This is a genomic window from Buchnera aphidicola (Macrosiphoniella sanborni) (genome assembly GCF_005080885.1).
Lineage (GTDB): Bacteria > Pseudomonadota > Gammaproteobacteria > Enterobacterales > Enterobacteriaceae > Buchnera > Buchnera aphidicola_AU.
Genome location: NZ_CP034864.1, coordinates 230,686 through 271,230 on the forward strand (window position 1 = coordinate 230,686; position 40,545 = coordinate 271,230).

Sequence of the window (40,545 nt, forward strand, 5' to 3'; positions counted from 1 at the left end):
TGCTACATCCAGGAGATAAAAGAACAGTATCACCTGATTTAACTCTTGTAGAAATTAATGTCATTGCTTTTTTTAAATCTTCTACATAAATAGATTTTTTTTTACATATTCTTGAAATTTTTATTCCATCTTTTCCAAAACAGTAAATTTTTATTTTTTTTTTATTGAAATATATTTTTAATGCATTAAAATCACCAGATTTACTATCTCCACCTAATAATAAATGTATTGTGCCTTTTTTTTTTGTTACAGAATCAAGAGCAACTTGTGTACTGTTTACATTAGTAGATTTAGAATCATTAATCCAATCGATACCGTTTTTGCTTTGTATTGTTTGAAAACGATGTGGTAAATTTGAAAAATTTTTAAGTGTATGTATTGTATATTTTCTAGAAAATTTCATTGCATCTGCAATAGCAATAGAGACTAATACATTATGATAATTATGATAACCAGATAATAATAGTTCAGAACTATTTAATATTTTTTTATTTTTATGATAAAAAAGAAAAGAAGCATTATTTTTTTTAATATAGTAATCACTGTCTTTTTTTCCAAAACTAATGTAGTGTTGATTATTTTTATAAAAAATATCGTTTAATTTATCATATGCATTCATAATACAAATATCTGCTTTATGATAAATAGATAATTTAGTTTTTTTGTATTGTTCAAAACCTTTTGGATATCGATTTATATGATCTTTATGAATATTTAGAATTACAGCTATTTTTGCTTTTAAATTAAATGTATTTTCTAGTTGAAAACTAGATAATTCTATTATGTATAAATCTGTATTTTTATCAAGTAAGTTTAGTACAGGATACCCAATATTACCACCTAGTAAAGCATTGCAACCAGAATTTTTTGCAATTTTTGTAATCATTGTAGCAACAGTACTTTTTCCATTAGTTCCCGTAATAGCAATAATTGGAGAAGATATTTCTCTAACAAATAATTCAATATCACTAATAATTTCAATTCCTAATGAACGTGCTTGTATTAAGATTGGTCTAAAAGAAGAAATACCTGGACTAATAATAATTAAATCTGATTCTAAAATCCATTTATGTTCTAAACTGCCAAGACTATATTCGATATTTTTAGGTATTTTTATAAAAAATATAGGATTTTTAGATTCATCGATAATTTTGGGTTTTATTCCTTGTTTTAAAAAAAAATGAATACAAGATATCCCTGTTAATCCTATACCTAAAATTAATATTTTTTTACCAAAATAATTATATACCATTAACGTACCACCTTTAAGGAAAGAAGTCCTATTAATAAAAATATAAACGAGATGATCCAAAATCGTACAATAATTAAATTTTCTGATATTCCTTTTTCTTCATAATGATGGTGAATAGGTGCCATTTTGAAGATTCTTTTTTTTCTAATTTTAAATGATATAATTTGTAATATTACAGATATTGTTTCACATACAAAAACACCGCCTAGGATAATTAATAATAATTCTTGATGTAATAAAATAGCTATTATTCCTAAGGAACCGCCTAATGATAATGATCCAACATCTCCCATAAATATTTTAGCTGGATAACTGTTAAACCATAAAAAACCTAAACTTGATCCAATAATTGCTGTACATAATATCGCTAATTCACTTGAGTTTTTTATATAAAAAATATTTAAAAAAGTAGAATTATTTATGTTATCGCTCAATAAAGATATTAATGCTAAACCAGATGTTAAAAAAATAATTGGCATAATAGCTAATCCATCTAATCCATCTGTTATGTTCACTGAATTACTAGTACCAACGATTACAAAGTAAGCAAGAAAAATAAATAAATAATTTGTTTCAAAAGTATTTTTTATATAAAAAGGAATGATTAATTTTTTTAAGGAAATATCTTGAGTATTGATTATCATGATATATATTAAAAATAAGGCAAAAATAGACATCCAAAAATATTTCCATAATAATTTTAATCCTTGACTATTTTGATGTTTAATTTTTTTATAGTCATCAATTAAACCAATAATTCCATATCCTATCAAAATACTTATAACAAACCAAATATTGATATTTGATAAATTACAATATAGTATTGTTGAAAAAAATATAGAAAAAATAATAAAAATGCCACCCATAGTAGGTGTGTTTTTTTTTGAGTAATGTGTTTTCGGACCGTTATGACGTATAATTTGAAATTTTTGATATTTTTTTAAAAAACGAATAAAATATGATCCAATATATAAATTAATAAAAAAAGATGTCAGTAAACTAAAGATCATACGATATGCAACATGAGAAATAATATTTTCATTGAAAGTGAAGTATTTATTTAAGAAAATTAACATTTTTTTTACTCTCTTGAATAAGATTTTCTACTACTTCTTCCATTTTTGTATTACGAGATCCTTTGATAAGTATTGTAATTTTTATTTTTTGTAAAAAAAAATTTTTTAGATATTTATTTAAATCTTGTTTATCAAGAAAATGTTTGCCATTACGAAAAATTTTTGTAACTTCATAACTAATATTTCCAATACTCAAAATTTTATTAATTTGAGATAAATTAGCAGCATTTCCTATCATTCTATGATATAAAAGACTTTTTTCTCCTAATTCAGACATATCTCCGATAACTAATATTTTATAACCAGGCATTTTTTCCAATACTTTTATTGCTGTAATCATAGATGCAACATTAGAGTTATAGGTATCATCAATTAAAATTTTATTAGAACTTAAGATGATAGATTCTAATCGTTTTGATATAATAGGAGTATCTGATAGTCCTAGTTTAATTATTTTTAGCGGTATTTTGAGAGCAAAAGAAAGAGCACTAGCAGCTAATGCATTCGAAACATTTTGATAACCTAAAAAAGGTAGAGAAATATTTATTTCTCCATTCGGAGTATGCATTATAAAAGATGTTCCGTATATGTTGATATTAATATGACTAGAAAAAAAATTACTATTCTTTTTTTTTTTAATAGAGAAGTAAAGAATATGATGATTGTGAATTTTTTTTTTCCATTTTGAAAGATGATGACTATCTAAATTAATAATTACTATACCATTAGATTTCAAACCAGAAAAAATTTCGGATTTAGCTTGAGATACACCTAATAATGATTTAAAACCTTGCAAATGAGAATATTGAATATTATTAATTAATATAATTTCTGGTTGACTTATTTTACTAATGTAAGCAATTTCACCTAATTTGTTAGCTCCTAATTCAATTACACCATATTTATGTGATTGGTTTAATTGTAAGAGAGTAATAGGAACACCAATATTATTATTTAAATTACCAATAGTAGAAATTGTATTACCATACTTTCTGAGTATAGATGCTGTCATTTCTTTCACTGTAGTCTTTCCACAAGAACCAGTAATTGCTAATATTTTAGCATTTGTTTTTTTGCGAATCCAAGCGGCAATTTGACCTAAGGCAAGAGATGTATTTTTTACACAAATATATGAAATATGATATTTGATATTTTTTTGTGTCATTATAGCAGAACAACCCTTTTTGATTGCATCTTGAATAAAAATATGTGCATCAAAATTACGACCTATTAAAGCAATAAACAGGCAACCAGGTATGATTTTTTTAGTATCAATGACAATTTCATTTATAAATAAATCTTTTTTTCCATATAGTTTTCCATTAGTAATAGAAGCGAGTGTTTTTAAAGATACAGAAATCATATATGTTTTTCCAATAAATTTAATATTGTTTGTTGATCTGAATAAATAATAGATCTATTATGAAAAATTTGTTTATTTTCATGTCCTTTTCCAGCTACAAAAATTATATGATTGTTTTTTGCTTTGAAATAAGCATAAGATATTGCTTTTTTCCTATTTGGAATAACAAATATTTTATTTTTTTTTTTACAACCACTTAAAATGTTTTTAATAATATTTCTTTCTTTTTCATTTCTTGGATTATCATTAGTAATAATTACTTGATTAGACATTTTTTCCGCAATAGCTCCCATAATTGAACGTTTAGTGATATCTTTTTCTCCTCCACATCCAAATATACACCATATATATTTTTTATAGTGTAATTTAATAGCATTTAGTGTTTTTTTTAAGGCATCAGGTGTATGTGCATAATCGACGATAAAAATTGGTTTATTATTTTTAGTAAATATTTGCATGCGACCATTTATAGGTTGTATGTTTTTACAAAGAGTTACAATATCTGATAAATTATGTCCAATTTCTAAAAGAGCAGCTAAAGATAATAAAAGATTTGTTACATTGAAATCTCCGATTAAACAAGATGATATTTCACTATCCCCCCAACTAGATTCAAATTTAATATTAACATAGTTATTATAATATTTAATATGAGTAGCATTTAACCATTTTTTAGCATATTTTTTTTGAGTAGGATTTTTAATGGTCACAGCTACTGTATAACAATTAAATAATTTTTTTAACCATTTTTGACCATATTGGTCATCAGCGTTCAATATAATTTTTTGTACTTTGTGTTTGCTAAATAATAACCATTTTGCTGATGCATATTTTTCCATATTTTCATGGTAATCTAAATGATCTTGTGTTAGATTTGTAAATATTGCAATATAAAAAGGAATAGATTTTACGCGATTTTGTATTAAACCATGTGAAGATACTTCCATAGTAACTAACTTAGTTTTTTTTTTGTATACTTTTGATAAAAACGAATGAATAAAAATAGGAGAAGATGTGGTATTTTTTGTTGGATATAGATGATTATGAAAACCATTACCTAAAGTTCCCATAGTTGCTGTTTTTTGTCCTAAAAGATGATTTAATTGATTAATTAATTGTATTACAGTAGTTTTTCCATTAGTTCCAGTGACACCAATAATTTTTAATTTTTTTTCTGGTTCGTGATAAAATCGACTTGCTAATATAGATATATTCTTAGATAAATCAAGAAATTTTATTATAGGAATATTATAAATATATTCACATATTCCATGTTCTTCTTTTATTTTAGTTTCATATAGTATAGCTGCTGCTTTTTTTTTAATAGCTTGAAAAATAAAATTACGTCCATCTTTTTTCGTGCCTGAAATAGCTAAAAATAATTCTCCTTTATTTATAGTTCTGCTATCTGTATTTAAATTAGAAATATTTTTTTTTGGAATATATTTTAACCATGGGGATAATAAATATTTTAAGCAAGTTTGATTCATTAATTTCCTTTTCATGCAGTTGTTTTAAATTTTTTTATTTAATAAATTATCAGGTTTAATATTCATTTTTTTTAATATTAATTGCATAATTTTTCTAAATACTGGAGCAGAAACTGCGCCTCCATAATATTTTTTTCCTTGTGGATTATCTATAATGACAACTAATGAAAACATTGGATTACTAACTGGAGAAATTCCTGCAGTATAAGCTATATATTTTTTGATATATTGTCCATTTATTCCTAATTTTTTCGCGGTTCCTGTTTTAATAGCAATACGATATCCTTTAATTGCAGCTTGTACCCCCCCTCCACCTGGTTTTGCAACATTTTCCATCATATTCATTACTTTATCAACATATTCTTGAGGAAAAATTCTTACTCCCGGAACAGGTTTATTCACTTTCAGAATAGAAAGAGGTCGGTATATTCCACCACTACCAATAGTAGCGTATAATCGTGTGAGTTGAAGAGGAGTTACCATGAGTCCATAACCAAAAGAAAAAGTAGCTTTTTCTAAATTAGACAAATTTTTTTTTTTAGGCAGTAATCCATTTTTTTCCCCAATTAATCCTAATTGAGTTGGTTGTCCTAATCCAAAATTAATATAGCTATTAATTAATTTTATAGTAGGTATGGACAATGCTATTTTTGATATTCCTACATTGCTTGATTTTTGCAAAATTCCAGTTATACTAAGTTTTTCGTTATAAGTAACATCTTGAATTTTATGTTTTTTAATAAAAAATGGCTTTGTTTGAATAATAGAATTTTCTTTGATGACGCCTAATCTTAATGCTTCCATAATGACTATAGGTTTTACTGTTGAGCCAGGTTCAAACATATCTGTAATTGCTCTATTACGGATATTTTTTTTAACTGCATATTGTATATTATTAGGATTATATGATGGGCAATTTGCCATTGCTAATATTTCTCCAGTTTTAATATTTATTAAAATAGCAGTTCCAGAATCAGCATTATTTTTTATAACTGCTTCATACAATTTATGATATACAATAGTTTGTAGTTTTTGATCAATACTTAATGTCAAGTTATTTGATTTATTTTTTTGAATTAAAGATATATTTTCAATAACATGACCTTTGTTATCTTTTTGTATTTTTCTTTTTCCTGGTTTTCCTATTAAAAGTGTATTAAAGCTTTTTTCTATTCCTTCAATTCCTATACCATCTATATTTGTTATACCTACAAGTTGAGCAGCAATTCTTCCAGAAGGATAATATCTTTTCGATTCTTGTAATAAAAATATGCCGGGTAAATGTAATTGTTGAATATATTCTCCAATATTAGGAGTTATTTGGCGTGCTAAATAGATGAATTTAGATTGTTTGTGATGCTGAATTCGTAAAAATATAGTTTTTAATGGAATAGAAAGAACTTTGGATAAAGCTTTCCAGCGTTGATTATTCAGAATATTACCACTATTAATAATTTCTGATGGATTTGCGCAAATTGCATTAACTGATACAGTTACAGCTAATGGATATCCTCTACGATCATTGATAATACCTCTTGTATTAAGTAAAGATTCTATTCTTGATGTTCTCAGATCACCTGCTAGTATTAATTTGTCTGAATTAATAATTTGTAAAAATATGACACGAAAAATTAAAATTAGAAAAGATAGAATAATAAAAATATATAATATAAAAAAACGCCAATTTAAATAAATATTTTTTTTTATGGTTTGCTCTTTAAAAGAAATTATTTTGTCTTTCTTGTACATTTTTTACATAATATCCATTAATTAAATGTTTTATTAAAAAAATATTATTTTTTTAAATTGTAGAATGATTCGATAAAGCATTTTTTTCAATAATTAAATTTCTCCAATCATCATTCTTTTTTTTTTTTTGAATTAAAAGTTCTTCTTCTTGACTAATTAATAAACGAGTTTCGTATACTGTGATAATAATAAAACTAGCAGATAATATTATTATGAATAATAATATTAAATGCATTTGAGTGTATAAAATAAAATCATTTTTAATAATTTTAAATAAATCATAACGTTGAATCTTCATTTTATTGTTTTATTTCCGCTATTCTAAGTATTGAACTTCGTGCTCTAGGATTATAATTGATTTCTTTTTGACTCGGTAATATACGATTGATCATCTGCAATTTACATATTTTTAATTTTTTTAATTGTTTTTCTGTAATAGGCATTCCATATGGAACAATGGCTTTTTTACTATTATATGTGATAAATTTTTTTGCTATTCTATCTTCTAAAGAATGAAAACTAATAATTAATATACGTCCTCCAGGCTTTAATATTTTTAAAGTACTATCTAAAGCTTTTTTTATTTCTTCTAATTCTTGATTAATATAAATTCTAATAGCTTGAAAACTTTTTCTTGCTGGATGTTTAAAAGGATGTTTTATTGGTATAGCTTTTTTTATAATATTTGCTAATTCTAAAGTACTTGTTATTTTTTTTATATTACTAAAATATTTAATCGCATGAGCGATTTTTTTTGCAAAACGTTCTTCTCCAAAAGTTTTTAATACAAAAGCAATTTCTTTAGTATTGCTATAAAACAACCAATCTGCAGCAGAAATTCCAGATTGAGGGTTCATTCTCATGTCTAAAGGTCCATCTTGTTTAAATGAAAAACCTCTTTGAGCATTATCAAGTTGCATGGAAGAAACTCCTAAATCAAAGATAATTCCATGAACTTTTCCTATAATTTGATTATTTTGTGCATAATCTAATAATTTTGAAAAATTCTGATTAATAATATGAAAACGTGAATCTTGTATATTTTTGCCAATAGCATAAGACAATGGATCTTTATCAAGAGAATATAATCTTCCGTGTTTGCCTAATTTTTTTAAAATTTCTTTAGAGTGTCCACCCATGCCAAATGTGCTATCAATATAAATACCATTTTTTTTTATTTCTAAAGCCTGTATGATTTCTTCTTTCATTACTGGAATATGTTTTAGTATATGATTCATTTGAAAATATTTTTGATAAATAAAATAATGTGAATTAAGAATATTTTACATGGTCATTTTAAAAGCACGACCATGTTTAATACAGTTGATACTACTGATAAATATAGTATTAGTATATGAAATTTATTATTTTTTGTTTTTTAAAAAAAATTTTAATATATAAAAAGAAATATATAAAAATAATTATAATGTTTTATTAATTGATTGAAAATTTTTGATTGAAAATTTTTATATATTTAACAATATAATCTATAAAAATTTTTCTTGTTCATCCTCTTACAATACTTACAATTCCCGATCGAGTAACTTCAATAACTTCTGATATATTGCGTATTATTTTTAAAAAAGAATCAATTTTTTTTGTTTTTCCAGATAATTGTAATATGTACGTAGTAGATGTTACATCTACAATTTGTCCTCGAAATACTTCAGTAATATCTTTTATTTCATCTCTTGTATGGTTATGAATCTGAACTTTTAACAACATAATTTCACGTTCTACAATATCATATGGATTTCCAATTTGAGTGACTCGCAGTACATCTATTAATTTATGTAATTGTTTTTCAATTTGTTCAATAGATTTTTCATTTCCGACTGTTTGTATAGTCATCTTTGATAAAGAAGGATCCTCAGTTGGGGCTAATGTAATAGTTTCTATATTGTATCCTCTTTGTGAAAATAATCCTATTACCCGTGATAATGAACCTGATTCGTTTTCTAATAAAATAGATAAAATTCTGCGCATATTTTAGGAAGCCTCTTTTTTCCTTAACCACATTTCATTCATTCCACCACCTTGAATTTGCATTGGATAAACGTGCTCAGAATTATCTACTTGAACATCTACAAAAACTAAATTACCGTTAGATAATTGCTTCAATGCTAGTTTTAATTTTTCTTTTAATTCTTCAGGTTTGGTAATTTTAATACCAACATGTCCATAAGATTCTGATAATTTAATAAAATTTGGAAGTGAATTCATATAAGAATGAGAATGTCGTCCAGAATAAATCATATCTTGCCATTGTTTTACCATACCTAAAGAAGAATTATTTAGATTTAATATTAATATTGCTAAATTATATTGTCGTGCTGTAGAGAGTTCTTGAATATTCATTTGAATACTACCGTCTCCTGTGACACAAATAACAGTTTCTTTAGGATAAGCTAATTTTACACCTAATGCTGCAGGTAGTCCAAATCCCATAGTACCTAATCCGCCTGAATTAATCCAACGTCTAGGTTTTATAAATGGATAATATAATGCTGCAAACATTTGATGTTGTCCAACATCTGACGTAATATAAGAATTACCCTTAGTTAATTCAAAAAGTATTTCAATAACTGTTTGAGGTTTGATTTGTTTAGTATTTTTTTGATATTCTAAACTATTGATACTTTTCCATTTTTTAATAGTTTTCCACCAATCTTTTAAAGATGGAATAATTTTTTCTTTTTTCAGCAACTCTAGCATTTTTTTTAAGACATATTTTGCATCTCCGACAATAGGAATATTAGCTGAAACAGTTTTAGAAATAGAAGTAGGATCAATATCGATATGTATAATAGTAGCATTAGGACAGTATTTATTTAAATTGTTTGTTGTACGATCGTCAAACCTAACACCAATTGCAAAAATTACATCTGCATTATGTATTGTCATATTAGCTTCATAAGTACCGTGCATTCCTAACATAGCAATGCTTTGCTCATGATTACCTGGAAATGCACCTAATCCCATTAAAGAAGTTGTTACAGGACATTTTATTTTTTCTGCAAACTCTTTTAATTCTTTACTACTGTCAGAACTAATAATTCCACCACCGGCATAAATTACAGGTTTTTTAGCTTTTAAAAATGTGTCAAGAGCTTTTTTAATTTGTTTAATATGACCTTTATTCGTCGGACTATAAGAACGTATATTAATCTTTTCTGGCCATTTATAGTAAATATTACTTGTCTTTTTTAAGATATCTTTAGGTAAATCAATTACAACAGGTCCTGGACGGCCAGTAGATGCTAACCAAAAAGCTTTCTTAAAAATTATTGGTATATCTTCAGTTTTTTTTACTAAAAAACTATGTTTGACTACTGGACGAGAAATACCAATCATATCACATTCTTGAAAAGCATCGTATCCAATTAATGAAGAAGAGACTTGACCAGATATGACTACAATAGGAATCGAATCCATATATGCAGTAGCAATACCAGTAATAGCATTAGTTGCACCTGGTCCAGAAGTAACTAACACTACACCTATTTTCCCAGTAGAACGAGCATAACCATCAGCCATATGAGTGGCTGCTTGTTCGTGTCTGACTAGAATATGTTCGATTCCACCAATAGTTTTTAGAGCATCATAAATATCTAGTACAGCACCGCCAGGATAACCAAATATATGCTGTATTCCTTGATCAATTAATGATCGGATAACCATTTCGGCTCCTGATAATATTTCCAATTTTTCCTCCAGGATACTAACTAATTTATTAGGTTTGATTTTTTAGTTCTCTATCTATCAGTTTATCCTGTAGTTTACCTAGATAAAATTAGCGCTATATGATTTGTAAATGTATAATAGATAAAAAATATAATAAAATGAATATTTTTTATATTATTAATTTTATTATTAAAATAATATTATTTATAATTATAATAATATCAGATATTATCAATTAATAGAAAGTATTAAGTATAATTTATATTATTAAAATATTAAATTTTAGATGTTAAAATGTATTAAATAAAAAATAAAAAAAATAACAGTGTAAGTTATATTAAAAAAAATACTGTGTTAATATTTAGTTATTTTAGTTATTTTAAAATTTAATATTTATAATCTTATATCTTATTCTATCTAAGAAGTACCTTTTTGAAGTATTTTTTGCTAAATACGAAAAGATCAATGCTAAAAATTTTCAATTATGTTTTACCAGTGTTTTGTTATCTACGTATACATAGTTTTATATATGTATACATCATAGATTAGATTTGATTTTTTTTAACAATACTCGTTATAATCACTTGCGACAGAATTGATTAATTAGTTTCTGAAAATATTTCATTTAGTATATTTTTCTATAATATTATTTTGTCTATAATCTTATTGATATTTTTAATCAATACAGTGTTATCTTTAATATGCTATCTAGATAGTTTAATCTTTTATTGGAAATAATATAGTGGAAATAATATAGTTAGTGTATCTATTAGTCTATATAGATAGACTATAAAATCTTTTAGTATATAGTACTAAGTATATAGTATATCATCTTCTATAAAATCTTTATTTGGTATAAAAACATTGGTATAGAAACTTTAATTTCTATGCCATATCTATTTTTTTCTATTTTTTCTACTTCTATAACATATCCTAAAAATATCCTGAAAAGTTTTTTATAAGTTTAAAATATTGAATACTAAATAAATATTTTTTTATTTTATGCTCAGTAAAAATTTAGTTTTTTGTATACTTGTCCTCATATTATATTATTAAAGGTAATATCTATTTTTTTGCAATTTTTTATTAGTTATTAGAACTTGTGATACAATTTTAAAAATTTTTTGATTAATTATTTAAAATCTATTTTTTTATTTAGTTCAATTATATAACAAAATCTTCATTCTATTTAAGAAGAAAGTGTTCATATGTATTTATAAAAGGTATATTTTTATTAATCTTGTTATACATGATATTTTTAAATTAAGTATTTTAACTTAAAAATATATTCTTAACTACTAGTAATATGTTCCTATATTTTCATTAGTTAATACTATTATATTTTTTATTTATTTTTTTAATAAAAACTGCTAATTTTGAATATTGTTATAATAAGTATGATGATTTTATAAAACATATTAACAATATTAAAGAATACAGAAAATACCAGTCTCTTAATTTAAAAATAAAAAAATAATCAAATGATAGGTTTTGACAATTTTAATATTTTTAAAATATAAAATATTAATATTTTGTATTGCATTGCAATATTTTAAAATTTTGATATTAAAATAAATTTTTATATTCTATGTTCAGATATAAAAGAGCAATAGAGTTAAATAGTTATGAAGTGTATAATAAAAATTTATCTCGTTACATAATGCATTATAATAATATTTATTTTTAGATTAGACTGTAATTATGAGAAAGAAATAATGAAAAAATTAGTTACAATATTAAGAGAAACAATTCTAATTTTAACTGTATTATTTAGTTTAGGAATGTCTTGGAGAAATAATGCTTATGTTGAACAAAATAAGATTACTTCTAAAGAGATATATCCCAGTTTAGCTCCAATGTTAGAAAAAGTGATGCCTTCAGTAATTAGTATCAATATTGAAGGAAGTACAGTAGTACATACTTCACGTTTACCTCATCCATTTCAACCGTTTTTTGGTGATAATTCACCTTTTTGTCAAGAAAATTCTCCATTTCGTAATTCACCTTTTTGTCAATTTAGTCCTGATAATACTAATGAAAAATTTCGTGCATTAGGTTCAGGTGTTATTATTAATGCTGAAAAGGCATATGCAGTAACTAATCATCATGTGGTAGAAAATGCGAACAAAATTCAAGTACAACTAAGTGATGGACGTCGTTATGATGCGCACATCATTGGAAAAGATTCACGTTCTGATATTGCTTTAATACAATTAAAAAATGCAAGTAATTTAAAGGCTATAAAAATAGCTGATTCTGATACTTTACGGGTAGGAGATTATACTGTAGCTATTGGGAATCCATACGGACTAGGAGAAACAGTTACATCAGGAATTATTTCTGCTTTAGGCCGCAGTGGATTAAATATTGAACATTATGAAAACTTTATTCAAACTGATGCTGCAATTAATAGAGGCAATTCTGGTGGAGCATTAGTTAATTTGAATGGAGAGTTAATTGGTATTAATACTGCTATTTTAGCTCCAGATGGTGGTAATATTGGGATAGGATTTGCTATTCCAGGTAACATGGTTAAAAATTTAACTGAGCAAATGGTAAAATTTGGACAAGTTAGACGCGGAGAGTTAGGTATAATAGGAATGGAACTCAATTCAGATTTAGCACAAATTATGAAAATTAATATACAAAAAGGTACTTTTGTAAGCCAAGTACTACCTAATTCTTCTGCATTTGAAGCAGGTATTAAAGCTGGTGATATTATTATTTCCTTAAATAAAAAACCTATCTTTAGTTTTTCTGCATTACGTGCTGAAATAGGATCATTACCAGTGACTACTAAAATGGAATTAGGAATATTTAGAGAAGGAAATATTAAAAATATTATTGTTGAATTAAAAAATTCTCATAAAAATCATTTTAATTCAGAAAGTATTTATGTCGGAATAGAAGGTATAGAATTAAATAATTATATATTTAATGGGAAAAAAGTTATAAAAGTAACAAATGTTAAATTGCATAGTCCAGCATCAAAAATTGGTTTTAAAAAAAATGATCTGATTATTGGTGTTAATCAAAAATTAGTTAGTAGTATAGAAGAACTAAAACTTGTATTAGATACTAAACCTAAAATTTTAGTGTTTATTGTAAACAGAGATGGTAATACTATATATCTCGTTAGTAGTTAGTTGGTAAAAAACAGTTTTTACAGTCCGCCCGAAAAAATACGGGCGGTTTTTTTATGTTATATTTCTTAATAATTGATTAATTGCTGTTTTTTTTAATGTTTTTGAATCTACTTTTTTAACAATAATAGCAGCATAAAGATTATATTTTCCACATTGAGATGGTAAACTTCCAGGAACTACAACAGAATTAGCTGGAACTTTTCCATAAAAAATTTTTTTGTTTTCTCTGTCATAAATTTTAGTACTTTGACCAATAAATACACCCATAGAAATTACACATCCTTTTTCTACAATCACTCCTTCTACAATTTCAGATCGAGCGCCAATAAAACAATTATCTTCAATAATTGTTGGATTGTTTTGAAGAGGTTCTAAAACACCCCCTATTCCTACGCCTCCAGATATGTGTACATTTTTTCCAATTTGAGCACAAGATCCTATAGTAGCCCAAGTATCTATCATACTTCCTGTATCAATATATGCACCAATGTTTATATAAGATGGCATAATAACTGTTTTATAATTAATAAATGCACCATATCTAATAGTTGCTGGAGGTACGATTCTAATTTGTTCTTTTTGAAATTTTTCTTCATCATATTGTTCATATTTTAGAGGAATTTTATCATAATAGTTAGTATGGTTGCCTTTTATTAATCTATTTTGTTTAATATATATATATAGTAAAACTGCTTTTTTCAACCATTCGTGTGTAATCCAAGAATTACCTTTTTTTTCTGCAATTCTTATAGAACCAGAATTTAATGATGAAATGATTTCGAAAATACTTTTTAAAAGATCATGATCAATATCATTGAAATTAATTTTATTTTTATTTTCATATACTTTTTCAACTATTTTTTTTAATTGTTCCATATTTTAAAACCTATGTTAATAATATATTTAAGATTTTTAAAAAATTTAATGTTTATTAATTAGTTTTGGAGAAATTGTTTCATTTTTTTGCCATGTTAAAATATCACATCCATATTCTGTTACTAAGATAGTATGTTCATATTGTGCCGATAAAGAATGATCTTTAGTTTTTATAGTCCACCCGTCTTTCATGCATGTTACTTGTGGATTACCAGCATTAATCATAGGTTCAACAGTAAAAATCATTCCCTTCTTTAAAGTAATATTATTTTCTTTATTAGCATAATGTAAGATATGAGGTTCTTCATGAAAATTTCGACCAATTCCATGACCACAATATTCTTTCACCACAGAAAAATTATTTTTTTTTACATAATTTTCAATAATTTCACCAATTTTATATAGTGGCATACCTGGTTTAATTGATTTTAAAGATAGATAAAGACTGTCTTGAGCAACTTGACATAAACGTTTTGATAAAACACTCGGTGTGCCTATAAAAAACATTTTAGAAGTATCACCATAATATTGATTTTTAATGATGGCGATATCGATATTAACTATATCTCCTTCTTGAAATATTTGTTTTTTATTAGGAATACCATGACAAACTACATCATTAATAGAAATACAGATTGATTTTGGAAATCCATGATAGCCTAAACATGCTGGAATAGCTTTTTTTTTATTAACAATATAATCATGACAAATTGTGTTAATATCTTCTGTATTTATCTTTGGTTGAATATATTTTTCTATCATTTCTAACACTTCTGCTGCTAGTTTTCCAGACATGCGCATTTTTTTTATCTCTGATTCTGTTTTAATTATGCGATTCATAGTATTTAACCGTGTTATATATTAATTTTAAATATTTGATGTTTATTTAAATTATACTTGAAAATATATATTTTTTTTTAGATTTAATTTAAAATATATCAATATCAATAAATTTTTATAAAAAATATGGTATAAATATATTGTGTGTTATATAAAGAAAATAATAAAGCAAATAATAAAGCAAATAATAAAGAAAATAAAATAAACAAAAAGTTAATATATAATTTTATTTTTAACATTTTAAGGAGTATCTATGGCAGTTGTATCAATGCGTGATATGCTTCAAGCAGGAGTTCATTTTGGTCATCAAACACGATATTGGAATCCAAAAATGAAGCCTTTTATTTTTGGTATTCGTAATAAAGTACATATTATTAATTTAGAAAAAACTCTTCCTATGTTTAATTTTGCTCTTTCTGAATTAAAAAAAATCTCTTTGAAAAAAGGAAGGATATTATTTATTGGAACAAAGAGAGCTGCTAGAAAAGGAATAAAAGAAACCGCAATTAATTGTGATCAATTTTATGTAAATCATCGTTGGTTAGGTGGAATGTTAACAAATTGGAAAACGGTTCGACAATCTATAAAACGTTTAAAAGATTTAGAAATAGAATCAAAAGATGGTACTTTTTCTAAATTAACAAAAAAAGAAGCTTTAATTAGATCGAGAGAATTATGCAAATTAGAAAATAGTTTAGGTGGTATTAAAAATATGGGAGGATTACCTGATTGTTTATTTGTGATTGATGCTTCACATGAAAATATTGCTATTAAAGAAGCTAATAATTTAGGTATACCTGTTTTTGCCATAGTTGATACTAATTCTAATCCTGATGGGGTAGATTATATTATACCCGGTAATGATGATGCTATCAGATCAGTTAATCTTTACTTGAAATTTGTGTCACAGATTATTTCTAAAACAAATGATAATGATGAATTCATAAATTTATAAAAATTCATGAATATTACATAAACAGTAGCAAATATTTTTTTAAATAAAATATTTTAAGAAAAGGAATGTAACGTGACAAATAGTAGTATTACTGCTTCTCTTATTAAAAATCTTAGATCTCGTACAGGAATAGGTGTTTTAGAATGTAAACGAGCGCTAATAGAAGAAAATGGAAATATTGAATTAGCAATTGATAATTTAAGGAAATCAGGAAAACTAAGTGCTGAAAAAAAAAATAATAAGATAACAAATCAAGGAGTAATTTTTTCAGGTATTAAAAATAATATTGGTATAATGTTAGAATTAAATTGTGAAACTGATTTCGTATCTAAAGATGATTTATTTATTAATTTTGGGAAAAATATTTTATCAACAGCATTAGAAAAAAAAATAAAAGACATTAATGAAATTAAAGATATTTTTGAAGAAAAAAGAACAGATTTAATTTTTAAAGTAGGAGAAAATATTAATATTCGACGATTTTGTTGGATTGAAGGAGAAAATATTTGTTCATATGTTCATAGTTTTAGAATTGGTGTGTTAGTCAGTGGAATTACATCAAATAAAATTATATTAAAAAATATTGCAATGCATATAGCTGCAAGTAAACCAGAATATTTACATCCTACAAATATTCCTAACACAGTTTGGAAACGTGAATATAAAATTCAATCAGAATTAGTAAAAAATTTAAAAAAACCTCTTAACGTATTAAAAAAAATTATTGATGGGAGAATGAATAAATTCACAAATAATATTTCGTTAATCAGTCAAAATTTTATTATGGATCCTACAAAAACAGTAGGTGATATATTAAATAAAAGTAATTCACGTATAATATCATTTATTAGATTTGAATTAGGTGAAAATATTTCTATATAGTTAGTATAGTATAGATAGATTAGATTGAAAAATATTAATATATAAATAAATATATGTAGGTTGGAATATGTCTCAAAATAAGAAATTTTTATATCGACGTATTTTGTTAAAAATAAGTGGAGAAGTATTACAAGGATCTAATAATTTCGGAATTGATATAAATTCTTTAAAAAGAATCGTGAAAGAAATAAAATCTGTAGTAGATATAGGTATTCAAGTAAGTTTAGTTATTGGAAGCGGTAATTTATTTCGAGGAGCTACTTTATCTGAATTAGGTCTTGATCGAGTGGCTTCTGATCATATTGGTATATTATCAACAATTATTAATAGTGTTGCTATCAGAGATATGATAAATTCAAATTTGTCTATCCGAACTTGTTTAATGTCTGCAATACCGATTAATGGTATTTGTGAAATATATAATTGTGAACAAGCAATAAATTTATTGTCTAATAATTTTGTTATTATTTTTGCTGCAGGAACAGGTAATCCTTTTTTTACGACAGATTCTGCTGCTTGTTTACGTGCTATTGAAACTAAATCTGATATTATTTTAAAAGGTACTAAAGTAGACGGAGTATATTCGAAAGATCCTGAAAAAAATTCAGATGCTATTTTATATAGAAAATTAACGTATAAAGACGTATTAAAAAAAGAACTAAAAGTAATGGATTTATCTGCTTTTATACTAGCTAGAGATTATCATTTGCCTATTAGAGTTTTTAACATAAATAAACCTGGATCTTTATACCGTATTGTTACGAATCGTTCTGAAGGTACTATTATAAGTAAGTAGTTAAATAGATAATTATTTTAGTTAAATAAAACAATAATATGCAGTAATAGTATTTACAGAATAATAATAGTATTTACAGTAAGATGTCTTTTTAATAAATTAGAACTATTTTTACAGGTAATCATGTGATTAATCAAATTGATATAAAAACTCGTGAAAAAATGAAATTATGTCTGCAAATATTTCAAAATAATATTAATAATATTCAAACTGGTCGAGCATCACCTCATTTATTAAATAATATTTATATAGAATATTTTGGTACTAAAACTCATTTGAATCAATTATCTAACATCACAGTTGAAAATTCTCATACTCTTAAAATTAATATTTTTGATATTTCTATTACATCATTGATTCAAAAAGCTATCTTAAATTCAAAGTTAGATTTAAATCCAATTATACGGGGTAAAGATATCTTAATACCGATACCAGTCTTGACAGAAGAAAGAAGAAAAAAATTAGTTAAAGTAATTCGTAATGAGGCTGAAAATAGTCGTATTAGTATTCGTAATATTCGCAGAGATGCAAATGATAAAATTAAAAAATATCTTAAAAAAAAAATAATTAATGAAGATGATGAACATACTTCACAAAGTAAAATACAAATGATAACTAATGAGTATATTAAACAAATAGATTCTATTTTATTAAAAAAAGAATTAGAACTAATGAAATTATAAAATTTTTTTAAAATTATATATATTTTAATTAATTCATAAAATATAGTAAGAAAATTTATGAAAAAAATAACCATTTTAGGATCTACTGGTTCTATTGGTATTAATACATTATCTATTATCCAAAAAAATCCGAATTTATTTAAAGTGATTGCTTTAGTAGCGAATAAAAATGTTACTGTTATGCTGCATCAATGTGAGTTATTTACACCAGATTGGGTGGCTATGAGAGATGAAAAATCTGCTAATATATTACGAAAACAAATAAAAAGAAAAAAAATAAAAACACAAGTTCTATCTGGTGAGAAAGATATTTGTTATTTAGCTGCTTTAAAAGAAACAGATCAAGTAGTAGCAGCAATTGTTGGAATGGCAGCTTTATTACCAATATTATCTGCAATATATGCTGGTAAAACAATATTGTTAGCTAATAAAGAATCTTTAATTACTTGTGGTTCTCTTTTTATGAAAGCGTTACTTTCTAGTGGAGCTAGAATATTACCAATTGATAGTGAACATAATGCTATTTTTCAAGTTCTTCCTTTAGAAATGCAAAAGAACATAGGTGTTTCTTCTTTAAAACTATATGGTGTGGAACATATTCTTTTAACTGGTTCAGGTGGTCCATTTTATAATTTTTCTGTATCAGATTTATCATGTGTAACTCCCCATCAAGCATGTTCTCATCCTAATTGGTCTATGGGAAAAAAAATTTCTGTAGATTCAGCTACAATGATGAATAAAGGTTTAGAATATGTTGAGGCACGATGGTTGTTTAATGCTTCAAAATCAGAAATTAAAATTTTAATTCATCCTGAATCAGTTGTTCATTCGATGGTGCAATATTGTGATGGTTCGTTATTAGCACAATTATCAGTTCCTGATATAAAAATTTCTATTTCTTATGCGATGTCTTGGCCTTATCGTATTGATACAAAAGTTAACTTTTTAAATTTTGCTAAGATAAAAAATTTGTCTTTTTTTGAACCTGATTTTGTTCAATTTCCATGTTTGAAGCTGGCTATTGATGCTTTTTCTGATAGTCAGGCAGCTATGATTGTTTTGAATGCTGCTAATGAAATAGCCGTATCTGCTTTTTTAAATAATCAAATTACTTTTACTCAAATTTATGAAGTGAATATTAACACGTTAACATCTTCTTTTTTTTCAGAGCCTAATTGTATTGAAGATGTTTTAGAAATTGATAGACAGTCAAGAATTTTAGCTAAAAATAAAATACTTACATACTAAAAAGAAATATTGTTTAGCAATAATTAACAAAAGATTTTTTATATTATATAGGTCTTAATAAAATTTTTTCTTCAGAGAAATGTGTATTTTCTATGCAATATAAATCTTTATTTAAAAAATATAAAAAATATCAAAATCACTATCCTCGTCATATAGCAATCATTATGGATGGTAATCGAAGATGGGCTAAAAAAAAAGGTAAAATATGTATTATTGGCCATCGAGCAGGTTTTGAAGCTTTAAAAAAAGCTATAAAGTTTGCTCTTTTGAAAAATTTAGAAATATTAACTGTATATGCTTTTAGCAGAGAAAATTGGAATCGTTCTTTATTTGAAGTAGAATATTTAATGGAATTATTTTCTTTTCTATTAGAAAGCGAAATGAATAATTTTAAAAAATATAATATTAGATTTAAAGTAATGGGTGATGTAAAATTATTTAATAAGAAATTACAGAATATTATTTATCAAGCAGAAAAAATAACATTAAATAATAATGGTTTAATTTTAAATATCGCTGCAAATTATGGAGGCAGATGGGATATTATCCAAAGTGTAAAAAAGATTATTAATAAGGTTCAAAAAGGCGTCTTGCAAATAAATAAAATTAAAGAAGATACTTTTTCTCAATATTTATCTACTAATGAACTTCTTCCAGTAGATTTAGTTATTCGAACAGGAGGAGAAAAAAGAATAAGTAATTTTTTATTATGGCAAATAGCTTATTCAGAATTATATTTTACTGACATTTTATGGCCTGATTTTGATCAGAATGTTTTTCAAGATGCTATTGATTCTTTTAAGTTGCGTGAACGTCGTTTTGGAGGTTTTTAAATAAGAAAGAATATATATTTTATGAAATGAATTATTTGATATCAATCATTTGAGAAAATTTAATTTAATTTTATTTAAAAATAAATTTTTTTATTAATTAAAAAATAGATGTTTTAAAAAATATTAAAAAAATATACTTCACATAGTATTTAGTTCATTATTTTTATAAATGTATAAAAATAAATTTATTATAGGAAAAATTATAATAAAAATGTTAATTAAAAAATTTTTTATCACTTTTTTGATTTTTTTTAGTATCTCTAGTTATGCAAAAACTATTGATATTATAAATAACATTCAATTTAAAGGATTAAAAAATGTTTCACAAAATGAAGCATTAAAAAGTATTATTTTAAATAAGGAAAATAAAATTTCTAAATATGATATAAAAAAGAGTATTGATTCTTTATTGAAAACAGGAAAATTTGAAGATATTAAAGCTGTATATTCAAAAAAAAATGTTGTCTTTTACGTACGAGAAAAACCTGTTATTTCTAATATAACTATTTCAGGAAATACTATAATTAAGAATTCGATTCTTAATTCCTATTTACAAAAATTAAACATCAAACAAGGAAGTGTGTTAAATGAATTTTTTATTAATATATTTACTAAAACGATAGAAGATTTTTATTATAATCTTGGAAGATTTAAATCAGATATACAGGTATTAAAAAATTTATCTGAAGATAATACTGTTGATTTAAAAATAATTATTAATGAAGGGATAATAACACAAATTAATAATATTAAAATATTAGGTATTACAGATTTTTCTAAAGAAAAAATTTTTTCATTATTTGAGTCGAAAGATCATCCTGTTTGGTGGAATTTTTTAGATCCATGTATTTATTCTCCAAATAAATTAAATCAAGACTTAAAAAATTTACATGATTTTTATTTAAATCATGGTTATTTTTATTTTCATATTACAGATAAAACAATAAATTTTATTCAAGATAAAAATCAAGTTGATATTATAATAAATATTTCTGAAGGTAAAAAATATCGAATTTCAAAATTTTTTATTAACGGAAATGTATTTCCATATCAAGTACTCATGAAACAATTAATTAATATTAATTCTGATGAAGTGTATAACAGAGAAAAAATTCATAATATTATATATAATATTAAAAGATTTTTATCTGAACATGGATACATTAATTCTACTATCGAAGTAAATCCAATAGTAAATCATAAAACACAAACAATAGTGTTAGATTTTAATATTAATATAAACAAACGTTTTTTTGTACATAGAATTAATTTTATTGGAAATACAATCACTCAAGATAAGGTATTACGTCGTGAAATTAAACAAATAGAAGGGAAATATGTTAATACTAGTTTAATTGAATTAGGAAAAAAATCATTACAGAATACAAAATATTTTAGTTATGTTGAAGCAATAAAAAAAATATGTTCTCATTATCCTAATCAAGTAGATATTTTTTATAGAGTTAAAGAAAAACCAACTGGTTCTATAAATTTCGGTTTTGGTTATGGAATGGATAGCGGGATGAGCTTTAATACTTCTTTATCTAAAAATAATATATTTGGTTCTGGTAATTCTTTTAAAGCTAATATTATTAAAAATAATAATCAAAAATATGCAGATATATCTATTACTTACCCTTATTTTATGTCAAATATTAAAGATGTAAATTCTAGATTTTTTTATAATGATTTAAAATATAATTTTGATAATGTTGATAATCTTATAAAAAAAACTTATGGATTAGAAAACAGTTTAGGAATTTTAATAAATAATTTTAATAAAATTAATATTGGTTTTGGATACACTCATAACGGTATTAAAAATGAAGAAAAAATAATAGATGTTTCTAATATTAAAGAAAAAACTGTAGATTTCAGCTCTTTAAAAAAGAATACAGTTAATGATTTTACTTTAAATTATTCTTGGATACATTCTACTTTAGAATATTTTTATTTTCCTGTATCTGGAAATCAAATGCATATTAGTGGTAAAAATACCATTCCTGGATCAGATAATGATTTTTATAAATTTGTATTAGATAATGCATATTATCTTCCAATTGACAAGAAAAAAGATTTTATATTTTTAAGTCATATTCATGCGGGAATAGGTAATATTTTTAATAAAGAAAAATTTCCTTTCTACGAAAATTTTTATGCTAATAGTGAAAATAATATTCGAGGTTTTCGTTTAAATACTATTGGACCTAAAAAAAGTTATAATATTTCTGATTCGCAAAAATGTTTAGGTAATCTCAAGAATAATATATGTGAATCAATCAATTCTATTGGTGGTAACTTAACATTTACTTCTAATTTAGAAGTAATTACTCCTATTCCTTTTATAGATGATAATTACTCTAAATTGTTTCGTACTTCTTTATTTTTTGATATTGGTAATATTTGGGACACATCATTGTATAATTATAAAGAAAAACATATCTTTTCGTTTTTAGAACATAATATATTAAATAACATTTATTCATCAGTTGGTTTTTCGTTACAATGGTTTTCTCCAATTGGACCATTAGTTTTTTCTTATTCTTTTCCAATGCAAAAAGACAAAAATTATCAATTAGAACCATTTCAATTTAATTTTGGTAAAAATTGGTAATAATAACATAATATGAATATAAACAATTTAATTTAATATTATATAAATAAATAATTCAAAATAAGGTTAATTATATTTGAATATTAAATTTAATACTTTAAATATTAAAAAAATTTTTAAAATTCTGCCTCATCGTTATCCTTTTTTATTAATTGATCGAATTTTAAATTTCAAAAAATTTAAATATTTAAAAGCAATAAAAAACTGTACTATCAATGAACCATATTTTCAAGGTCATTTTAGTAAAGAACCAATTTTTCCTGGTGTTTTGATTATTGAATCTATGGTTCAAGCCGCAAGTGTTTTAATATATCAAAGCACAGGAGAATTAAAAATTAATAAGTTATATTATTTTGTAGGAATAGATAATGCACGTTTTAAAGAAATAGTTATTCCCGGAGATCAAATGATTATAGAAGTTACTCTTTTACAATCTAAAAGAAATCTTTTAATTTTTAGAAATATTGCAACAGTTAATAAAAAAGTAATTTGTAAATCTAAAATTATATTTGCAAAAAAATGTTTGTTATAAAAATATTAATTTCGGATAATATATGAATGAACCAAAATTTATTCACTTACATGTACATAGTGATTATTCAATTATTAATGGGTTATCAAAACCTGAAGATTTAGTAAAAAAAGCAGTATCTTTAAATATGCCAGCTATTGCAATAACTGATTATAATAATTTATACGGTGTAATTAAATTTTATCAAATAGCTCATAAACTAGGTGTAAAACCTATTATTGGTATTACAGTGAATTTTTTTTCTAATTTAATAAAGAATGAATTAACTAGATTAACTTTGTTAGCTGCAAATCAAGAAGGATATAAAAATTTAATTTTGTTGATTTCTCATGCATATCAAAAAGGATATGTTGATAACAACAATGTAACTATTGAAAAAAAATGGTTATCCGAAATTAATAAAGGATTAATATTACTTTCAGGAGGTTGTCAAGGAGAAATTGGAAAAATTTTAATACAGGGAAAATCATCGCTTATATCTCATTGTTTATCTTTCTATCAAAGATATTTTCCTGATTCTTATTATTTAGAATTATGTCGTACAAAAAGAGAGAACGAAGAAAAATATTTAAATTTAGCAGTAGATTTATCTATCTCTACAGATATTCCTGTTGTTGCTACTAATGATGTTTGTTTTTTAAATAAAGAAGATTTTTATATTCATAAAATTAGAATTGCTATTAATGAAGGTGAAACATTAAAATATTCAAAAATTCAAAATAATTATAGTAATGAGCAATTCTTAAAAAGTTCACAAGAAATGTGCGATCTTTTTTTAGATTTTCCAGAAGCGTTAATTAATAGTGTAGAAATTGCGAAACGCTGTAATGTTTTTATAAATTCTGGGAAATATTTTTTACCACAGTTTTTTACTGGTCATACAAGTGTTCAAAATTATTTAATTGAAAAGGCATATAAAGGTATTAAAAAACGTTTAAATATTTTATATGATATTAAAAAAATAGAATATAAAAATATATATAATCAATATAAAAAACGTTTAGACATGGAATTAAATGTCATTAATACAATGGGTTTTCCGGGATATTTTTTAATTGTTATGGAATTTATACAATGGGCAAAAGATAATAATATCCCAGTAGGTCCTGGAAGAGGTTCTGGAGCAGGTTCTCTTGTCGCATATGCACTAAATATTACTGAAATTGATCCACTATCTTTTGATCTTTTATTTGAGAGATTTCTAAATCCAGAACGTGTTTCATTACCTGATTTTGATATCGATTTTTGTATGGAAAAACGTGATAAAGTAATTGATCATGTTGCAGAGATATATGGTAGAGATGCGGTAGCACAAATTATTACTTTCGGTACTTTAACAGCGAAAGCTGTGATTCGAGATGTCGGTAGAGTTTTAGGATATCCTTATGGTTTTCTTAATAAATTATCTAAATTGATTCCTATGGATCCAGGTATTACTTTAAATGAAGCTTTTTCTCAAGAATTAGAATTATCTAACCTTTATAAAAATAATGAAGATGTAAAAAATTTAATTAATTTTTCTAAAAAACTTGAAGGTGTAAATAGAAATGTTGGTAAACATGCAGGAGGAGTAGTTATTTCACCTACTAAAATTACCGATTTTTGTCCTTTATATTGCGATGAAAAAGGAAATAATCCAGTCACACAATTTGATAAAAATGATATAGAATATATAGGATTAGTTAAATTTGATTTTCTTGGTTTACGTACATTAACTATTATTAATCATGCAGTGGAAATGATTAATATTAAAAAAAAAATTAATAAACAACAAAAAATTAATATTAATGCTATTCCTTTAAATGAAACTAAATGTTTTGAGTTATTAAAAAATTCTGAAACTACTGGTATCTTTCAATTAGAATCTTATGGGATGAAAGATTTAATCAAAAGATTACAACCAGATTGTTTTGAAGATATCATTGCATTAGTAGCTCTTTTTAGACCAGGTCCTTTACAATCAGGTATGGTTGATAATTTTATTAATCGAAAACATGGACGAGAAAAAATTTCTTATCCTGATCATCAATGGCAACACGAATTATTAAAACCTATATTAGAATCAACATATGGTATTATATTATATCAAGAACAAGTTATGAAAATAGCACAAGTATTAGCTGGTTACACATTAGGTAGTGCAGATATTTTAAGACGAGCAATGAGTAAAAAAAATTTAAAAGATATGTCGAAACAAAGAGTGATATTTGAAGCAGGAGCATTTAAAAATGGTATTAGTAAAAAACTATCAAGAAAGATTTTTGATTTATTAGAAAAATTTGCAGGTTATGGATTTAATAAATCTCATTCTGTAGCTTATGCTTTAGTGTCATATCAAACATTGTGGTTAAAAACACATTATCCTTCTGAATTTATGGCTGCGGCTATGACATCTGATATAGATAACACAGAAAAAATTGTTGTTTTGATTAATGAAGCTATTAACATGAAATTGAATATTATACCGCCAAATATTAATTTAAGTAATTATGAATTTTATGTTAATGATGAAAATAGTATAGTATATGGACTTGGAGCTATTAAAGGTATAGGAGAGAATTCAGCGAAAGATATTGTTCAAGAGCGTAAAAAAAATGGTACATTTCAAGATTTGTTTGATTTTTGTATGCGCATAGATTTTAATAAATTTTCTCGTAGAGTATTAGAAAAATTAATTATGTCTGGAAGTTTTGATTGTATAAATAAAAATCGTAATTATTTATTACAATCAATTAATGATGCTATAAAAGCTTCAAAAGAATCTTTAAGAATTAAACATTTTAAGCAAGATAGTCTATTTGGTGTTTTCAAAGATGAGTTAGATCAAGTAAAAGAAAATAATTTTGTTGAAAATAATTTTTCTGAAAAAGACCAGTTAGAAAATGAATATCAAGTCTTAGGTTTTTATCTTACTGGTCATCCTATTAATTATTACATAGAAGAATTAAAAAACTATGTTAATGATTTAACATTATCTGATTTAAAATTTATTAAAAATAATAAAAAAATTTTAGTTGTTGGAATAATAGTGTCTATTAAATTTAAAATTACAAAAAATAAAAATCGTATAGCTATTGTAATATTAGATGATAATACCAGTCGTTTAGAAGTATTAATTTTTACAGATTTATTGAATTCACATGAATCTTTATTAAAATTAAATAATATTTTATTTGTCCATGGTATTTTTAATGTGAAATGTGTATATAAAAAATTTAAGATGACAGCTTATAATTTGATTGATTTAGATGAAATGAGAGAAAAATATATAAAAAAATTAAATATTATATTAAATAAAGAAAAAATAGATACTTTCTCTCTAAATAAGTTATGTGAATGTTTAAATCAACAAAAAAAAGGAAATATTCCTATTTTTATTTCTTATTATAACAAAAGTACATTATTAAATTTAGAATTACATAAAAAATGGTCAGTAAAAATTACTGATGATTTTTTATATAAATTACAACTAATTTTAGGGGCTAAACAAATAGTATTAGAATATAATTCAATATAATTAATTTTGAGTAAATAAATAATAAAATGTAAATAAAAATTAAAAATATAAATAAATATTAACATATGTATGAAATGAGTATCGAATAAATTTTTATTAAAAATTTATATATTTTTAGTAATAAATTATTTTAAGAATATTTTTTTTTTATTTTTTGATTAATATAATCTACTATATCATTGATTTTTATTAAAATATTTTTTTTATTTTTTCTTTCACAATATTCAATATTATCATTATTGATTAAATTTTGACTGATAATAATTTGATGCGGGATACCCATTAAATCCATTTCATTGAACATAACACCTGGTCGTATATTGCGATCATCTAAGATAACATCTATTTCTTTTTTCTTTAAATTTTGATATAGAAGATATGCTATTTCTTTTATTTTATTAGATTTATACATATTGATAGGTAAAATAACCACTTCAAATGGTGCTATAGAAATAGGCCAAACAATACCATTTTCGTCATGATTTTGTTCAATAACAGCTGCTACAATACGGTTAATTCCAATTCCGTAACATCCCATATAATAATTTTTTTTATTACCATTTTTTGTTTTAATAAATGTATTCATTATTTTAGAATATTTTTGACCAATTTGAAATATATGTCCAATTTCAATACTTTTTTTGATATTTAAATATCCTAAACCATCAGGACTTAAATCTTTTTCTGTCACTTTTCTAATATCTTTTATAATAGGAACACGCAAATCAACATTCCAATTGACATTAATGAAAAAATGATTCTTATTATTTGCACCAATAGTAAAATTTTTCATATTATATACAGATACGTCTGCAATAATAGGCATATTCAAACCTAAAGGTCCTAAGAATTTTTGGCTAACTCCTGTTAACGAAAAAACTTCTTTTTCGTTTAGTAAGATGACAGGCGTATCTGATATATTAATTTTATCTATTTTAAATAAATTTAATTCATGATCACCACGTATGAGTAATGCAGTAACTGATCTAATATTTTGATTATTTGTATAAACTAAAATAGTTTTAATTTGATTTTTTAATGGAATACAAATCTCTTGTGAAGAGATAATAGATTTTTTCTTTTCTAAGTGATTAGATTCTAATTTATATTTTTTTTTGTTTTTAAAAAAGTTTATTGTTTCCATAGATTGTGCCATATTCATATTTGAGGAATATGATCGATTATTAGAGAAAACGATTTCATCTTCTCCATTTTTAGAAAAAGCTTGAAATTCATGCGATAAATTTCCTCCCATAGAACCAGAATCAGCTTTAACGACACAAAAATCTAATTGTATTTTTTTAAAAATTTTCACATAAGCTATGTAAAATTTATTATAAGTATTTTCTAAACAATCTTTTTTATAATGAAAAGAATATGCATCTTTCATAGTAAATTCACGTGTTCTAATTATCCCGAAACGTGGTCGTATTTCATCTCGAAATTTATTTTGTATTTGATATACAATTACTGGTAATTCTTTATATGAATAAATTTCAGAACCAATAAAATTTGTGATCATTTCTTCATGAGTAGGTCCTAAAATAAATTGATTTTTATGACGATCAGACAATTTAAATAATTCTTCTCCGTATATATTGAATCGTCCACTATTTTTCCATAATTTTTGAGATTGTATTATAGGCATGGATATTTCTAAAGCATTGATATTTTTCATTTCTTGTCTGATAATGTTTTTAATTTTTTTTAGTATTCTAATGCCTGTAGGTAACCATATGTAAAAACCTGAAGATGTTTTCCTAATTATTCCACTTTTTAACATTAGTTGATGACTAATAATTTTTGCTTCATAAGGTATATTTTTTAAAGTTAGTAATAAATATTGGCTAGTAAGCATATGTTAAATTCTCATTCATAAAAATTTTTTCATGAAACATTGATATATTATATGATAATTTTTACATGATAGTTTGTATGATATATAAGTGTATAAAAAAGTTAGATATAATTAATATATATGATTTTGTAAAAATAAAAAATTAATTTTTTATGAAATATTTTATTTAAATATATTTTTTTAAATGTATGTATTAATTAAGTTTAAAAAACCAAATTTAGATTTTTTGTATTACTAAAATTTAGATTTCTTGTATTACTATGTATTAGTATATTATATCATTAATAAAATTCACTTGTTTTTTTTTTCATACAGAGGTTTAATAAAATTTTTATATATCATATATTGGTCAAAAGTATTGAGAAATGAATCATAATATACATGAAGAAAAAACAGAAAATCCTACAGAGCATCATATTAAAAAAATTCAAAAAAAAGGTAAAACAAAATATTCTAGAGAATTAAATTCTTTTTTAATTTTATTAGTTGGATTTTTAAATGTATGGTGGTTTAGAGACGTTATTGTATTTAATTTTAGTCGAATTATTATAGATAGTTTTAATTTTAATAGAGATACATTATTTAATTATAATATTTTATTAAAAATATTTTTATCTTTAGAAAAAATATTTTTTATTTTTTTGCTGTTTTTTATTTCTTTACTTATTGTAATTCTTATACCTCAAGTAATATTTAGTGGAATTAAATTTAATATTAAATCATTAAAATTTGATTTAAAAAAATTACATCCTGGAAGTGGTTTAAAAAGAATTTTTTCTTCTCAAACATTTAGAGAATTTCTTAAAGTTTTACTTAAATTGTTTTTAGTTATTATTATATCTTTATGGTACTTATGGTTATCATTTTCTAAAATATTATTTTTAATTTATCAAAATTATTTATCTGCTGTATTAGACGGTTTTAATATTATTGGTACTTGTTATTTTTTAATTATATTAGGTGTAATACCAATGGTTATATTTGATATTTTGTGGCAAGAATTTAATTATTACAAAACATTAAAAATGACTCGTGGAGAAATAAAAGAAGAATCTAAAGAACAAGAAGGACATCCAAATATAAAAATGCGGATTCGGCGAGAAATGAAAGCTGTAATTCGTAGAAGAATGATAAAAAATATCCCTAAAGCAGATGTAATCATAACTAATCCTATACATTATTCTGTTGCTCTTCAATATGATGAAAAAAAAATGAATGCACCTAAAGTTATAGCTAAAGGTGTAGGTGAAATGGCTATAAAAATAAAAAATATAGCTTTAAAACATAATATTTCTATAATTTCTTCACCATTGTTAGCTCGTTCATTATACCGTTATTCCGAAATAGGACAATATATTCCTGGTGCTCTTTACAAAGCTGTGGCAGAAGTTTTAGCATGGGTTTGGAAAGTACGAAAATGGAAAAAAGAAGGTGGTGTCTTTCCTGAAAAACCTAATAATATATTGATTCCATCAGAATTAAATATGACAGGAGATTATAATAATCATGATTAATTTTGCTTCTTTTTTTCGTATTTTTAAACACTTAAAAACTATTGAATGGCAAATATTTGCTGGTCCAATACTTATCTTAATGATTTTATCAATGATGGTTGTACCATTAGCGCCTTTTTTTTTAGATATTTTTTTTACTTTTAATATTGCATTATCTATAATTATTTTACTTGTATCTATGTTTACACGTAAAACATTAGATTTTATTGCATTTCCAACAATTTTATTGTTTTCTACATTATTGCGTTTAGCCTTAAATGTAGCTTCTACTCGTATTATTTTTTTAAAGGGTCATATGGGGACCAATTCAGCAGGAAGAGTAATTGAATCTTTTGGTCATTTTTTAGTAGGTGGGAATTTTGCTATTGGTATAGTAGTATTTATAATATTAGTTATTATTAATTTTATTGTCATTACTAAGGGAGCTAGTCGTATTGCTGAAGTTGGTGCGCGATTTATATTAGATGCAATGCCTGGTAAACAAATGGCCATTGATGCTGATTTAAATGCAGGTTTGATTGGTGAAGAACAAGCTAAAAAACGTCGAATCAAAATAACACAGGAAGCTGATTTTTATGGTTCTATGGATGGTGCTAGTAAATTTGTACGTGGAGATGCTATTGCTGGTATTTTAATTATGATTATTAATATATTTGGAGGTTTAATTATTGGTTTAATACAACATAATATGTTGTTGGATAAAGCTATAGAAGTTTATACATTATTAACTATTGGTGATGGTTTAGTTGCCCAAATTCCTGCTTTAGTAATTTCCACTGCAGCTGGTGTAATTGTAACACGAGTCAGTAGCAATCAGAATGTTGGCGAGCAAATGGTGAGTCAATTATTTTATAATCCTCAAGTTATTTTATTAAGTGCGATGGTTTTAGGTACTCTTGGTTTAGTTCCTGGAATGCCAAATATGATATTCCTAGTATTCACAGTTTTATTATTGATTCTTTCTTGGTGGTTATATGAAAAAAAATATAGTTTAGAAAGTGATTTTTTAGATTCCAACACAAAATATAAATTAATACATGATTCTATTGCAGAAGCATCATGGAATGATGTGGAATTGGAAGATCCGCTTAAAATAGAAATTGGTTATAAACTTACACCGATGGTTGATGTAAATCAAAAAAGTAATTTGTTAGATCGAATTCGTATAGTACGTAAAAAAATTGCTCAAGAAATTGGTTTTTTACCTCCATTAGTACATATTAAAAATAATATGAATTTATCAGGCAATACTTATCGTATATTTATTAAAGGCGTAGAAGTAGGCCAAGGAAAATGTTTTTATGGTCGTTATATGGCTATTAATTCAGGTAGAGAAACAGAATCTTTACCGTTTGAAAAAGTATATGAACCTACTTTTGGTTTATCTGGTTATTGGATTGATGAATCATTTAAAAATGAAGCACAAAAAAAAGGTTATTCTGTTATAGAATCTAGTGTTTTAATTTCTACGCATTTAAACTTTTTAATTTCTAATCATATTGATGAATTATTTGGTCGTCAGGAAGCTCAACAATTATTAGATTATATTAGTAAAGAAATGCCAAAGTTGACTGAAGATTTAGTTCCTAATATAATTAATTTAACTATCTTACATAAAGTTCTGAAAAATTTATTATTAGAAAATGTTCCAATACGTGATATGAGAACTATTTTAGAAACATTATCAGAACATGCAGATATGCAAAAAAATCCAAATGAATTAACTAGTATTGTTCGAATAGCATTAAGAAAAATTATTATACAAAAGCTGTTTAATAAAAAAGATATTATTGAAGTAATGGGGCTAGAATCAAATTTAGAAAAATTATTATTAAATAGTATGAAATCATCAGGTACAGATAATCTAGAACCTACTTTATCTGAAAATTTACTAATAAAAACAAAAGAAGCTATAAAGAAACAACTCTTAATAGGTTCTCCTCTTGTATTATTAGTTAGTCATCCTTTAAGATATTTTTTATCAAAATTTTTACGACACAGCTTTCCAGAATTAACTGTTTTATCTCAATTTGAAATAATAGATGTAAACAAAATAAAAATGACAAATGTTATAGGTGCTTAATAAAATATAGTTATTTTTTTTATGCAGATGGGTGTGGTGGTAAGTAGTGCATTTTAGTACTACATTATTTCCTCACCTTACTGTTTTATAATAATGATATTTTTACATTTTTTTAACTATTTTTATACCTAATATATTGAGTCCTTTCTTTAATGTTTTTGCTGTTAAAATAGATAATTTCAATCTGCTTTTATAAATTTTAATTTTTTTTGAAAATAATATAGAATAGTTTTCATAAAAATGAGAAAAGATTGTTGCAAGTTGATAAAGATATTTACATAAGAGATGAGGTGTACCTTTTTCAGAAATTAATATAATTATTTCTTCAAATTCTAATATTTTTAAAGCTAAAATAATTTCAATTTCTTGTTGTAAAATAATTTTTCCTTTCAGCTGGTGAATAGGAATAATAGATTTTTTTATAATAGAAGAAATTCTGGTATAAGCATATTGTATGTATGGCGCTGTATTTCCTTCAAAACTTAACATTTCATCCCAATTGAAAATATAATTAGTATGTCTATTTTTTGATAAATCAAAATATTTTACTGAACTAACGCCTATAATTTTTGCTAGTGGAATTAATTTTTTTTTAGATATATTAGGTTGTTTCTTTTTAATTAAAAATATAGCTCTTTCTATAGATTCATCTAAAAGTTCTGCAAGTTTAATAGTATTACCATCTCGAGTTTTAAAAGGACGTTTATTTTTTGCTAACATCATTCCAAACATATGATGTTCTAATAATAAATTTTTAGGTATATAATTAGCCTTTTTTGCAATTATCCATGCTTGTATTAAATGTTGACTTTGACGAGCGTCAGTATAATATATAATACGATCAGCACATAATTTTTCATATCTATATTTAAAACATGCAATATCAGTAGTAGAATATAAAAATCCTTTATCTTTTTTCTGTATGACAACACCCATAGATTCTCCAGATCGGTTTTTGAATTCTTCTAGAAAAACTATAGTTGCTCCATTTTTTTCAATAGCTATTTTTTTCTTTTTAAGATCTTTAACAATATTAGGTAGCATTTTATTATATAAACTTTCTCCGACAGTATGAATATTTTTTAAAGTGACATTTAATCTTTTATATATCTTATAATTTTCGATCATTGTAATTGATACAATTTTTTTCCAGATAGAACAACAATGTTTATCTCCATTTTGTAGTTTTACTACATATTTTCTAGATTTTTCTGCAAATAATTGATTAGTATCATATGTTTTTTTTGCTTCACAATAATATTTTTCTAATTTTTTAAGAGATAAGTTGCAATTATAGAACAGATTTTTTTTTTCTAAATATGCAATTAACATGCCGAATTGAGTACCCCAATCACCAATATGATTCGCTCGAATGACATTATGACCTAAAAAATCTAATACTCTTGCTGTCACATCTCCAATTATTGTAGATCTCAAATGACCAATATGCATCTCTTTTGCAATATTTGGTGAAGAATAATCTATGACAATATTTTTTGAAATTACGCGATTAATACCTAGACGAGACGAAATAAAAATTTTTTCTAATTGTTTAGAAATCCAGTGACGACGAAGAAATATATTAATAAAACCTGGTTTAGAAAATGTCATTTCTTTATAAATATTTTTTTTGTTAATATTTAATATAATTTTTTGAGATAATTCATATACATCTAATTTTAATATATTAGCTATTTTTATTAAATTGTTAAGTTGATAATGACCGCGTTTTATTTGTTTATTAGGTATAATGATAGGTTTACAATTATTTATATAACCAATATGAATCAAAGCATTTTCGATATCTTTTTTTATTATATATTTTACATTCATTTTAAAAACCTTTATAAGATTATATTTTGAAATACCTTTTAAAAGAATGGAAGATAGTTTTATACAAATTTATTGCATTAAAGATCTAATCTTAATGTAAGATATTATGTATGTTTTTTAGATATATTTAAAATTTTAAATAAATTTATATTTTTATTTTATACTAAATTTATAAAGAATATTTCAAGAAAAATAAAAATTAAAAATTTTGTATAAAAGAGTTGACAATATAATAAAAAAAATGTAATCTCTTAACCTGTAGCTTTGATATAAAAATTTTAAAACGCTCTTTAAAAATATATTAGATAATCTGTGTGGGCACAGACAATTAAGTACAAAATTTATTTTTGTTATTTAAAAAATTTCTTAAAGATTTTTCTTTAAGAAAAGATTTTCAATTGAAGAGTTTGATCATGGCTCAGATTGAACGCTGGCGGCAAGCCTAACACATGCAAGTCGAGCGGCAGCGAAAGAAAGCTTGCTTTCTTGTCGGCAAGCGGCAAACGGGTGAGTAATATCTGGGGATCTGCCCAGAAGAGGGGGATAACTACTAGAAATGGTAGCTAATACCGCATAATGTTGAAAAACTAAAGTGGGGGACCTTTTTTAAATAAAAGGCCTCATGCTTCTGGATGAACCCAGACGAGATTAGCTTGTTGGTAGGGTAATAGCCTACCAAGGCGACGATCTCTAGCTGGTCTGAGAGGATAACCAGCCACACTGGAACTGAGACACGGTCCAGACTCCTACGGGAGGCAGCAGTGGGGAATATTGCACAATGGGCGAAAGCCTGATGCAGCTATGCCGCGTGTATGAAGAAGGCCTTAGGGTTGTAAAGTACTTTCAGCAGGGAGGAAAAAAATAAAACTAATAATTTTATTTCGTGACGTTACCTGAAGAAGAAGCACCGGCTAACTCCGTGCCAGCAGCCGCGGTAATACGGAGGGTGCAAGCGTTAATCAGAATTACTGGGCGTAAAGAGCTCGTAGGTGGTTTTTTAAGTCAGATGTGAAATCCCTAGGCTTAACCTAGGAACTGCATTTGAAACTGAAAAACTAGAGTATCGTAGAGGGAGGTAGAATTCTAGGTGTAGCGGTGAAATGCGTAGATATCTGGAGGAATACCTGTGGCGAAAGCGGCCTCCTAAACGAATACTGACACTGAGGTGCGAAAGCGTGGGGAGCAAACAGGATTAGATACCCTGGTAGTCCATGCCGTAAACGATGTCGACTTGGAGGTTGTTTCCAAGAGAAGTGACTTCCGAAGCTAACGCATTAAGTCGACCGCCTGGGGAGTACGGCCGCAAGGCTAAAACTCAAATGAATTGACGGGGGCCCGCACAAGCGGTGGAGCATGTGGTTTAATTCGATGCAACGCGAAAAACCTTACCTGGTCTTGACATCCACAGAATTTTTTAGAAATAAAAAAGTGCCTTCGGGAACTGTGAGACAGGTGCTGCATGGCTGTCGTCAGCTCGTGTTGTGAAATGTTGGGTTAAGTCCCGCAACGAGCGCAACCCTTATCCTCTGTTGCCAGCGGTTTGGCCGGGAACTCAGAGGAGACTGCCGGTTATAAACCGGAGGAAGGTGGGGACGACGTCAAGTCATCATGGCCCTTACGACCAGGGCTACACACGTGCTACAATGGTTTATACAAAGAGAAGCAACTCTGTAAAGATAAGCAAACCTCATAAAGTAAATCGTAGTCCGGACTGGAGTCTGCAACTCGACTCCACGAAGTCGGAATCGCTAGTAATCGTGGATCAGAATGCCACGGTGAATACGTTCCCGGGCCTTGTACACACCGCCCGTCACACCATGGGAGTGGGTTGCAAAAGAAGCAGGTATCCTAACCTGTTAAAAGGAAGGCGCCTACCACTTTGTGATTCATGACTGGGGTGAAGTCGTAACAAGGTAACCGTAGGGGAACCTGCGGTTGGATCACCTCCTTAAAAATATATACTTTTTTGAAAGTGCCCACACAAATTATCTAATAAAACATTAGCAGGCTTGTAGCTCAGATGGTTAGAGCGCACCCCTGATAAGGGTGAGGTCGGTGGTTCAATTCCACTCAGGCCTACCATATAATATTATCTGGGGCTATAGCTCAGCTGGGAGAGCGCCTGCCTTGCACGCAGGAGGTCAGCGGTTCAATCCCGCTTAGCTCCAAAAATATCTTTTTTCATACGTAAATTCATAAAAACTTTAAAAGAAGTAGTATTTTTAGATAAACCTATATTTTTTTTTAAATTATGTTCATCTGTCCTAAAAAATAAATTAATTTTTTTTTCAAATATTAAATAAGATGGCAAACTAGATTTGCCTATATTTAATAAATTTTTAATTTTTTTAAAATAAAATCTAATTATTTTATCATGTGGTAAAATAAACATAGAAAATTTTAAATTCAATAAAGTATATTCGTGTGCACAACATAAAATTGTATAATCAGGAAGGCGTGAAAGAAATTGTATAGAATAATACATGTCTAAATATTGATTTTTATGAACACTTCCGCATCCTCCAGAAAAAATAGTATCTCCACAAAAAAGATATGGAGGACTATAATAAGAAATATGACCTGAAGTATGACCAGGAGTAAAAAAAATATAAAATATTCTATTCAAAATAACAATCTTATCTCCCTGTCTTAAGATTTTATCAACATAATTTTGTTTAGTTTCATCAGGACCAAAAACAGTTATTTTAGGATAATATTCAATAATTTTTTTAACACCTGATACATGATCTGCATGATTATGAGTCAATAAAATTGCTTGAGGAATCCATTTTTTTTGATCTATTTCTTTTATAATTTCATTCGCACATCCAGGATCTATAATAATACAAAAATTATTGGAGTTTACAAGAATCCATATATAGTTATCAAGTAATACCGGTATTTTTTTTAAAAAAAGCATATTTTTCTCATAAATTGATTGAAATTAAACTTCACTAATTAATAGTATTTTTTAAAAGATATAATTTTCGTAATAATTATCGTTAATAGAAGGATTTTTAGCAGATTTTCGTGCTATTAAATCACATCTTTCATTTTCCCAATGACCAACATGAGCTTTAATCCAAAACCATTCTACTGAATGTCTTTTTAAGGCATTATTAATTCGTAACCATAAATCTATATTTTTCACACTTGTTTTTTTGCTAGTTTTCCATTTTTGTTTTTTCCATGTTGGCATCCAATCAATAACACCTTTTTTTACATATAAACTATCTGTTGTAATTTTTACAAAACAGGGTTGTTTAAGAATTTCTAATCCTGATATAACGGCCATTAATTCCATACGATTATTTGTAGTTAAATAAAATCCTCGAGTTAGAATTTTTTCATTTAATTTATAACGTAATATTACAGCATATCCACCTGCTCCAGGATTTCCTAAACAAGAACCATCTGTAAACATTTTAACTATTTTTAACATAATATAGTTATTCCGAAATTATTAAATTATCTTTAAAACTTCAACAATAAAAAAAAATATGAATACAAAAAGAATTATTATATTAGATACAGAGACAACAGGTATAAATAAAATAAATCTTCCTCATATTAATCATAGAATTATAGAGATTGGGGCTGTAGAAATTATTAATCGTCGCTTTACGGGAAATAATTTTCATGTTTATATCCAACCAGATAGACAAATTGAATCTGAAGCATTAAAAGTTCATGGTATTACTAATAATTTTTTAAAAGATAAACCTTTTTTTAAAGATATTGTTGATAAATTTTTAAAATATATTAAAAATTCTATATTAGTCATTCATAATGCTCCATTTGATGTAGGTTTTATAAATCAAGAATTAAAAATATTAAATCAAAATATTCAAAAAATTGATACATTATGTTCTATAGTTGATACATTAAAAATTGCTAGAAAATTGTTTCCTGGAAAAAAAAATACATTAGATGCATTATGTACAAGATATAAAATTAATAAATCTCATCGAAATCTACATAGTGCTATAGTAGATGCTTACCTGTTAGGTAAATTATATCTTTTAATGACAGGTGGTCAAGAGTCTATGTGTTTTGATGGTATAGTTAATAATCAAAAAATATCTCAAACATTTAAAAAATTTATTCGACCTGATAATATTTCTTTAAAAATATTATATGCTAAAAAACAAGAAATTGATTTACATATAAAATATTTGAAACATATGCAAAATAAAAATTTGTGCTTATGGAAATATTTTTTTTTATAAATACAAAAAAGATTATTGACTGATTTTTTTTAAATATGTACAATATAAATAATAATTACTAGGTGCGGTAGTTCAGTTGGTTAGAATACCGGCCTGTCACGCCGGGGGTCACGGGTTCGAACCCCGTCCGCACCGAATATAAAGTTTGATAATTAAAATGATTTTAAAAATAAACTAAAAATAAATTATGTATAAAAAAATAATTTTTTCTGAATTAAATTCAGCTTTAAAAGTTTTAAAAACATTTTTAAAAGATGATAATCAAATAAATAATATTCAAAAATCAGCTATTTTAATTTCTCATGCATTTAAAAATGGTAAAAAAGTAATATCTTGTGGAAACGGAGGTTCTCACTGTGATTCATTACATTTTTCAGAAGAGTTAACAAGCGTATATCGAGAAAAAAGATGTGGATATCCTGCAATATCTATTTCAGACAGTAGTTATATTTCTGCAGTAGGAAATGATTTTGGATATGATCAAATATTTTCACGATATATAGAAAGTATTGGATGTGAAGGTGATGTATTACTAGCCATTTCAACCTCTGGAAACTCTACAAACGTTATTAAAGCAATAATAGAAGCTAAAAAAAGAAAAATAAAAGTAATTACTTTAACAGGTAATAACGGTGGAAAAATAAATAAATTATCTGATATAGATATTTGTGTTCCTTATTATGGTTATGCAGATCGAATACAAGAAATGCATATTAAAATTATTCATATATTAATATTAATTATTGAAAAAGAAATGAAAATTAATCCGTAATCATTTGATATATTTTTATAAACATATCAAAATTTTATCATTATTTTAAGTAATTTCCACTTTTTAATAAATGCTATTTTATAGTTTCGGAATGTCTTTTTATGAGTGAGAAATATATTGTCACTTGGGATATGCTGCAAATCTATACAAGAAAGTTAGCTATTCGATTATTAGAAAAAATTAATTTTTATAATGGGATAATTGCCGTAAGTCGAGGAGGTCTTGTTCCATCGGCTTTATTAGCCAGAGAATTAGGCATTCGATATGTTGATACTGTGTGTGTTGAAAGTTACAATCATAATTGTTTAAAGAAAAAAAGAAAAATAATTAAACAAGCTGAAGGTAATGGAGAAAAAATTATTGTGATAGATGATTTAGCAGATACTGGTGGAACAGCAAAAATTATTCGTAATTTATATCCAAAAGCGTATTTTGTAACTATTTTTGCAAAACCTATGGGCCGACTATTAGTTGACGATTATATTATAGACATTCCTCAAAATATATGGATTGAACAACCATGGGATATGTCAATATCTTATGTCCCTCCGATTATTTCAAAAATATAAAATCAAGTTAATATCTTAAAAAATATCATATTTCCTAAATTTTTTCTATATTTTTATTTTTAACAATAAAAATTGTTACATGTTAAATTAAAAGGATACTTTTATGATAAATAAAAAAGAAAAAACAATACACAATGAACACAATGAACAC

30 protein-coding genes, 3 tRNA genes and 1 rRNA gene (1 of these 34 only partly in view) are annotated in these 40,545 nt (G+C 25.2%); 19 read left to right on the plus strand and 15 right to left on the minus strand.

The window, feature by feature from the left end; translation table 11 throughout:
• The 9 genes from murD to D9V74_RS01055 all read right to left on the minus strand — a co-directional run.
• Positions 1-1,252, minus strand: the 5' portion of a protein-coding gene (murD, locus tag D9V74_RS01015; protein ID WP_158362467.1) for a UDP-N-acetylmuramoyl-L-alanine--D-glutamate ligase. The gene continues 71 nt to the left of window position 1, outside the view; only the first 1,252 of its 1,323 coding nucleotides appear in the window; it begins with the start codon at positions 1,250-1,252; its stop codon lies beyond the left edge, outside the window.
• On the minus strand, positions 1,252-2,328 hold the full coding sequence (gene mraY / locus D9V74_RS01020; RefSeq protein ID WP_158362468.1) for a phospho-N-acetylmuramoyl-pentapeptide-transferase: 1,077 nt from the start codon (positions 2,326-2,328) through the stop codon (positions 1,252-1,254). The genes murD and mraY overlap by 1 nt, the downstream gene beginning before the upstream one ends.
• Positions 2,309-3,691, minus strand: a complete 1,383-nt coding sequence (murF, locus tag D9V74_RS01025; protein WP_158362470.1) for a UDP-N-acetylmuramoyl-tripeptide--D-alanyl-D-alanine ligase — start codon at positions 3,689-3,691, stop codon at positions 2,309-2,311. The genes mraY and murF overlap by 20 nt, the downstream gene beginning before the upstream one ends.
• The gene (gene murE, locus D9V74_RS01030) at positions 3,688-5,181 is read right to left on the minus strand and encodes a UDP-N-acetylmuramoyl-L-alanyl-D-glutamate--2,6-diaminopimelate ligase (protein WP_158362472.1); all 1,494 of its coding nucleotides are present in this window, start codon (positions 5,179-5,181) and stop codon (positions 3,688-3,690) included. Before murE ends, murF begins: the two co-directional genes overlap by 4 nt.
• Before the next feature lie 24 nt (positions 5,182-5,205).
• Positions 5,206-6,930, minus strand: coding sequence for a peptidoglycan glycosyltransferase FtsI (ftsI, locus tag D9V74_RS01035; protein ID WP_158362474.1), 1,725 nt, complete (start codon positions 6,928-6,930; stop codon positions 5,206-5,208).
• Positions 6,931-6,982: 52 nt separating this feature from the next.
• Positions 6,983-7,228 carry a cell division protein FtsL gene (locus tag D9V74_RS01040; RefSeq protein WP_158362476.1) on the minus strand — a complete coding sequence of 82 codons (246 nt, stop codon included), beginning with the start codon at positions 7,226-7,228 and terminating at the stop codon, positions 6,983-6,985.
• A gap of 1 nt (position 7,229) precedes the next feature.
• Positions 7,230-8,168 carry a 16S rRNA (cytosine(1402)-N(4))-methyltransferase RsmH gene (gene rsmH, locus D9V74_RS01045; protein WP_158362478.1) on the minus strand — a complete coding sequence of 313 codons (939 nt, stop codon included), beginning with the start codon at positions 8,166-8,168 and terminating at the stop codon, positions 7,230-7,232.
• 268 nt (positions 8,169-8,436) lie between these two features.
• A complete protein-coding gene (gene ilvN, locus D9V74_RS01050; RefSeq protein ID WP_158362480.1) occupies positions 8,437-8,916 on the minus strand; it encodes an acetolactate synthase small subunit in 480 nt (159 codons plus the stop codon).
• A 3-nt stretch (positions 8,917-8,919) separates the two neighbouring features.
• On the minus strand, positions 8,920-10,635 hold the full coding sequence (locus D9V74_RS01055; protein ID WP_158362482.1) for an acetolactate synthase 3 large subunit: 1,716 nt from the start codon (positions 10,633-10,635) through the stop codon (positions 8,920-8,922).
• Positions 10,636-12,329: 1,694 nt separating this feature from the next.
• On the opposite strand from D9V74_RS01055, the gene degP reads away from it, so the two are divergent.
• Positions 12,330-13,760 carry a serine endoprotease DegP gene (degP, locus tag D9V74_RS01060; RefSeq protein WP_158362484.1) on the plus strand — a complete coding sequence of 477 codons (1,431 nt, stop codon included), beginning with the start codon at positions 12,330-12,332 and terminating at the stop codon, positions 13,758-13,760.
• Between the two features lie 51 nt (positions 13,761-13,811).
• Here degP and dapD read toward each other — a convergent pair whose 3' ends face one another.
• Both dapD and map read right to left on the minus strand, forming a co-directional pair.
• Positions 13,812-14,636: a 2,3,4,5-tetrahydropyridine-2,6-dicarboxylate N-succinyltransferase gene (dapD, locus tag D9V74_RS01065; protein ID WP_158362486.1), complete on the minus strand. Its 825-nt coding sequence runs from the start codon at positions 14,634-14,636 to the stop codon at positions 13,812-13,814.
• Positions 14,637-14,681: 45 nt separating this feature from the next.
• Entirely contained in the window at positions 14,682-15,476 is a 795-nt protein-coding gene (gene map, locus D9V74_RS01070) for a type I methionyl aminopeptidase (RefSeq protein ID WP_158362488.1), read from the minus strand.
• Positions 15,477-15,729: 253 nt separating this feature from the next.
• Here map and rpsB point away from each other — a divergent pair, with 253 nt between their 5' ends.
• The 9 genes from rpsB (at position 15,730) to dnaE (ending at position 27,536) form a co-directional block, all read left to right on the plus strand.
• The gene (rpsB, locus tag D9V74_RS01075; RefSeq protein ID WP_158362490.1) at positions 15,730-16,431 is read left to right on the plus strand and encodes a 30S ribosomal protein S2; all 702 of its coding nucleotides are present in this window, start codon (positions 15,730-15,732) and stop codon (positions 16,429-16,431) included.
• 72 nt (positions 16,432-16,503) lie between these two features.
• Positions 16,504-17,313 carry a translation elongation factor Ts gene (gene tsf, locus D9V74_RS01080; RefSeq protein ID WP_158362492.1) on the plus strand — a complete coding sequence of 270 codons (810 nt, stop codon included), beginning with the start codon at positions 16,504-16,506 and terminating at the stop codon, positions 17,311-17,313.
• 67 nt (positions 17,314-17,380) lie between these two features.
• A complete protein-coding gene (gene pyrH / locus D9V74_RS01085; RefSeq protein ID WP_158362494.1) occupies positions 17,381-18,109 on the plus strand; it encodes a UMP kinase in 729 nt (242 codons plus the stop codon).
• Positions 18,110-18,234: 125 nt separating this feature from the next.
• Entirely contained in the window at positions 18,235-18,792 is a 558-nt protein-coding gene (gene frr / locus D9V74_RS01090) for a ribosome recycling factor (protein WP_158362496.1), read from the plus strand.
• A gap of 57 nt (positions 18,793-18,849) precedes the next feature.
• Positions 18,850-20,040, plus strand: a complete 1,191-nt coding sequence (gene ispC / locus D9V74_RS01095) for a 1-deoxy-D-xylulose-5-phosphate reductoisomerase (protein WP_158362498.1) — start codon at positions 18,850-18,852, stop codon at positions 20,038-20,040.
• 92 nt (positions 20,041-20,132) lie between these two features.
• Complete coding sequence (gene uppS / locus D9V74_RS01100; protein ID WP_158362500.1) at positions 20,133-20,873, plus strand: polyprenyl diphosphate synthase; 741 nt, start codon at positions 20,133-20,135, stop codon at positions 20,871-20,873.
• 211 nt (positions 20,874-21,084) lie between these two features.
• Positions 21,085-23,487 carry an outer membrane protein assembly factor BamA gene (gene bamA / locus D9V74_RS01105; protein WP_158362502.1) on the plus strand — a complete coding sequence of 801 codons (2,403 nt, stop codon included), beginning with the start codon at positions 21,085-21,087 and terminating at the stop codon, positions 23,485-23,487.
• A 76-nt stretch (positions 23,488-23,563) separates the two neighbouring features.
• Positions 23,564-24,019: a 3-hydroxyacyl-ACP dehydratase FabZ gene (fabZ, locus tag D9V74_RS01110; protein WP_158362504.1), complete on the plus strand. Its 456-nt coding sequence runs from the start codon at positions 23,564-23,566 to the stop codon at positions 24,017-24,019.
• Positions 24,020-24,041: 22 nt separating this feature from the next.
• Positions 24,042-27,536: a DNA polymerase III subunit alpha gene (gene dnaE, locus D9V74_RS01115; RefSeq protein WP_158362506.1), complete on the plus strand. Its 3,495-nt coding sequence runs from the start codon at positions 24,042-24,044 to the stop codon at positions 27,534-27,536.
• A 130-nt stretch (positions 27,537-27,666) separates the two neighbouring features.
• Here dnaE and D9V74_RS01120 read toward each other — a convergent pair whose 3' ends face one another.
• Positions 27,667-29,394, minus strand: coding sequence for a proline--tRNA ligase (locus D9V74_RS01120; protein ID WP_158362508.1), 1,728 nt, complete (start codon positions 29,392-29,394; stop codon positions 27,667-27,669).
• Between the two features lie 365 nt (positions 29,395-29,759).
• Between D9V74_RS01120 and flhB the strand changes: the two genes are divergently transcribed.
• Positions 29,760-30,908, plus strand: a complete 1,149-nt coding sequence (flhB, locus tag D9V74_RS01125; protein ID WP_158362510.1) for a flagellar biosynthesis protein FlhB — start codon at positions 29,760-29,762, stop codon at positions 30,906-30,908.
• Complete coding sequence (gene flhA / locus D9V74_RS01130; RefSeq protein ID WP_158362512.1) at positions 30,901-32,991, plus strand: flagellar biosynthesis protein FlhA; 2,091 nt, start codon at positions 30,901-30,903, stop codon at positions 32,989-32,991. The genes flhB and flhA overlap by 8 nt, the downstream gene beginning before the upstream one ends.
• 102 nt (positions 32,992-33,093) lie before the next feature.
• On the opposite strand, the gene argS is transcribed toward flhA, so the two are convergent.
• On the minus strand, positions 33,094-34,824 hold the full coding sequence (gene argS, locus D9V74_RS01135; protein WP_158362514.1) for an arginine--tRNA ligase: 1,731 nt from the start codon (positions 34,822-34,824) through the stop codon (positions 33,094-33,096).
• Between the two features lie 395 nt (positions 34,825-35,219).
• Between argS and D9V74_RS01140 the strand changes: the two genes are divergently transcribed.
• The 3 genes from D9V74_RS01140 (at position 35,220) to D9V74_RS01150 (ending at position 36,992) form a co-directional block, all read left to right on the plus strand.
• Positions 35,220-36,775 (plus strand): 16S ribosomal RNA (locus tag D9V74_RS01140).
• Positions 36,776-36,829: 54 nt separating this feature from the next.
• Positions 36,830-36,906 (plus strand) — tRNA-Ile (locus D9V74_RS01145).
• A gap of 13 nt (positions 36,907-36,919) precedes the next feature.
• Positions 36,920-36,992 (plus strand) — tRNA-Ala (locus tag D9V74_RS01150).
• Here the strand turns inward: D9V74_RS01150 and gloB are convergent.
• The gene (gene gloB / locus D9V74_RS01155; RefSeq protein WP_158362516.1) at positions 36,974-37,744 is read right to left on the minus strand and encodes a hydroxyacylglutathione hydrolase; all 771 of its coding nucleotides are present in this window, start codon (positions 37,742-37,744) and stop codon (positions 36,974-36,976) included. The two genes, D9V74_RS01150 and gloB, sit on opposite strands and share 19 nt — an antisense overlap.
• A 51-nt stretch (positions 37,745-37,795) precedes the next feature.
• On the minus strand, positions 37,796-38,266 hold the full coding sequence (gene rnhA, locus D9V74_RS01160; RefSeq protein WP_158362518.1) for a ribonuclease HI: 471 nt from the start codon (positions 38,264-38,266) through the stop codon (positions 37,796-37,798).
• A gap of 58 nt (positions 38,267-38,324) precedes the next feature.
• Between rnhA and dnaQ the strand changes: the two genes are divergently transcribed.
• The 4 genes from dnaQ (at position 38,325) to gpt (ending at position 40,394) form a co-directional block, all read left to right on the plus strand.
• Complete coding sequence (gene dnaQ, locus D9V74_RS01165) at positions 38,325-39,053, plus strand: DNA polymerase III subunit epsilon (protein ID WP_158362519.1); 729 nt, start codon at positions 38,325-38,327, stop codon at positions 39,051-39,053.
• Between the two features lie 61 nt (positions 39,054-39,114).
• Positions 39,115-39,188 (plus strand) — tRNA-Asp (locus D9V74_RS01170).
• A 52-nt stretch (positions 39,189-39,240) separates the two neighbouring features.
• Positions 39,241-39,825 (plus strand): D-sedoheptulose 7-phosphate isomerase, encoded by a 585-nt coding sequence (gene lpcA / locus D9V74_RS01175; protein ID WP_158362521.1) that lies wholly within the window; start codon positions 39,241-39,243, stop codon positions 39,823-39,825.
• Between the two features lie 101 nt (positions 39,826-39,926).
• Entirely contained in the window at positions 39,927-40,394 is a 468-nt protein-coding gene (gene gpt / locus D9V74_RS01180; RefSeq protein ID WP_158362523.1) for a xanthine phosphoribosyltransferase, read from the plus strand.
• The last annotated feature ends 151 nt before the right edge of the window (positions 40,395-40,545 follow it).

What these genes read in the sequence shown, in the direction of transcription:
- D9V74_RS01040 (WP_158362476.1), bottom strand. Translation starts at nt 7,228, where the DNA reads ATGAAGATTCAACGTTATGATTTATTTAAAATTATTAAAAATGATTTT.
- rnhA (WP_158362518.1), bottom strand. Translation starts at nt 38,266, where the DNA reads ATGTTAAAAATAGTTAAAATGTTTACAGATGGTTCTTGTTTAGGAAAT.
- flhB (WP_158362510.1), top strand. Translation starts at nt 29,760, where the DNA reads ATGAATCATAATATACATGAAGAAAAAACAGAAAATCCTACAGAGCAT.
- flhA (WP_158362512.1), top strand. Translation starts at nt 30,901, where the DNA reads ATGATTAATTTTGCTTCTTTTTTTCGTATTTTTAAACACTTAAAAACT.
- mraY (WP_158362468.1), bottom strand. Translation starts at nt 2,328, where the DNA reads ATGTTAATTTTCTTAAATAAATACTTCACTTTCAATGAAAATATTATT.
- bamA (WP_158362502.1), top strand. Translation starts at nt 21,085, where the DNA reads ATGTTAATTAAAAAATTTTTTATCACTTTTTTGATTTTTTTTAGTATC.
- uppS (WP_158362500.1), top strand. Translation starts at nt 20,133, where the DNA reads ATGCAATATAAATCTTTATTTAAAAAATATAAAAAATATCAAAATCAC.
- murF (WP_158362470.1), bottom strand. Translation starts at nt 3,691, where the DNA reads ATGATTTCTGTATCTTTAAAAACACTCGCTTCTATTACTAATGGAAAA.
- ispC (WP_158362498.1), top strand. Translation starts at nt 18,850, where the DNA reads ATGAAAAAAATAACCATTTTAGGATCTACTGGTTCTATTGGTATTAAT.
- rsmH (WP_158362478.1), bottom strand. Translation starts at nt 8,168, where the DNA reads ATGAATCATATACTAAAACATATTCCAGTAATGAAAGAAGAAATCATA.
- argS (WP_158362514.1), bottom strand. Translation starts at nt 34,824, where the DNA reads ATGAATGTAAAATATATAATAAAAAAAGATATCGAAAATGCTTTGATT.
- degP (WP_158362484.1), top strand. Translation starts at nt 12,330, where the DNA reads ATGAAAAAATTAGTTACAATATTAAGAGAAACAATTCTAATTTTAACT.
- gpt (WP_158362523.1), top strand. Translation starts at nt 39,927, where the DNA reads ATGAGTGAGAAATATATTGTCACTTGGGATATGCTGCAAATCTATACA.
- murE (WP_158362472.1), bottom strand. Translation starts at nt 5,181, where the DNA reads ATGAATCAAACTTGCTTAAAATATTTATTATCCCCATGGTTAAAATAT.
- D9V74_RS01120 (WP_158362508.1), bottom strand. Translation starts at nt 29,394, where the DNA reads ATGCTTACTAGCCAATATTTATTACTAACTTTAAAAAATATACCTTAT.
- dapD (WP_158362486.1), bottom strand. Translation starts at nt 14,636, where the DNA reads ATGGAACAATTAAAAAAAATAGTTGAAAAAGTATATGAAAATAAAAAT.
- gloB (WP_158362516.1), bottom strand. Translation starts at nt 37,744, where the DNA reads ATGCTTTTTTTAAAAAAAATACCGGTATTACTTGATAACTATATATGG.
- dnaQ (WP_158362519.1), top strand. Translation starts at nt 38,325, where the DNA reads ATGAATACAAAAAGAATTATTATATTAGATACAGAGACAACAGGTATA.
- dnaE (WP_158362506.1), top strand. Translation starts at nt 24,042, where the DNA reads ATGAATGAACCAAAATTTATTCACTTACATGTACATAGTGATTATTCA.
- rpsB (WP_158362490.1), top strand. Translation starts at nt 15,730, where the DNA reads ATGGCAGTTGTATCAATGCGTGATATGCTTCAAGCAGGAGTTCATTTT.
- ilvN (WP_158362480.1), bottom strand. Translation starts at nt 8,916, where the DNA reads ATGCGCAGAATTTTATCTATTTTATTAGAAAACGAATCAGGTTCATTA.
- ftsI (WP_158362474.1), bottom strand. Translation starts at nt 6,930, where the DNA reads ATGTACAAGAAAGACAAAATAATTTCTTTTAAAGAGCAAACCATAAAA.
- lpcA (WP_158362521.1), top strand. Translation starts at nt 39,241, where the DNA reads ATGTATAAAAAAATAATTTTTTCTGAATTAAATTCAGCTTTAAAAGTT.
- pyrH (WP_158362494.1), top strand. Translation starts at nt 17,381, where the DNA reads ATGTCTCAAAATAAGAAATTTTTATATCGACGTATTTTGTTAAAAATA.
- map (WP_158362488.1), bottom strand. Translation starts at nt 15,476, where the DNA reads ATGAATCGCATAATTAAAACAGAATCAGAGATAAAAAAAATGCGCATG.